Annotated in this window: 65 protein-coding genes and 1 other annotated feature (2 of these 66 only partly in view); of the genes, 38 read left to right on the top strand and 27 right to left on the bottom strand. The window is 43.4% G+C overall.

Annotation, left to right across the window (positions count from 1 at the left end):
* The 15 genes from FFM84_RS13310 to FFM84_RS13240 all read left to right on the top strand — a co-directional run.
* On the top strand, positions 1-972 hold the end of the coding sequence (locus FFM84_RS13310) for an aggregation-promoting factor C-terminal-like domain-containing protein (protein WP_130845350.1). The gene continues 4,797 nt to the left of window position 1, outside the view; only the last 972 of its 5,769 coding nucleotides appear in the window; the start codon falls outside the window, past its left edge; the stop codon is at positions 970-972.
* Positions 969-2,165, top strand: coding sequence for a LysM peptidoglycan-binding domain-containing protein (locus FFM84_RS13305; protein WP_130845351.1), 1,197 nt, complete (start codon positions 969-971; stop codon positions 2,163-2,165). Before FFM84_RS13310 ends, FFM84_RS13305 begins: the two co-directional genes overlap by 4 nt.
* A 10-nt stretch (positions 2,166-2,175) precedes the next feature.
* On the top strand, positions 2,176-2,523 hold the full coding sequence (locus FFM84_RS13300) for a phage baseplate plug family protein (protein ID WP_130845352.1): 348 nt from the start codon (positions 2,176-2,178) through the stop codon (positions 2,521-2,523).
* Complete coding sequence (locus tag FFM84_RS13295) at positions 2,510-3,457, top strand: hypothetical protein (RefSeq protein WP_130845353.1); 948 nt, start codon at positions 2,510-2,512, stop codon at positions 3,455-3,457. Before FFM84_RS13300 ends, FFM84_RS13295 begins: the two co-directional genes overlap by 14 nt.
* On the top strand, positions 3,454-3,828 hold the full coding sequence (locus FFM84_RS13290) for a hypothetical protein (RefSeq protein ID WP_130845354.1): 375 nt from the start codon (positions 3,454-3,456) through the stop codon (positions 3,826-3,828). Before FFM84_RS13295 ends, FFM84_RS13290 begins: the two co-directional genes overlap by 4 nt.
* Positions 3,825-4,205: a hypothetical protein gene (locus FFM84_RS13285; protein ID WP_130845355.1), complete on the top strand. Its 381-nt coding sequence runs from the start codon at positions 3,825-3,827 to the stop codon at positions 4,203-4,205. The genes FFM84_RS13290 and FFM84_RS13285 overlap by 4 nt, the downstream gene beginning before the upstream one ends.
* Positions 4,192-5,412 (top strand): baseplate J/gp47 family protein, encoded by a 1,221-nt coding sequence (locus FFM84_RS13280; RefSeq protein WP_130845356.1) that lies wholly within the window; start codon positions 4,192-4,194, stop codon positions 5,410-5,412. Before FFM84_RS13285 ends, FFM84_RS13280 begins: the two co-directional genes overlap by 14 nt.
* On the top strand, positions 5,405-6,109 hold the full coding sequence (locus FFM84_RS13275; protein WP_130845357.1) for a hypothetical protein: 705 nt from the start codon (positions 5,405-5,407) through the stop codon (positions 6,107-6,109). The genes FFM84_RS13280 and FFM84_RS13275 overlap by 8 nt, the downstream gene beginning before the upstream one ends.
* A complete protein-coding gene (locus FFM84_RS13270; protein ID WP_130845358.1) occupies positions 6,109-7,581 on the top strand; it encodes a hypothetical protein in 1,473 nt (490 codons plus the stop codon). The genes FFM84_RS13275 and FFM84_RS13270 overlap by 1 nt, the downstream gene beginning before the upstream one ends.
* 16 nt (positions 7,582-7,597) lie before the next feature.
* Positions 7,598-8,095, top strand: a complete 498-nt coding sequence (locus FFM84_RS13265; RefSeq protein ID WP_130845359.1) for a hypothetical protein — start codon at positions 7,598-7,600, stop codon at positions 8,093-8,095.
* A gap of 11 nt (positions 8,096-8,106) precedes the next feature.
* Complete coding sequence (locus FFM84_RS13260; RefSeq protein ID WP_130845360.1) at positions 8,107-8,250, top strand: XkdX family protein; 144 nt, start codon at positions 8,107-8,109, stop codon at positions 8,248-8,250.
* Between the two features lie 67 nt (positions 8,251-8,317).
* The gene (locus tag FFM84_RS13255; RefSeq protein WP_130845361.1) at positions 8,318-8,668 is read left to right on the top strand and encodes a hypothetical protein; all 351 of its coding nucleotides are present in this window, start codon (positions 8,318-8,320) and stop codon (positions 8,666-8,668) included.
* Entirely contained in the window at positions 8,665-8,988 is a 324-nt protein-coding gene (locus tag FFM84_RS13250; RefSeq protein ID WP_130845362.1) for a hypothetical protein, read from the top strand. The genes FFM84_RS13255 and FFM84_RS13250 overlap by 4 nt, the downstream gene beginning before the upstream one ends.
* Positions 8,963-9,250, top strand: coding sequence for a phage holin (locus FFM84_RS13245; protein ID WP_130845363.1), 288 nt, complete (start codon positions 8,963-8,965; stop codon positions 9,248-9,250). Before FFM84_RS13250 ends, FFM84_RS13245 begins: the two co-directional genes overlap by 26 nt.
* Positions 9,231-10,364 carry a GH25 family lysozyme gene (locus tag FFM84_RS13240; RefSeq protein ID WP_225425309.1) on the top strand — a complete coding sequence of 378 codons (1,134 nt, stop codon included), beginning with the start codon at positions 9,231-9,233 and terminating at the stop codon, positions 10,362-10,364. The genes FFM84_RS13245 and FFM84_RS13240 overlap by 20 nt, the downstream gene beginning before the upstream one ends.
* Positions 10,365-10,918: 554 nt before the next feature.
* Here FFM84_RS13240 and FFM84_RS13235 read toward each other — a convergent pair.
* Both FFM84_RS13235 and FFM84_RS13230 read right to left on the bottom strand, forming a co-directional pair.
* On the bottom strand, positions 10,919-11,368 hold the full coding sequence (locus tag FFM84_RS13235; RefSeq protein WP_225424651.1) for a MarR family winged helix-turn-helix transcriptional regulator: 450 nt from the start codon (positions 11,366-11,368) through the stop codon (positions 10,919-10,921).
* 194 nt (positions 11,369-11,562) lie between these two features.
* On the bottom strand, positions 11,563-12,996 hold the full coding sequence (locus FFM84_RS13230) for an amino acid permease (protein ID WP_130845364.1): 1,434 nt from the start codon (positions 12,994-12,996) through the stop codon (positions 11,563-11,565).
* A 188-nt stretch (positions 12,997-13,184) separates the two neighbouring features.
* Between FFM84_RS13230 and FFM84_RS13225 the strand changes: the two genes are divergently transcribed.
* Positions 13,185-13,946 carry a type I 3-dehydroquinate dehydratase gene (locus FFM84_RS13225; RefSeq protein WP_130845365.1) on the top strand — a complete coding sequence of 254 codons (762 nt, stop codon included), beginning with the start codon at positions 13,185-13,187 and terminating at the stop codon, positions 13,944-13,946.
* On the top strand, positions 13,936-14,160 hold the full coding sequence (locus tag FFM84_RS13220; RefSeq protein ID WP_130845366.1) for a hypothetical protein: 225 nt from the start codon (positions 13,936-13,938) through the stop codon (positions 14,158-14,160). The genes FFM84_RS13225 and FFM84_RS13220 overlap by 11 nt, the downstream gene beginning before the upstream one ends.
* Positions 14,161-14,197: 37 nt before the next feature.
* On the opposite strand, the gene FFM84_RS13215 is transcribed toward FFM84_RS13220, so the two are convergent.
* Positions 14,198-14,647 (bottom strand): flavodoxin, encoded by a 450-nt coding sequence (locus tag FFM84_RS13215; protein WP_130845367.1) that lies wholly within the window; start codon positions 14,645-14,647, stop codon positions 14,198-14,200.
* A gap of 253 nt (positions 14,648-14,900) precedes the next feature.
* Here FFM84_RS13215 and FFM84_RS13210 point away from each other — a divergent pair, with 253 nt between their 5' ends.
* Together FFM84_RS13210 and FFM84_RS13205 are read left to right on the top strand one after the other, a co-directional pair.
* Complete coding sequence (locus FFM84_RS13210) at positions 14,901-16,547, top strand: hypothetical protein (RefSeq protein WP_130845368.1); 1,647 nt, start codon at positions 14,901-14,903, stop codon at positions 16,545-16,547.
* Between the two features lie 80 nt (positions 16,548-16,627).
* Positions 16,628-17,578, top strand: a complete 951-nt coding sequence (locus FFM84_RS13205) for a phosphoglycerate dehydrogenase (protein WP_130845369.1) — start codon at positions 16,628-16,630, stop codon at positions 17,576-17,578.
* A gap of 457 nt (positions 17,579-18,035) precedes the next feature.
* Here FFM84_RS13205 and FFM84_RS13200 read toward each other — a convergent pair whose 3' ends face one another.
* The 5 genes from FFM84_RS13200 to FFM84_RS13180 all read right to left on the bottom strand — a co-directional run bounded on the left by FFM84_RS13200 (position 18,036) and on the right by FFM84_RS13180 (position 24,554).
* Positions 18,036-18,989, bottom strand: coding sequence for a DMT family transporter (locus FFM84_RS13200; protein WP_130845370.1), 954 nt, complete (start codon positions 18,987-18,989; stop codon positions 18,036-18,038).
* Between the two features lie 71 nt (positions 18,990-19,060).
* Positions 19,061-20,038 carry a ketopantoate reductase family protein gene (locus FFM84_RS13195; RefSeq protein ID WP_130845371.1) on the bottom strand — a complete coding sequence of 326 codons (978 nt, stop codon included), beginning with the start codon at positions 20,036-20,038 and terminating at the stop codon, positions 19,061-19,063.
* A 419-nt stretch (positions 20,039-20,457) separates the two neighbouring features.
* Positions 20,458-22,635, bottom strand: a complete 2,178-nt coding sequence (locus FFM84_RS13190) for a DUF4129 domain-containing transglutaminase family protein (RefSeq protein WP_130845372.1) — start codon at positions 22,633-22,635, stop codon at positions 20,458-20,460.
* Positions 22,619-23,617 carry a DUF58 domain-containing protein gene (locus FFM84_RS13185; protein WP_130845373.1) on the bottom strand — a complete coding sequence of 333 codons (999 nt, stop codon included), beginning with the start codon at positions 23,615-23,617 and terminating at the stop codon, positions 22,619-22,621. Before FFM84_RS13185 ends, FFM84_RS13190 begins: the two co-directional genes overlap by 17 nt.
* Position 23,618: 1 nt before the next feature.
* Positions 23,619-24,554: an AAA family ATPase gene (locus tag FFM84_RS13180; RefSeq protein ID WP_130845374.1), complete on the bottom strand. Its 936-nt coding sequence runs from the start codon at positions 24,552-24,554 to the stop codon at positions 23,619-23,621.
* A 383-nt stretch (positions 24,555-24,937) separates the two neighbouring features.
* Between FFM84_RS13180 and FFM84_RS13175 the strand changes: the two genes are divergently transcribed.
* Both FFM84_RS13175 and FFM84_RS13170 read left to right on the top strand, forming a co-directional pair.
* Positions 24,938-25,762, top strand: a complete 825-nt coding sequence (locus FFM84_RS13175; RefSeq protein ID WP_130845375.1) for an HAD family hydrolase — start codon at positions 24,938-24,940, stop codon at positions 25,760-25,762.
* Positions 25,763-25,949: 187 nt separating this feature from the next.
* A complete protein-coding gene (locus tag FFM84_RS13170; RefSeq protein ID WP_130845376.1) occupies positions 25,950-26,438 on the top strand; it encodes a hypothetical protein in 489 nt (162 codons plus the stop codon).
* On the opposite strand, the gene FFM84_RS13165 is transcribed toward FFM84_RS13170, so the two are convergent.
* The 3 genes from FFM84_RS13165 to FFM84_RS13155 all read right to left on the bottom strand — a co-directional run bounded on the left by FFM84_RS13165 (position 26,422) and on the right by FFM84_RS13155 (position 28,815).
* On the bottom strand, positions 26,422-27,096 hold the full coding sequence (locus tag FFM84_RS13165) for a histidine phosphatase family protein (protein WP_130845377.1): 675 nt from the start codon (positions 27,094-27,096) through the stop codon (positions 26,422-26,424). The two genes, FFM84_RS13170 and FFM84_RS13165, sit on opposite strands and share 17 nt — an antisense overlap.
* A 186-nt stretch (positions 27,097-27,282) precedes the next feature.
* Positions 27,283-28,017, bottom strand: a complete 735-nt coding sequence (locus FFM84_RS13160) for a glycosyltransferase family 2 protein (protein ID WP_130845378.1) — start codon at positions 28,015-28,017, stop codon at positions 27,283-27,285.
* Positions 28,018-28,107: 90 nt separating this feature from the next.
* Positions 28,108-28,815 (bottom strand): GntR family transcriptional regulator, encoded by a 708-nt coding sequence (locus tag FFM84_RS13155; RefSeq protein WP_130845379.1) that lies wholly within the window; start codon positions 28,813-28,815, stop codon positions 28,108-28,110.
* Between the two features lie 178 nt (positions 28,816-28,993).
* Between FFM84_RS13155 and FFM84_RS13150 the strand changes: the two genes are divergently transcribed.
* From FFM84_RS13150 to FFM84_RS13140, 3 genes are all read left to right on the top strand, one after another.
* The gene (locus FFM84_RS13150) at positions 28,994-29,317 is read left to right on the top strand and encodes a PTS sugar transporter subunit IIB (RefSeq protein ID WP_130845380.1); all 324 of its coding nucleotides are present in this window, start codon (positions 28,994-28,996) and stop codon (positions 29,315-29,317) included.
* 39 nt (positions 29,318-29,356) lie between these two features.
* Positions 29,357-29,704 (top strand): PTS lactose/cellobiose transporter subunit IIA, encoded by a 348-nt coding sequence (locus FFM84_RS13145; RefSeq protein WP_130845381.1) that lies wholly within the window; start codon positions 29,357-29,359, stop codon positions 29,702-29,704.
* 118 nt (positions 29,705-29,822) lie between these two features.
* Positions 29,823-31,268, top strand: coding sequence for a 6-phospho-beta-glucosidase (locus FFM84_RS13140; RefSeq protein WP_130845382.1), 1,446 nt, complete (start codon positions 29,823-29,825; stop codon positions 31,266-31,268).
* Between the two features lie 5 nt (positions 31,269-31,273).
* On the opposite strand, the gene FFM84_RS16180 is transcribed toward FFM84_RS13140, so the two are convergent.
* Positions 31,274-31,423 (bottom strand): hypothetical protein, encoded by a 150-nt coding sequence (locus tag FFM84_RS16180; protein WP_165444334.1) that lies wholly within the window; start codon positions 31,421-31,423, stop codon positions 31,274-31,276.
* A 96-nt stretch (positions 31,424-31,519) separates the two neighbouring features.
* The gene (locus FFM84_RS13135; RefSeq protein WP_130845383.1) at positions 31,520-32,356 is read right to left on the bottom strand and encodes a TMEM175 family protein; all 837 of its coding nucleotides are present in this window, start codon (positions 32,354-32,356) and stop codon (positions 31,520-31,522) included.
* Between the two features lie 230 nt (positions 32,357-32,586).
* Between FFM84_RS13135 and FFM84_RS13130 the strand changes: the two genes are divergently transcribed.
* From FFM84_RS13130 to FFM84_RS13120, 3 genes are all read left to right on the top strand, one after another.
* Positions 32,587-33,750, top strand: a complete 1,164-nt coding sequence (locus tag FFM84_RS13130) for a hypothetical protein (protein ID WP_130845384.1) — start codon at positions 32,587-32,589, stop codon at positions 33,748-33,750.
* Positions 33,751-33,947: 197 nt separating this feature from the next.
* Positions 33,948-34,550, top strand: coding sequence for an ATP-binding cassette domain-containing protein (locus tag FFM84_RS13125; RefSeq protein ID WP_130845385.1), 603 nt, complete (start codon positions 33,948-33,950; stop codon positions 34,548-34,550).
* Entirely contained in the window at positions 34,534-35,649 is a 1,116-nt protein-coding gene (locus FFM84_RS13120; protein WP_130845386.1) for a hypothetical protein, read from the top strand. The genes FFM84_RS13125 and FFM84_RS13120 overlap by 17 nt, the downstream gene beginning before the upstream one ends.
* A gap of 66 nt (positions 35,650-35,715) precedes the next feature.
* Here FFM84_RS13120 and FFM84_RS13115 read toward each other — a convergent pair whose 3' ends face one another.
* Both FFM84_RS13115 and FFM84_RS13110 read right to left on the bottom strand, forming a co-directional pair.
* The gene (locus FFM84_RS13115; protein WP_130845387.1) at positions 35,716-36,897 is read right to left on the bottom strand and encodes a GNAT family N-acetyltransferase; all 1,182 of its coding nucleotides are present in this window, start codon (positions 36,895-36,897) and stop codon (positions 35,716-35,718) included.
* 13 nt (positions 36,898-36,910) lie between these two features.
* Entirely contained in the window at positions 36,911-38,002 is a 1,092-nt protein-coding gene (locus FFM84_RS13110; RefSeq protein WP_130845388.1) for a DUF871 domain-containing protein, read from the bottom strand.
* A 205-nt stretch (positions 38,003-38,207) separates the two neighbouring features.
* Between FFM84_RS13110 and FFM84_RS13105 the strand changes: the two genes are divergently transcribed.
* From FFM84_RS13105 to FFM84_RS13085, 5 genes are read left to right on the top strand one after another with little or no spacing between them, the layout of a single operon-like run.
* The gene (locus FFM84_RS13105; protein ID WP_130845389.1) at positions 38,208-38,429 is read left to right on the top strand and encodes a DUF2829 domain-containing protein; all 222 of its coding nucleotides are present in this window, start codon (positions 38,208-38,210) and stop codon (positions 38,427-38,429) included.
* On the top strand, positions 38,429-39,175 hold the full coding sequence (locus FFM84_RS13100) for a 3-oxoacyl-ACP reductase (RefSeq protein WP_130845390.1): 747 nt from the start codon (positions 38,429-38,431) through the stop codon (positions 39,173-39,175). The genes FFM84_RS13105 and FFM84_RS13100 overlap by 1 nt, the downstream gene beginning before the upstream one ends.
* Before the next feature lie 11 nt (positions 39,176-39,186).
* Positions 39,187-39,555, top strand: a complete 369-nt coding sequence (locus FFM84_RS13095; protein WP_130845391.1) for an HIT family protein — start codon at positions 39,187-39,189, stop codon at positions 39,553-39,555.
* A gap of 21 nt (positions 39,556-39,576) precedes the next feature.
* Complete coding sequence (locus FFM84_RS13090) at positions 39,577-40,890, top strand: hypothetical protein (RefSeq protein WP_130845392.1); 1,314 nt, start codon at positions 39,577-39,579, stop codon at positions 40,888-40,890.
* Between the two features lie 21 nt (positions 40,891-40,911).
* Positions 40,912-41,475 carry an NUDIX hydrolase gene (locus FFM84_RS13085; RefSeq protein ID WP_165444335.1) on the top strand — a complete coding sequence of 188 codons (564 nt, stop codon included), beginning with the start codon at positions 40,912-40,914 and terminating at the stop codon, positions 41,473-41,475.
* Positions 41,476-41,547: 72 nt separating this feature from the next.
* Here the strand turns inward: FFM84_RS13085 and FFM84_RS13080 are convergent, their stop codons facing one another.
* Positions 41,548-42,345 carry a Cof-type HAD-IIB family hydrolase gene (locus FFM84_RS13080; RefSeq protein ID WP_130845394.1) on the bottom strand — a complete coding sequence of 266 codons (798 nt, stop codon included), beginning with the start codon at positions 42,343-42,345 and terminating at the stop codon, positions 41,548-41,550.
* A gap of 14 nt (positions 42,346-42,359) precedes the next feature.
* Positions 42,360-43,856, bottom strand: a complete 1,497-nt coding sequence (gene thrC / locus FFM84_RS13075) for a threonine synthase (protein ID WP_130845395.1) — start codon at positions 43,854-43,856, stop codon at positions 42,360-42,362.
* A gap of 154 nt (positions 43,857-44,010) precedes the next feature.
* Between thrC and FFM84_RS13070 the strand changes: the two genes are divergently transcribed.
* Entirely contained in the window at positions 44,011-45,738 is a 1,728-nt protein-coding gene (locus tag FFM84_RS13070) for a glycoside hydrolase family 13 protein (RefSeq protein ID WP_130845396.1), read from the top strand.
* Positions 45,739-46,065: 327 nt separating this feature from the next.
* On the opposite strand, the gene FFM84_RS13065 is transcribed toward FFM84_RS13070, so the two are convergent.
* A complete protein-coding gene (locus FFM84_RS13065) occupies positions 46,066-46,380 on the bottom strand; it encodes a hypothetical protein (RefSeq protein ID WP_130845397.1) in 315 nt (104 codons plus the stop codon).
* 197 nt (positions 46,381-46,577) lie between these two features.
* Here FFM84_RS13065 and FFM84_RS13060 point away from each other — a divergent pair, with 197 nt between their 5' ends.
* The 3 genes from FFM84_RS13060 to FFM84_RS13050 all read left to right on the top strand — a co-directional run bounded on the left by FFM84_RS13060 (position 46,578) and on the right by FFM84_RS13050 (position 49,462).
* Positions 46,578-47,213, top strand: a complete 636-nt coding sequence (locus tag FFM84_RS13060) for an LVIS_2131 family protein (protein ID WP_130845768.1) — start codon at positions 46,578-46,580, stop codon at positions 47,211-47,213.
* Between the two features lie 213 nt (positions 47,214-47,426).
* Positions 47,427-47,963, top strand: a complete 537-nt coding sequence (locus FFM84_RS13055) for an NUDIX hydrolase (RefSeq protein ID WP_225424652.1) — start codon at positions 47,427-47,429, stop codon at positions 47,961-47,963.
* A 17-nt stretch (positions 47,964-47,980) separates the two neighbouring features.
* Positions 47,981-48,215 (top strand) — a binding site (T-box leader).
* Between the two features lie 50 nt (positions 48,216-48,265).
* Positions 48,266-49,462: a MalY/PatB family protein gene (locus tag FFM84_RS13050; RefSeq protein ID WP_130845398.1), complete on the top strand. Its 1,197-nt coding sequence runs from the start codon at positions 48,266-48,268 to the stop codon at positions 49,460-49,462.
* A gap of 75 nt (positions 49,463-49,537) precedes the next feature.
* Here the strand turns inward: FFM84_RS13050 and FFM84_RS13045 are convergent, their stop codons facing one another.
* Both FFM84_RS13045 and FFM84_RS13040 read right to left on the bottom strand, forming a co-directional pair.
* Positions 49,538-49,720: a hypothetical protein gene (locus FFM84_RS13045; RefSeq protein ID WP_130845399.1), complete on the bottom strand. Its 183-nt coding sequence runs from the start codon at positions 49,718-49,720 to the stop codon at positions 49,538-49,540.
* A gap of 118 nt (positions 49,721-49,838) precedes the next feature.
* Positions 49,839-50,162, bottom strand: a complete 324-nt coding sequence (locus FFM84_RS13040; protein WP_130845400.1) for a hypothetical protein — start codon at positions 50,160-50,162, stop codon at positions 49,839-49,841.
* A gap of 184 nt (positions 50,163-50,346) precedes the next feature.
* Here FFM84_RS13040 and FFM84_RS13035 point away from each other — a divergent pair, with 184 nt between their 5' ends.
* Positions 50,347-50,820, top strand: coding sequence for a hypothetical protein (locus FFM84_RS13035; protein WP_130845401.1), 474 nt, complete (start codon positions 50,347-50,349; stop codon positions 50,818-50,820).
* Positions 50,821-50,870: 50 nt separating this feature from the next.
* Here FFM84_RS13035 and FFM84_RS13030 read toward each other — a convergent pair whose 3' ends face one another.
* Entirely contained in the window at positions 50,871-51,290 is a 420-nt protein-coding gene (locus tag FFM84_RS13030) for a GtrA family protein (protein ID WP_130845402.1), read from the bottom strand.
* Positions 51,291-51,364: 74 nt separating this feature from the next.
* Positions 51,365-51,595, bottom strand: a complete 231-nt coding sequence (locus tag FFM84_RS13025; RefSeq protein WP_130845403.1) for a hypothetical protein — start codon at positions 51,593-51,595, stop codon at positions 51,365-51,367.
* Positions 51,596-51,770: 175 nt separating this feature from the next.
* Between FFM84_RS13025 and FFM84_RS13020 the strand changes: the two genes are divergently transcribed.
* Entirely contained in the window at positions 51,771-52,241 is a 471-nt protein-coding gene (locus FFM84_RS13020) for a universal stress protein (RefSeq protein ID WP_130845404.1), read from the top strand.
* Positions 52,242-52,797: 556 nt separating this feature from the next.
* On the opposite strand, the gene FFM84_RS13015 is transcribed toward FFM84_RS13020, so the two are convergent.
* The 5 genes in view from FFM84_RS13015 to FFM84_RS12995 are tightly spaced (at most 32 nt apart) and all read right to left on the bottom strand, a layout consistent with a single transcriptional unit that may run on beyond the window.
* A complete protein-coding gene (locus FFM84_RS13015) occupies positions 52,798-53,601 on the bottom strand; it encodes a hypothetical protein (RefSeq protein WP_130845405.1) in 804 nt (267 codons plus the stop codon).
* Positions 53,591-54,463, bottom strand: a complete 873-nt coding sequence (locus FFM84_RS13010) for an ATP-binding cassette domain-containing protein (protein WP_130845406.1) — start codon at positions 54,461-54,463, stop codon at positions 53,591-53,593. Before FFM84_RS13010 ends, FFM84_RS13015 begins: the two co-directional genes overlap by 11 nt.
* Positions 54,460-54,831, bottom strand: coding sequence for a GntR family transcriptional regulator (locus FFM84_RS13005; protein WP_130845407.1), 372 nt, complete (start codon positions 54,829-54,831; stop codon positions 54,460-54,462). Before FFM84_RS13005 ends, FFM84_RS13010 begins: the two co-directional genes overlap by 4 nt.
* Before the next feature lie 30 nt (positions 54,832-54,861).
* Positions 54,862-55,140, bottom strand: a complete 279-nt coding sequence (locus FFM84_RS13000; protein ID WP_130845408.1) for a hypothetical protein — start codon at positions 55,138-55,140, stop codon at positions 54,862-54,864.
* A gap of 32 nt (positions 55,141-55,172) precedes the next feature.
* Positions 55,173-56,251, bottom strand: partial view of an FtsX-like permease family protein gene (locus tag FFM84_RS12995; RefSeq protein WP_225425310.1) — the 3' portion only. Its footprint extends 706 nt past the window's final position; 1,079 of the gene's 1,785 nt are visible here — the last part of the coding sequence; the start codon falls outside the window, past its right edge; the stop codon is at positions 55,173-55,175.

Raw genomic sequence — 56,251 nt, 5'->3', positions numbered from 1 at the left:
GTTGAAGCGGGGCATGCAGCCGGCTTTGGTAACTGGGTTGTAATTCAACCATCGGGCATGGCGGTTGATACGATTTACGGACACATGAAGTCTTATAACGTACACGCTGGTGATACAGTTTCAGCAGGCCAAACGATTGCCCATGTGGGTAGTGAAGGTCAATCAACTGGCCCTCATGTCCATTATGAGATTCGCCAAGGGCTAGGTGGTAAGAGCTTTAACCCTGATACGTATAAAGGTAAACGTAAAGACGTTAAGACCTCTGATAAGGGGCTAAGTGGGCTGGTAAAGAAAGAACTTGGTTCTACAGCCCTTAAGTGGATTAGTGACAAGTTGGGTGTGTCATATGGTGCCGGTGGTGGTGTTATGCCATCCGGTAGCCATAAGCATTGGTTAGAGCAGGCTGGATTCAAGCCATCCGAATTATCCGCAGCGGCGGCTATCATCGGTGCTGAATCTGGTTGGAATCCAACGATTCATAACCCCAATAGCTCTGCGTATGGTATTCCGCAAGCCTTACCGGGTTCTAAGATGGCTAGCGCTGGTTCTGACTGGCGTACTAACCCGATTACCCAGTTGAAGTGGATGAAATCATATGTGGATGGTCGCTATGGTGGTACTAATCAGGCCCTTGCATTCCGTAAGGTTCACGGATGGTACAAGAACGGCGGCCGCCCTATAGTCGGCAAATGGTCGGTAGTTGGTGAAGATGGTCCGGAACTTTTCAAAGCTGATAAGCCCGGGACAATCATTCCGCACAAGCAATCTAAGAGTTTAGTTGCAGGTGCAACGGCTACCCATTCTGGTAGTACAAAAGTTGAGATTAATCAGAAAATCACGATTAAAGCTGATGGGGTGTCCGGTGATTTGAAGCAACAGGTCAGCACCGCTATGGCTCAGCCTAATGCGAACATCATTGATCAACTTAGACAATTCTTTGAACCAAACGATGATGGGGGGCTCGTGATTTGACAGTCTACTATAAAGCCAAACCTGCTAGTCTAAGTACGGCCAAGCTTAAGAAAGCCGTTACGTACTGGAACGGCAAGGTATCTAAAGATGCTACGGGCATCGCCACCGCTAAAAAAACTATTGAGGCTCAAAAGAAAATCATCGACAATGCCGATGATTACCTTAAGAAGCAGAATGGCTATAATACGCGGCTCGCGGCCTACAAAGCGGCGTCTACTGACTTGTCTAAAGCGCAGGCTGAACTAGCCAAGACTAAGGACAAGTCTAAGCGGAAAACGTTAGAGTCGAAGATTAAAACGTTGACCAAAAATAAGCAGAGTGTGTATAAAGATTTAACTAAGTTAACTAGTTCAGCAAGCTACCAAGCTGAACTGTCGAAGCGTAGTAAGGCCAATTCCACCATAAGTAAGGCTAAGACCAAAGTGGCAACTTTGAATACGCGTAAAACCAAGGATAAAAAATCCTTGGCGAAGTATAAAACGCAAACATCAAATAATGCTAAAAAGAAGAATGCCAAGTTGGTCAAGGCTAATACCAAGAAGATCAACGCAAAGATAGCGAAGCAGAAGAAGAAACCTGTGGCACCGCAAACTGCGATTTACCGGGCTGATAAGAAGTCCAGCAAAGTTTGGTTCTTGGGTGAAGTAAGCCCTACGGAAACCAACACGAATGACATTCCAACTCATGGGGTTGATCGTAGTGACCCCAGAGCTGGTAAGTCAGTCAGAACTTCTAAAGAGTTGTCTGGTACCTACTATATGTTTGGAAAAAGCTTTGCTACGATTGATAAGCAGTATGTGGCCCTTCAAAAGTGGCAACGTTACGATTACGAACTTGTGATTCGTGGTTTTTCAAAATGGGACCATGTAAAAATCTCATCGATTGGCAAGACCGTTTCAACGGCGCATAAGAACGTGATTGAACTGAATATTCAGTTTGAGTACGTTAAGCCCGGTTCAGTGTTGTATAAGAAAAAGAAGAGTGCCAAGAAGTCTAAAAACAATTCGTCTGGTAAGAAGGGGAAAAAGACTGGATCGAGTAAGTCGAAGTACATTACTTATACCGTTAAGTATGGGGATACGTACTGGGGCCTAGCACAGAAGCATGGGACAACCGTGGCGATGCTGACTAAGCTTAATGGTTCTCGATACAAGACTATGTTTCCCGGTCATAAACTTAAGATTCCAAAGTAGGTGAGTAGCAATGGCATTGCGTGATGAAATTCCGATTAGCGCCGATGATATAGGTCAAACCTTTGAAATTGACTTAGAAAACGGCTCATACAACGTAACGCTTCAATATAACGAAGTTGCAGAGTTATTTACCGTTGATTTGGTATCCGTTGACGATGATACTCATCAAATTTTAGGTGAACCTTTGATTTTGGATCACCCGTTATGGGGCTGGTGCCCTTATCCATGGTTGCCACCAGAACGGCTAGTCCCTATGGATGAATCGGGCCAAGAAACTGAAATTAACCTTGATAACCTCGGTCAGACAGTGAAACTACTCGATGACAGCTTAGGAGATGACAGTGATGACGATGATTAGCACCGGCCCTAAGGGGAAAACCTGGTATGGTGGACGCGTTGTAGTTGAGCTGCATCTTAAGCATGGCACGTATAGTTTTTACAACTACAAACCAGCTGGATATGGTCTAACAATAAGTGGTGAGATTAATTCATCTGACGAAGGCGAGCCGACCACTAACACTATCACGATTTATAATCTATCCAAGAAGCATCGGGCCCTATTTAAAGTCCACGATCATGTTGTGATTAAGGGCGGTTCTAAGTCAACATTCGGTATTCTCAGCGAGGGCGATATAAGCAAGATTCAACCTATCACAATTGATGGTGTGGATCGTGCTTTTTCTTTTACATTCACTGAGGGTAAAGATTACTCAAAATTAAGCAAGATTTATAACCAGTACGCCGGCTATAAAGAGGTCAAGCATTCTTATAAGACTAGTGATGGAAAAACAGTTACTTGGACGTCTAGAAAGAAAAAGAAAATCAATATCCGCTTTAGCAAGAACGTTAAAGCTAAAACGATTATTGGTCGGATTTGTCGAAGTTCAGGAATCAAAATTTCAGTATTGCATTTAAAGAAAAATAAGGTGTACAAGCGTGGTTACACCTTGTCTGATAAGCCTTTTGATGCGCTTAAAAAGTTAGCTAAGGATTGTGGCAGTGTTATGTATTATCGTCGTGGGTCGCTAGTCATCGATGATCATAAGAAACCGAGTCTGTACGCTACTCATCTGTATCTGACATTGAAAGATGGGCTAACGGCTGAACCTACCGTTAATGATTCGGACGGCAAGAAACCAACTTATTCACTATCACTTTATCTGAATTCATTGATCACAGTGGGTTCTATTTTTTATGTTGATTCGGAAACGGTCAAGGGACTGGTAAGAACTAAAAATACATCGACTGGGCTAGATGACGGCCTGATGTCTGCGGAGGTGGTGCGAGTATGACAGCAAGAGATAAAAATGATGTTTTGACACTAATCAAAAATAACCTACTGCCGTATTTCTTACTTGCGGCCAACTGCATGACGGTGGGGACTGTCGCTAAGTTGAACGGCAGCACTGCCGATGTACAGCCCACGCCACTACAATCTGATGGAGATAAGCGTCCGATTATCGGCAATTGCTTAGTAACTCAACAAGCTGCTGAATACCGTAAAGACGGTAAAGACGTCCATTTAAAAAAAGGTGATGTGGTGCTTGTGGGGTTCCTTGACCGTGACATGGATAATTTCAATGGTCCGCGTCCATTCTCTCTGGCTAGCCGCCGAATGCACAGTGTGAACGATGCTGTGGTGATTGGGGTGATCCTTGCATGAGTTTAGATTTTTTAACTGGCAGTGATGGTGATTTAACGCTTGATCCTGATACCGGTGATTTTCAAATGATTGAAGATGAAGGCCAAACCACACAGGCAGTTCGCATTGCTTTAGGTACAAACATCGGTGAACTTGATTGGAATGAAGACTTTGGTTTCGGACATCTGAATTTGTTCAGTCTTTTAGATGATGAGGGTGCGTTACAAGCGGAACTAGAAAATTATCTAACCGATGTCATGGAAGACCAGATTATCGGGGTTACTGTTGATAGTGTGGATAAGTTGGGGAGAACTGCAACGATTCATCTAACTATTGAAATTAATACAGATGAATCGATTCAAACAGATTTGGAGGTGAGCGATAGTGGAACTGACTAAATATGGATTTGATCAGCCTGAACTGGATGACATCCGTGAAGAAATTACCGTCAATGCTGCTAGCAAGTTTGGTGAGCAGATTGCGACTGGTGATGAAACGCGCGCAGGCCAGCTGTTCGCAATTATGGCTGACAACAAGCTTGAGATTACGCAATTAGCACATGCCGTGCTACTTAGTATCTTTTTGGATTCTAGCACTGACGAAACCCTAGATTATCACGGAACCGATGAAGGGATTACACGTAAACCAGAACTAGCGGCTACCGTTTATCTTCAAATTGATGGTGATGTTGGCACTGAAATCCCTGAGGGTACTGAATATTCAACAGATGATGGTCAAATTTTCTCAGTTCTTGATGATGTGAAGATTATTGAAGTGGCAACGGTCACTGACCCAGATACTCAGCAGCCCACTGATTTGCTAGATGAAGATGGGAACGCGATTGGTCGTGTTTCAGTTCAGGCAATTGCCGAGGAAGCCGGTGCTGATAGTAATGTTGCCGCTAACACAATCATTAATGAAGAAGAAATCTTAGATGGTGTGGTTGCCGTAACGAATCCGAATGCAGCAGTTGGTGGTGGTGATGCAGAGACCGATACAGCTTATCGGGCACGTGTTAAAGCCAGTCGATTGTCACATTCTGCCTCAGCCGATGATGGCATCAAGGCGGCCGTTGAAAATGTTGCCGGTGTTATACAGGCTAAAGTGGTCGATAACAACACTATGGAAACTGATCAATATGGTAACCCACCAAAAGTTGTGCACATTTATGTGATTGGTGGTGCCGATGATGAAATTGCCGAGGCTATCAGAACGTCTGTTGCTTTACCGGGGCGGACGTATGGTGACATCACTAAGACTTTGGTTAATTTATCAGGTGATGAGCGGCAAATTAGTTTTTCGCGCGCCTCACAAACGCCGGTTTATTTTAAATTGGATGTTAAAACTAATGATGATTTTGATTCCGATGGTGGACCTGCAGCACTTAAACAGCAAGTTTTAGATTACGTGAATACTTTGAGAATGGGGGATACCTTACTATTCTCAAAGGTTTTTGAGTATGTTTGGAAGGTCCCGGGAATCAGTAGTGTAGTTGTTGGCATCGGTAAAGACAAAGATGACTTAAGCTTACAAGATATCACCTGCAATTCCTTTGAACTATTGGAAGGTAATGCGGCCAACATCGAGGTGGTTTTAGATGATTGATTGGGATCGATTTTCCGAATCAAATATTCGTAATCGCATCGCTAACAAGTTTCCAGCTTTCCTAGCGTCTGAGGACGGTTCGGCTAATCAATTGCTGTTGAGCATGATTGCTGATCAGCAAGTAGCCGATGCAAAGCTTTTCAAAGATATTTACCAAGCTATTTGGCCGGAAAACTTAGCCGGTGTTCCATTGGAAAAGTATGCTGCCGATTGGGGTGTTACTCGAATTGATAGTGATGACGAGTATCTTAAGTTCTTAATTCGGCTAGCTAAGATGAAGAGTCATATGGGCGTTACTGAGGATGACCTAATTCGGTTCATTTCTTTTACAACTGGTGCTGATCCTAGTGAGTTCCACATTATCACAGATGCAGACCAGTTGGGTGGTGACCCAATGGCGATTAAGGTTACTGGAATCCCGGCGCACTACATTAGCGATGAACGGCGTACAAGACTGCTGCTAAAAATTATCCAGTCTGTGGTGCCTGCGACTGTTCGTGTCATTGATATTGAGTACGCGGCACAGGTTGACGGTAACTTATGGATCGGTTCGTTAATGACAGTCTTCAACAAGGTTGAGCTTGAAAGTGATGTTGATAATGACACTTACGAACGCACACTGTCTGATACGGCCTATATGCGGGCAGTTCATCAAGTTTCAACTAGTTACACGATTGAAAGTGAGGAGGTAAATTAATGGCAAAATGGAATCAACTGGTGATCACTGATGCGGGTTACCAGCTAAGTGCTCAATCCGTTAGTGGGCAGCAAGTGCAATTTACACATGCGTCAACAACGGCCACCGATATGAGTAAGCTAAGCAGTGATGACTTAAAGGCTCTAACGGGCATTGAAAATGTGGTACAAGATTTTAAGGTTGGCAATATCACCGTTCAAGACGACCATACCGTAGATATTCCGGTTAAGGTGATTAATCAGGATTTAGAGAGCGACTACTTGCTTTATGCGATTGCGCTATATGCCAAACCAGTCAATGGCGAAGAAGTGATGTATGGGATTGCCACCGCAACGGTAGCGGATTTGATCCCAGCACAAAACGGCACAACCGTTACTGGAACGACTTTTAATTTCAAGACGCATATTGGGGCCGCTGCTAGCGTCAATATTGTTATCAGCCCGACTGATTCGGTGACTTATGAGGAACTGGCCAATCATGAGCAAGTGATTGATACAAAGATTACAACGGCCATGAATCAAGCGAATGCTTATACGGATAATGCAACCAAGGGTAAGGCGAACACCGCCGATGTCGTTGCGGCTGCAAGCAACTATGGTTCAGCAAACTTAGTTGTGAATTCAGCATATCCATCAAGTACGAGGGGCTGGATAATGACCGGATCTGGATCATCAGATGCGAGTGCAAGTTTTAGTGTGACGACACATAATTTTTACCATAATGGTAAGGATAATGTTTTTAGGTTGGTTACATCAAAAATTGCAAACGAATCAGAATCCGAAGTCAACGGTTCATGCAGCCCTTTTCCGGTGATGGCGGGTGAAAAGATATCATGGAGTGCATTGGCATTTGCAGGAACTAATGTCTCAGGTACAGATGTTTATTTAATTTTTGATAATACATCTTTAAAAGTAATAGATAATGTGAAACTATCACCTAGCAAAGTACAACCTATTTCAGGTACGTGCACAGTACCAGTAGGAGCGACAAATGTACGATTCAGAATTGATAACAGCGGGTCAACGGATGGTACGCCCGCGTGGCTGTGCTTTACCGAGGTGAAGGTAGCGCGGGAATCAACACCGTCACCATGGAGTATGGCACCCATAGTTGAAGGATCTGGAACTTTTGATTGTGGGTCAAACTTTTATAGTTTGGGGACAACGAGTTCTAAGGATGCTATTCATTGGTCACGTTCGGGAAATAGTTTAACTTTGAATGCTCGATTAACACCGTCTAAGACCATAGCGGCAGGCGAAGTGGCGACAATTGGGATGCTCCCATCATACCTATTACCAATTTCTGATGAAACTTATTCTGTTTGTCAATCTGCGGATGACAATATATGGCTAGCGGAAGTTCAAACAAATGGAACTATTATCTTTTTGAAACACCGATCAACTTCTGCAGGTAGCACGGCGGCCAATAATGGATATGGATTGATGCTTAGCATGAATATAGTTTTAGCCTAGAAAGAGAGGAAAAGCAATGAATCAAACAGTGTATATCAAAGTTGATAGTCAAAATTACGTGAGCGATTTCAAAAAGGTGGCGGCTGATGGCTATACAGCAATTACTGTACCGTTAGCGTGGATGTCGGATTTTATGTCCTATTCGTCCAAATTTAGCGTGATTGATGGTGTTTTGAAAGCGCCGGGCAACTTACCAACCGTTTCCATCGATGAATTAAAGAGACAGTTGGATGAGGCCAACGGTACGATTCAAGAACAAGCGGCCACGATTGACGGTCAGGCCGGTACCATCACACAGTTACAACAGTTTAGTGGGCAATTGTATGCACAACAGGCTGCTGCTGATATTGAGGTTTCAACACTTAAATCAACGATTGCGACTCTTCAAGATCAATTAAACCCGGCCACAGATACTAGCGATGATACAGATTCTGATACGTCTACCACGGGTGCGGAATCGGCATCTATTTCAGAAGCTAGCCCAGCTGTTAGTGAAGCTACTAAAGCCGAATAGGAGGGATTGACATGTTTTCTGATTTTCAAATGATTAAAATGTTGTATGGCTGGGGAGCCTTGGTACCATCAGCCGAATATTATGTTCAAAATAATAAGCTGACCGCTGATCAATATAAGGAGTTGACGGGCAAAAAATACGCGGCAACAGCGTAGTTAGTTTAATGATTGATGGAGGTGATTCAATGTGTTGGACTCACTAAAGAAGAATAGATCACTATTAATGTCTGGTTTAGAAACGATTATGCTTGGGGCCTACTTTGTGGCTAACTCATTTCGTTTCGAGCGACCGGACTTTTTTAATACGGTGGCAAGTCATATTGACGACCCACCATTTGCAACGATTGCTATCATCTTAGGTACGATCACGGTGATTGTGGCGATTTATAATATCAGGCCATTAGTTAGCTGGTGCTATATCACTCTTACATTTTTGTGGGTGGTGTATGCGCTGGCTTTTTTAATACAAAACATTGAGTTATGGGGCCATCCGTTCGCACGACTAGATTGTTGGCTGATGTTTGCCGTGGCCGGGCGATTAATTTTTGATGCGTGGGCTGGTGATACCGAATGAACTCAGGACTATTTCAAACACTACTGACAGTTGGTGGCGGTGTTATTGGCGGTATCATCACTTATTTGGGGACCAAGACCAAAGCTAGCTCTGATACGGAGTCGGTGTATGCGCATTCAATGCCCGATATGATCGCTAAGGTTCAAGAACTGCTTGAACAGCTTGAATCAAAGAACGGTAAGATTGCCGAGCTAACCGCACAAGTTGAGGCACAATCAACAACGATTGACGCTTTGACCAAGCAAGTTGGGGCGATGCAGGACAAACTCGATAAATTAAATGGAGGAAAAGTAGATGAAGAATTACATGGGGAAAATTAAAGTGTGGACTAGTAACATTGATGTTAAAGGGACGGCTAGTTTTGCGGTGTTACTGTTAACCTTGATTAATCAAGCATTATCAATGCAAGGTAAGGGGCCATTGCCAATTGACAGTGATCAACTGAACTATTGGGTATCAACCACACTGACGGGTGTTGCATCGCTGATCGCGTATTTTGGTAGCCATGGCATTGTAAAAAAAGATGGCGATACTTCAAAGCCAACTGATGGAGGTGACAAGAGTGATCAAGCATCCAAATAAATTAGTGTTCGTGGGAATTGCTACTATTATAGTAGCTTTTTCTTTTGGATTGAAAAGTAATGCTCAAACACTAAGTAAACAGTCGGTACCTGATATCAGTGAGTTTCAGAGCCCACTAACTAAATCGACAGCCAAATTGCTTAAAGGTGAGGCCGGTGGAGTTATCTTACGGACGGGTTATGGTGAGAATAGAAAAGACAGTCACATTGATGCCAATATTAAAGCCGCTACCGCTGTTGGCTTAAAGTACGGTGTTTATCAGTATGGTCAATTTATCAATGCTGCCGATGCTAAGTCGGAGGCTAGGGCTACGTATAAGCGGGCACCTCATGCGCAGTTTTATGTGAATGATGCTGAGGAGTACACAACAACATCAGGAAAATATGCAACTGCTGTAAAGGCGTGGGCTACTCAAATGAAGAAGCTGACTAAGAAGCCAGTGATTTTGTACTCATATCGTAGCTTCTATAACTCGTATATTAAAACGGATTCGGGGTATGACGCTAAATGGATCGCAGCGTATCAGTCTAGCCAACCAACGCCGTATGATTATGCCTTATGGCAGTACACGGATTCTCACTATTTTACTTCTATTAAACAGTCCACTGATGCCAGCAAGATCATTACGTCAAAGCATTCGGTTGCGTGGTGGTTTGGCAACACGGTAGATAAATCGAAGTTCACTCATGGCGGTTACGTAAAAGGTGAAGTGGTTCGCGTAAAAAAGGGAGCCGAGTTTTATGGTACTTCAACTAAGATTGATCCCGCGTTAACCAAGGCTAATTTAACGGTCGGCACTGCCAAAACTGTGTATACCGGCACTTCCAATCAAGTATTGACGCTTTATAACGGCAAGACTGTGATTGGTCAGATTCGTGCACAAGATATCGGCGCCAGTTACTATCATGCCAAGTATGTGACTAAGATTAAGGTTATCAACAAGAAAGGAATTTATACCTATTTACACGGGAAAAGGCAGCACTTCTATAAGAAAGGCTCTACGTTAAAAGTTAATGGGTACAAAGTGATTAACGGGTATTTACGATTTATTCATGCGGGACATAAAACTGATTTGACCACTAACAAAAATTACGATAAATGGGTTAAGGAATAATTTAAAGCCACACATCTGCCAATAAGGTAGGTGTGTGGCTTTTTTGCTTTATAATAATTTTCTATTATATAGAATACTAATTAGGTATGATCCAGCATAAAATATAATGCTTCTTCACAAGAATCAAAGCGCTTTTTAATTATTCTTTCGTTCTTAATGAGATAAACTGTCTCAAGTATTTGAACGTAGGTTGCGTTCTTTGATAAACTAGCAGTTGAAAAATCGTTGAGTTCTGCGAACAAGTGAAGCACCTCCTTACTATTTTAACTACGCACCAAAGCAAGAAAAAATTTAGCTTTTTGAGATTATGTACACCATGGGTACACGATGATGATTAAGATACCTTTGTATGGTTGATTTATAGAGATTTATGAACTGATAGTTAAATCTGCTAAACGGCTTAATTTACGCGCAACAGCGATTCTAACAGGACTGCTTATTTTCAAGTTTAACTAGTTGTTAAGCGCGTTAGACGGCATCTTGAGTGGCACTAAAAAAGCGGCCTCAACCAGTGAGTTTCAAACTCGTTGGCTGAGGCCGCTTTCTGATTAGACTTATTTTTGCTGTGGTTCAATAACTTGTTGTGTAAAGTCACTGAAGAAAGTAAGCATAGCCTGAATCCGATTGGCACCTAATTGATCAATCCATTGATTAAAAATCAACGAGATATCATGAATTAATTGCTTATCCGTTGCTTGGCCCTTTTCGGTCAATAACAAACTCTTCTGCCGGCGATCAGCCGGATTGGCAACCTGATAAACGTAGTCATACTTCAATAGCGTGCTGATTTGACGAGAAATAGCACTACGAGAAACATGATGGCTATCAGCAATATCCATTAATAGAATTGGCTTAGTACTGGCACCAATTTCGTGCAAAATCAAAAAAGCATCAAATGTCATATGATAGCGATTAATTGGTTCGGAAATATAGTTATCCATGTAACGTAAAACGGTAGAATAATATTTTAAAAAGTCATTTAACATTGCAGGCGATCCGTTCATCTGACATCCTCCTAGAAAAAAATCGAAGCAATTAATTGATGTTTCAATTAATTGTATAAAATCAATTATACCATTAAACGCGTCATATCAACATAGTCATCTTACGCTCAAATTCAGATAATGCGTAAAAGTTCAATCAAAAAATGAGTAAAGCCTATTAAACGTAGGTTTTACTCATTTTTAAGTTAAGATTATTAAGCGTCTTGATGACGACGGGCGATCATTGGTAAAATCATACCCAAGGCCACAAAGATAACTGGGGTGATAATGTTTAATGCTAACTGGAACCACCAGCCACTTGGATTGGCAGCTAAGGATGTCTTAGGAACCATCCCTAAGATACATGCAAAGGCCGTAAATAGGAAGCACCAGGCACCAACGAGCTTACCAGCAGTTGGATTCTTCAAGAACTTGTAATCGCTCTTGAATTCCTTTAAGTGCTTGTTTAGCAACATGTAGGCTAAGAAGACCCAGAGATAACGCATTGGCATGACAACGGAATTCAGGTTTAATAACCAGTTGAACAGTTCGTTCATGTTACCAATCCCTAATGCTGGAATGATAATCAAAATGCTAACTAAGACGCCTGTCATGATATAACCGTTGACGGGAACATCCTTTTTATTCATCTTACTTAGTTTCTTAGGGATGAATTCAGGATCAGCGTCACCTAACAAGATTTTCAATGGGGCATCAATCGAGAAGGCTAAGGCTGAAATTTGGGCCAATACATTGGCAATGGCATAGAAGATTAAGAATAAGTTACCAACGTGATAGAAACTACCTAATTTTTGGAAAGCGTAGTAAGCGCCGTTAGCCATCAAGTCATTTGGAATGTGTTTAGCGTTGAAAAGAATTCCCATCGCGAATGATCCCAGTAAGGCACAAATGGCGACCATCCCAGCTAAGACGAGCATTCCGAGCGGAAATTCGCGGCCAGGATTTTTCGTCTTATTAACATATGGGGAAATCTTTTCAGATCCCCCAACGGCAAAGACTAACATTGAGACTGTTGTAAAGTAGGTAAAGTCAAATTTAGGTAAATAAGATTTAATAGACAACATATTGGGCGTCTGCACAGTTGCTGATTTAGTCATGAACGGTGCGGATACGGCGAGAATAATAAACAGAATGGACATGATAAACATCCCAGTTCCGGCAACACTCCCGATCCGTTTCAGCGTGGTCAAACCAAGGGATGCAATCCAAAGGAAGAATAAAAATAGCACTAAACAAATCCCTTGTACGACCAATGCTGGCGTGGTATTAATGAAATTCCCGTTACCCTTGAATAGCCAACTAAATGCGATCAGAATCCCTTGTGGCTTTTGTGCCAAATAAGGCACATGCACAATCCAATAGGTCCAAGCTGCATAGTAAGCTAATCGTTTCGTACTGGTAGCACGAATCCAGGAAGAGACCCCACCTTCAGCATCTTTGAAGGTGGATCCAAGTTGGCCAACAATCAGCGTGTATGGCACAAAGTAGATAATCATAATTAAGATCCAGGACGTGACGACAGAGAGACCTTGTAACGCAAAGTTGTTAACAACGTTACCGAGCCCCCAGACCGCCACAAACGCAATTAGTGCGATGTTGGACCAACGAAGCTGTTTTTCAGTTTTCATAAGCAGACCCCTTTTTTAGTGTGACTATTTACCTAATTGTAAATCGAAAATGTAAACGGTGACAAGCTTATTTTTTCAATGTTAGAAGCGCTTTAAAAAATGATTTAAAAAATGAGCATTTTATGGTAAAACGGCGAAAGTTTGCTATTATAAAAGATAGGATAATGTAACGGAAACGGGGAATTAAGATGCGACAGGTAAAAATTGGCATGGTGACATTAGATGCAAGACGACCTAAATTAGGCGTTGTCTTAGCTGGGCATACGCGTGATCAGTTGATGGGACAAGCGGCTCAAGTGTTGACTTCCGCTGCTCAAATTGTGGAGTGGCGCTTAGACCAGTATGTTGAGCTAGATAATCGGGCTGAGTTGGTCAATACTGCGGCGCAATTGCGGCAACTCTTGGGGACCGTTCCAATAATCGCAACGCTCAAGCCACAAGTCGTGACCCCTGAAACCTATTATCAAGTTTATGTAACGTTGGCGAATAATCGGGCGGTTGATGCGCTGAATCTAGATTTAACCATGGTTAATGACGCCGGCTTTATGCCATTAACGCAACAAATGCGACAACAGCAAGTCCCTTTAATTTTGAGTCAAACTTATGATCAAGCCTTGCCGACAGTTAAGGATTTAGTCGCTGATTATCAGGCGTTAGCCGCTGCGGGGGCGGATGTTGCCCAGTTAACGGTGCGGACAACTAGTGAGTTAGAAACATTAACTTTGATGACTGCCACAGCTAAGGCGCGGGAACAATTGACGCTGCCGTTAATTGCAACGGTTATGGGACCATTTGGACAGTATGCGGCAGTGAGTGGTCAGTTAATGGGATCTAGTGTGATATTCGGTGCGGTTGGTCAAATCACGGCACCAGGCCAACTGACAGTTAGTCAATTGAAACAAAGCCTACAAGTCTTAACGCCACTTACGGAGGCCAGTCATGCATTTTAAATCAATTTGGCGCCATACGAGCTATATCCTACAAACATTGGCGATTTACTTTTTATTGATCCAAGGACCATACGACTTATGGATTGCCCACGTCGGTTATCATTGGCAAACTTATATCATCAATATTTTTGGGATTACGGTGTTGTTCTGGTTCGTCGAATGCTTGTACAATTGGCTACGGCAACGCTTTGTCAAACGACATCAAAATAAATAATAAAAACGCCTTGGCCGGTTGGTCAGGGCGTTTCGTATTATTCGGCTTGTTTAGCAACGAGTTGTGCAGTAAAGTCGTCCAGTCGTTTGATATCATCGGCTTCGGGTGACAAATTGACAAAAACATCGGCTGCGCCTTGAGTAGCGCCAGTCTTTTTAAAGGCGTTACTAAAATCAGTTACCGCCCGACAGTAATCATCTTCGTAAAAGGTATCGCCGGAACCGGCACAACCAAAAATTTTACCGCTCAAGTCTAATTCTTGTAGATCATCGTAAAAGTCCAGACCTTCTTCTGGTAGGGCACCTTCGTCGTAAGTATAGGGCACGACGACACAAATATCGACGGCTTCAAAGTCAGTTGCTTCGGCCTGGGAGATTTCGGCTTTAGTGACATCCACCCCTAAGTCTTCGAACTTTTCAATGATGAGGTCTGCGACATCTTCGTTGTTACCGGTAATTGTCGCAAAAATTACTTTAGCTGTGGCCATATCAATTCCTCGCTTTCAACGTCTTAATAGGCTGATTATAACAGAATTTTAATGTAAAATTAAGACGCCAGCGGTTAATTCTCAAATCCCTATGCTAAGCAGTTTCTCACACTGACAATCCATGCTATAATTTATATATTAACAGTCGCTTTTTGACTCAGGTTTAACCTGAATTTAACCGACGTTACATATGAATAACTAAGTTTAACTTAAAAAATGACGTGCAAGCATCTGCACAATAGGGGTAAGCAAATTGGCAAAGAAAAATAAGCGACAAAAGAAAGGTTTAGGGAAACGGTTGTGGCATTCGATCACGGAACCAATTCCTGATGATCAGGATGACCAAAATAATGAACAAATTCCATTGGCCTACGATTTAAAAGATCCTGAGAGTAGCGCACCAACTCCTGAGTCGGAAGCACCGGTCGTTGAGTCTACGGCACCAGCATCAGAAGCGTCAGTATCAGCAACGGCCAGTCGTCGACAACGACAGACAACACCTGAATCAGCGATACCTGCTGCTTCAGCAGCACCGCAATCAGAAGCCGCATCAGCAACGAGTGCCGCTGCCAGTTCAGCTAGCTGGGCTAATATGCCAAAATCAACGGACACTGGGTTAAGTGCGGCCTCAAATAACGGGCAACCGGTGATTTCAATTCATGCGACGGAAGCGGAATCAGCTGATGAAGAACCAGAGATTCCGTTATCCCGTGAAGCGCTCTTTGAAGATCAACAACCTAATGCGGGGAGTGCGGCGGCTGAAGAATCAGCTGACTCAGAACCGATGTCACGATTAGCACGTCATCACGACTTTGATGATGCAGATGAGTTTGCATCCACTGAAACGGCAACTGATGCATCAGAAAATCCACACTTAAAGAAGAAACAAAAGCCAGTTAAACCACATCAAAAACCGAAAAAACGGCGAAGTGGCAAATTGGCTGTTGCGGGCGTTGGCCTTTTAATCGTGGCTGCCTTAGGATTTATGTTCATGTGGACGCATGCTAAAACCACGCAAGCGCAAGCTAAAGCAAATGCCGAATCTCTGGTGAGTGAAATTTATACCACCGATGCCCAACGTGATTTACGTCGTAGTGCTTCTGACGATAAGTTGGAACAATTACAAACATATATCGATGAAATGGCAAAATCGAGTGAAAAAACGAGTTTACAAAGTCAGCACGATTTAGCAGCTAAGATGTTAGACGTACGCGACAATTATGATGGCTTGTTTACGAGTGATAAGTTAATCAAGTCAGCTGTGACCACGAAGACTGTTGCTAATGTACAGACGGTCATCAAGCAGTCTGGATTAACGTCCAAGAAAGCGTACTTCACTAAGAAATACACCACGAAGTTAACGTCACTAAACAAGACGGTTAAAAAGGTTCAAAGTTATCATCAAGATTACAAAGACCTGTACACCAAGAAGGGCAAGCTCAAGAGCAATGTCTCAACAACCGATGTTGATCAAGTGCTAAAAGATTTGAAGAAATATCGGAAGGTTTCAGCTTTAGCAGCAACTGATTACACCCAATTAAAGGCGGATCGTAAGGCGTTAGCGAAATCTGAAAGTTCCGCTGCTGCGGCCAGTGCTAGTTCATACTCGGCTTATCTTGACAGTAGTGCGGCCGATTCTGAATCTGCGGCTAGCTCGGCTAGCAAAGCCGAAGCATCAAGTTCCGATGAATCGACTTATTCGAGTTCTGATGATTCGACTAGTTCTACTGGCACAACGGATTCAACCAATGCGGGGACATCCACAAGCTCAGCTAAGCACAGTTCAAGCACGACAACAAGTAATAGCCAATCGACTGATGACAGTGCGTCGAGTTCTACGACAACTGGTACCACCAATAATGACACTACTGGGACGAACGATACGACGACCACGAATTAACAAAATGAGCAGCCGCACGCCTAATGTGTCATCATTAGGCGTGCGGCTGTTGGTCTAATTAATGAGAAATGAGGGATTTTATGCCAATTGCTTTAATGGTTCAAGCCACAAAACCAGATCAATTTGCTGCTTTACAACAAGCGTATCCGGAATGGACGTTTAAAACGCCAGCAACGCTAGCGCCAACCGAATATGCCGACGTTCAAGTCATGTACGGTAAGCATCCATTGTTAACCAAAATTCTAGCTACCCCCGAGATGCAATTACGTTTCTTGCAGGTGATTTCGGCAGGGGTTGATTATTTACCGTTAGCCGACTTAGCGGCGCATCATGTCTTAGTTGCCAATACGAGTGGGATTCATGCGGATGGTATCAGTGAATCGGTCTTGGGGGCAATGTTAACGATTGTCCGTGGGTATCAAGCAGCCATTTTGAATCAACAAGGTGACCATGCTTGGGCCTTGCCAATGACAACCAGTAGTTTAGCAGGTCAGCAGCTGGTTATTTTCGGCACCGGTCAAATTGGTCAAGCGATTGCCCGGAAGGCCGCGGCCTTCGGGATGACGATTGTTGGCGTCAATACGACTGGACATGCGGCAGCTGATTTTGACACGACGGTCGCGTTAGCTGATGTGGACACAACATTGAAGACCGCACAGTTTGTGGTTAATGCGTTACCATTAACACCTGAGACAACGCATTATTTTAATGCGGCGCGGTTTGCACAAATGCAACAGCAACCGATGTTTATTAATATCGGTCGTGGACCAGCCGTGGTGACGGCAGATTTGTTGGCCGCATTAAATTCAGGTCAACTTGGTCATGCCATGTTGGATGTCACTGATCCAGAACCGTTGCCAGCGGATCATCCACTTTGGCAACAGCCCAATGTGATGATTACGCCACATGTGTCCGGGCAAATCAGTCATTTTCGAGCAACGGTTTTTCATATTTTTAAAACGAACTTTGAGACTTGGCAAGCGACTGGTAAATTAGCTCGCAATCAAGTTGATTTACACCGTGGCTATTAACCAAAGGTGGGAGAGACTTTACCAGGAGTGATGCTAAATCAGCCACCTACGCCAGCTAGCGATTCTGCCGGCTGTGGGGACCGGCTCCAGCCAAAGATCGGGTTTCCAACTCGCATTTAAGCCTAGCCTAAACTGCTAGTCTTAAAAGTCGTCCACATCGTAAGGTCCGGCAAAAGCATCCGGACTAACGATGTTTTCACGGCCGGCGCCATCACTAGCTGGCTCCGGTCAGTATGGAACTGCTAATTGTATTCGGATCACTTCGTTAACATAACCGAGAGTGCCTCCACATTGAGTCCAGCCGTGGGAGCTCTTAGCGATTTATCGCTTAGAGCTCGGCGTTTTTGAAACACGGGTTTGGTGGTTCAAAACGATGGGCGAACGGTAGGTGGCAAGGATGAGGATTTTTGACCTTTAGATATGAAAAAAGCCACGTTGACTAGCAACGTGGCTTTTTTTATGGCTCATCATCAGGATGACGAGCAGCTTTAAAATCATCAGCGGCTCGGTCATTATGACGTTGACCGATGGCTAAGATAAAGACGGTACTAATAATCAATAAGCTGCCAAACAAGTCTAACCATTCAAAGTGAACGCCGAGCATCGTCACGGCAATAATTGTTGCCGCAAGGGGTTCGAAGGCATCCAACAAGCTGGCGACAGTTGGTCGGATATCATTTAGACTTTGCAAGAAGAATAAGAATGCTAGTAACGTCCCAAATAGAATCACAAAAGCTAACCGACTCACATTACCCAACGTTAATGGGACATGAATGCTCCAGAACGGTTGGACTAGATTAAATAAAAGTCCACCCAAGAGCATTGACCAAGTATTTACGGTAACGGCACTGTATTTGGTTAACAATTTAGTCGGTAATAAAGTATTGGTTGCCGAACTGACTCCTGACAGTAGGCCCCATAAGAGCGCCCAGCCAGAGATAACGAGCGCAGCAGGATTACCATGGGTGACCAACAAGAAAGACCCAATTAAGGCCAGCATGATGGCCAAGCCTTCCGGTCGGGTTGGCCATTGATGATGCGCCACGACTAACCATAAAGCAATAAAGACCGGTCCCATAAATTGTAAGATAGTTGCAGTGGCCGCATTGCTAGCTTCAACGGCTAAGAAATACGTAAATTGAACCGGCATGAGCCCTAATAACGTATAAGCGGCGATTTGCCAAAGATCACCAGGATGCCGCCAGATTGACCAGAGATCAACGTGCATGATGAGACTATAGATTAAGAAGCCAATGCCGGCACCTAACATGCGGACCCCGGTCAACCAAATCGAATTGATGTTGGTTGTATCGAAGAGCGCTTGGGCGATGGCTCCTGAAACACCCCAAAAGGTGGCACTGACACTAGCTAAAATAATCCCACGTAGTTCGCGGTTAAAACTCGTTTGCATCGGACTCCCTCCCCAAATTTACATTCAAGCACTATTGTACCTTATTTGGAGGTGAAAGTGGGGTTACAACATTAAGCACTAGCGGCAGTTTTAGTCGTTGTGGCGACTTGCTGGCGAGTGTGTTCTGCTAGATGAACCAAATGAGTTAAGAACGCGTGAGTCTTCGCTTGGTAACCGTATTTTTGCCCTAATTGGACTAAATAGCCGTTGATATAATCGACTTCCGTTGGACGGTTATGAGACATATCTTGGTACATTGAAGGGTAGTGAAGTGGATTGGCGACTTGACTGACATAGTTAACTGATGCCAGTTCTTCAGCACGAGTGTTGAGCATCGTAACACCATCACGTTCACAAACATCGTAAGCTTCATCGATGAGTTGCTTACTTAATTCGTTGGCGCCCTCGTAGTCTGCAAATTCCCCCATCGTGATCTCGAACAAGGTACAGAGCGTATTGACGACGGAATTGAAAACCACTTTGGCCAATAATGTTCCTTTAAAGTTGGTTGTTAAATTTGGATGAAATTGACATTTTTCCAGTTCAGCGACGACTCGATGGGTCATGTCATCGGGGTGTTCAGTATAATTAGCCAAATTCATCGTACCGGCGCCGCGTTGACCGATGAAATCGACATCGCCGGGGCCGTTTAAGACAGTTGCGACTAATGCGGTTCCGGCCAAAAGTTTGTTAGGTTGGAAGTATTGTCGCAGCTTTTCAACGTGGCCCATACCGTTCATACAAGTGAGGACATATTGGTCCGGTTTAAAGGCGTGCGCGGTGCGCTTGAGAAAATCTGACAGTTGCATTTGCTTCGTAAAGACGACCCAAACATCGGGGTCACCTTGATAGTCCTCAGGATAATAGACCTTAACGGGTACTAAATGGCGATCTTGATGATCACGAGAAACGTAAACACCACCTTGACGATGCATGGTTTCGACATTAGGTTGCCAAGTATCTACAAAATCAACGTCATTGCCAGCTTCTTGTAACAAAACCCCGTAACGTAAGCCCATCGCACCAGCACCTAAAACTGTAAATTTCATATGTAAGACCATCCTTCTAAATAAAGTTATGTTTAATTAAATTTGATCAAAAAAGCCGGCCGACTATTGCTAGTCTGCCGGCCGCTTGCGCGGGTTACCACCGTCATTTATCAAGGTTATCTTGATCTCGACCGTACCCCCAATTGGCGATACGCGGCACGTTAATGGGTGCGACACCATTGAAGGTTACGATCACTTAGTTGGCCTTCACGCTCACAGTCGATATTCAGTGACAAGGCGCGGTCTGCTTACACCGATTCAGACTCGCTTAGACACGCCGATGGTCACTTACTAAAACTGATCATTGCTTTTTCTCATCAAATATTAATTGATTGTTAATTTACACGTAATGAGACTGGTCGTCAAGTTTAGCGAGTAATACTTAAGAATCTTTAGTGTCGAGCCACAATTAAGCTGAGTTAATGGACAATTTGCTGACGATTCTTACGTAACGCTTTAACGATCTGTTGCAGGTCGCGATTTAAGGTTGTGTCGGTTTGATGTCCGAAAGTTTGGGCCAAATAGTGTGTGGTCGTGGTTTGAAATTGGCCGTCAAGTTGCGGCCAAACTTGGTCAACTGTGGCCGCGTAATCAGTCAAGCTTTCTGATGACCGACGTGGTAGCCGGCGGTTAAACCACCAAGTTAACCAACGATAGCCACGCGTTGGCTTGATGAACTGAAAACTAAGACTCAGGCCAATCAATAATAGCCAGTCACGACCGAACCAGCTTCCCAGTAGTAACAGGAGCAATAGGCCACCAATTATGCGACGACGCAGACTGGTGGATAAATGAACCACCGTTTTAGGCATCGTTGAGCTTTTAGAAGCTTGGCTTGATGATGATGACTGCTGCGTGCTAGCCTGATTACGGGTTGATGAGCTTGATTTAGTAGTTGCTGATTGACTGCGACTAGTTGGACTAGTCTTGGTTTGTTGTGTTTTAGCCGCAGCCTTAGTTTGTGTACGTTTGGTTCCTGGATTTTGATAACCAGGTGTTGGGTCGAATGGCACCCAACCGATACCGGCAAAGTAAACCTCGGCCCAGGAATGGGCATCGGAGTTTAAGATCTGATAGTGATATTGACCATTGCCAGCCGTCTTACCTCGCGTACCACCGCTGAACCCGTGGGCCCAACGTGCGGGAATGCCTAAACTGCGTAACATTACAACTAACGTGGTCGAAAAATTATCACAGTAGCCACGATGGCTCGTGAATAGAAAATAATCCACGTAGTCACGTTTGGCCGGTGTCGTTGGCGTATCCATTTTGGTATAGGTAAATGTATCAGACTGTTTTAAATAGTGCACTAATGCTTGGACTCGCCCATATTGCGTCGTTTGTTTCCGAGTCAATTTTTGACTTAACCGTTTGACCCGCGCGGGAAGTTCACTTGGTAATTGGGTATTTGTTTTAGTCAGACTAGTTGAGGCCTTGGCAGTTACGGCTTTTAATTGTGCGGCGGTGAATCGTTGTGGCTGATACGTATATTGAATCGTCGTCAAGGGATGTTTCCCCGTATTGAGATAAATACGACCACGAGCAGGCGTGTAGCTGACGCCAATGCGATGTTGTTGAGCAGCACTAACAGCCCAAGTCGTCTGACCATAGCCCACGGGCAAATAGGTGAGGGACTTTGGCATCGTGAGTTTAACGGCCTGGCGTTTAGTCGTTGGTTTAGCAACAAAGCCACTGGTTGTGGTGGTTGGTTTACGCGTTGTTTCATCGTCGGTGGCGGCCCAACCTTTGCCGGAATAATCAGCCCGGGTATCCGCCCGCCAATAGTGATTCGTCGTGGCGACCGCTTTGAAGGCCACACTATTGTCATCTTGAATAGCCCCACCTAGTGTTGCGGTATCTTCTGAAATGCCAGTTTTTTTAGCAGCGGATGCTTGGGTTAAAAAGTTATAAAAGCCTAGGCTACTCAATTGGTTTCGCCAAGTAACGGTCGCTTGTGCCAGTTGACTTAGGGGCTGTTTGGCCCAGGTGTTAACCGTGGCACCGCCGACTAAGACCATCGCTAATAACGCATAGTAACCCAAGTGGCCCCAATGCCAGTTAGGCGGCGATAACACGCTGACTATCCCGCCAGCTAGGGCAATTGTGAGGGTTAATGGGATGACTTCATTGCGCGTGGCAAATAAGGTGACGGCTAAGAGATACCCGATGCTAACAACGATACCGAGCACCGGTTGTTGCCAATGGACTGTCAGCAAGGTCAAGCCTAAGACTAAAATCATAATGAGCACCATGCTCAATAGTACCGGCATTGTGGTGGTACTACCAGCACGAAAAGCTTGTGTTTGCTGGATGAGCTGAGTAACGAATCGTTGGCCCCATGTTAGTGAAAAAAGGTGTTTTAACGGATAACTGGCGTAGCAAGCAGCGATAAGACTGACCAGATAAAGCGGCCACCACACCCAACGCCACTGAGGACGGTTGGTGTGTCCAAACACGAGGCCATTAATGACGATCAAGTAAATTAACATCATTTGCGGATGGCTAAACTCATTGACTGTCGTATAGGTGATTAACGGGATGGCTAACATGGCAGTATTAACGATTGCCAACAAAAGTGTTTCAAGCCAACGAGGCATTAGACTCACCTCCGATCAGTGTCCAATCAATGGTCGCGACAAGCTGTTGTTGCTGTGCAAGTTGCTGCTGTAATTTTTGTGCCAATGGACTGCCGTCACTAAAGAGCACAATCCGTTGAGGGGACTGTGATAGGACGGGGACCGTTGTGGCCGTATAGGGTTGATAACGCGCAAAAGCCTCAGGTTGGAGACTTGCAAACCGTTGGGACTCGGTACCTAGTAGCCACGTTTGTGCGGGCAACTCGCTGACCAGTTGAACAAACGTATAGAAGGTGGCTAAGTGCGATTCTAAAGCCTGTTCGCTAGTTGCAAAAAATAGCCAGCACCATGGTACGGGATCGTCTTGAGCCAAAACACGCAACATGGGTGTTTGTGTTTTAGCAGTGAGTTTCCAGTCAATTTGATTGCTTGGATCGCCCGGATGATAAGGACGAAAATCTTGCGTTTCAAAACCATTTTGTGCGAGCTGATTTGGTTGATCAGCGTGAATTAACGAGGCAATTTGCTGAAATGCTGCTTGGGCGGCTTCAGGTTGCAATTGTGGTGGGACGCTGAGTGCTGTGGTGATAGTTTGTGTTGATCGATGTCCGAATAACTGTAACGGGTCATGATAGTGCCAAGTTAATTGCAGGTGGTCGTAAACACCACGTGGTAAAGTCGTTGTCGTTTGCCATTGATGAGGCCGGTGAGTGGGGATTAAGGCTAGTTGTAGCTGATGCAGTCGCAGCTGCTGGCGAAGTGGCCAATGATTAGGTTTTAACGTGATCATCAGCTTGGCAGTTGGCATTTCAGTTAAACGAACGGTCACATTTGGCATGCGATAACTGCCGAGCATTGTCAGACCACTGAGTAAGCTTAATCCAGTCATGATAGTTGCTAATGCCCAGCCAGTTGCATTGTTAAAACTTAAGGCATACCCCCAGCTTAGGATCAGCAGCAACAGGCTCAATAAATTATGGCCGAGATTTTTCAGAGTTGCCATGTTAGGCCCCCTCGGTTGGCACAGGGGTGTGGCTTTGAATATCACGCACGACTTGTTGCTTGGCACTCAAAGCCTGGGCCCCATTAGCCAAAACTAAGCGATGACTGAATGTCGGGACCAGGACGGCTTGAATATCGGCCGGAATGACATAATCACGACCACTAAGTAAGGCGTAAGCGCGTCCCGCCTGCATCAAGGCTAAACCACCACGAGGGCTAATCCCTAAACGAATGGCGGCTTGTTGTCGAGTCGCCTGTACGAGCGTTAAGACATACGATGTAATTGCTGCATCAACCGTGACTTGATTAACGCTGGCTTTAAGTTGCGTGAGGGTGTCGTCGGCGAGCACCGCTTGTAAATTAGCTAAGGTTTGTTGCCGGTCGTCACCCGCATATAAGGCGAGCTCGTCTGGCCAAGTTGGATAACCGACTTGTAGACTAAATAAGAAGCGATCCAATTGGGCTTCTGGCAATGGATACGTGCCGGCGTATTCGTTTGGATTTTCAGTTGCCAATACAAAAAAATTAGCGGGTAAATCATAAGTAGTTCCATCAATCGTCACCTGACGTTCGGCCATCGCCTGTAATAGCGCCGATTGTGTTCGTGGTGTGGCTCGATTGATTTCATCAGCCAAGAGCATTGTTGTAAAGATTGGCCCGGGATGAAAGTCAAATTCATGTTGAGTTTGATTGAGAATAGAGACCCCTAAAATATCATTTGGTAATAGGTCCGGTGTGAATTGAATTCGATTAAAGTCGCCAGCAACACTGCGAGCAAGCGCACGAGCTAACGTGGTTTTACCAACGCCGGGGACATCTTCAAATAAGACATGACCGCCAGCAAGTAGGGCTGTCACGGTGAGCTTGATAATATCGGGTTTACCGACCACAACGGTATTGATATGGTCGATTAAAGTCGTTAATGCAGGGTTTGGCATGAAGTGGCCTCCTCAGTAAAATTGTTCATCTAAAGGTTGAAAGCTAAGCGTTGTTAAATTAGTCACCTACGCCAGCCAGTGATTCTGCCGGCTGTAGGACCGGCTCCAGCCAAAACGCGGGCTCCGGTTGGATTACGGTTATTAATTGATCAGGGATCATTATGATAACTGAGAGTGAGTCCAGCCGTGGGTGAACGGCAGGTAGCAAGTTGGTCTATTGTTAATTGCTAAAAAACACCTTTCAACCTTTAATTGTTTATGTTAAGCATACACTGTTCAACGGTTTTACGGGACTGAAAAGTCTTTTATTGAAAGCGATTTCCTTTCTGAGCGCGAATAGCGTACAATTGTACTTGTAAAATTGTAAAGGAGTAGATCATCATATGCCAAAATACTTAGTTTTTATGGATATTGATGGGACGTTATTAACGGACCATCAATACGTTTCAGATTATACGAAAGCCACGATTGAACGGCTTCAACAACAAGATGTGCTCTTCTACATTGCCACTGGGCGGATGTATGAGTTAGCAAAACTCGTGCGGAACAAACTGAATGATAATGTTCGGTTAGTGACGTCTAATGGGGCTGTCTTTGATGGCAAAAATGGTCGCAAAGAAACCAAATTAGGGGGCGCGGCGGTTGAACTCGCCTACTTAATTGCGCGGCGGGATAATTTGCCAATGATGTTATTTACCCCAGAAATGGCATATTATACGGAACAAATTCCACGATTCATTGCCCGGAATGCGGCGAACTTTGATGCAACGGAAACGACGATTGGTTCGGAAGAAATTAAAAGTTTTACGCAGTTGGCGACCATCGAAGATCAAATTACCAATGGGGTGATTTTGAGCCGAGAAGATATGTCACGGTTAGACTCTGCTCGTGAAAAATTAGTGAACAGTAAATTAATGCGGATTTCATCCTCTAATCCGAATAACTTGGAGTTAATTCCATTGGAAACGGATAAAGGGACTGCCGTTAAACAGATCCAATTAGAACAAGGCGTCGATGCCGCCCATACTTTTGTCTTTGGTGATGGGTTAAACGATGTTGGGATGATGGCTGAAGCAGACTTGTCAGTGGCCATGGGCAATGCGTTACCACAAGTGAAATCGGTCGCTAATTATGAGACGGATACGAATTACAACGATGGATTAGCTAAATTTTTAGCGCAATATTTTGAAGAACATCCTTTAAGTTAGTTGAGCCTTACCACCGGTGCTTGTCAAGTGCTGGATTTAAAATAGGCATATCAGTCAAAAATGACCGATATGCCTATTTTTATGATTTTAATTATTAAAATTTTATCTTTAGTCCTAGCTTGAAGATTGACTTTTATGGAGAATTTGGCACACTTAAAGAGAAGTGTTTTATGAGGAAGTGAGTGCGATGGAAATTAAATTAACGACGGCAGCGGTGCCGACACCGGTAGCCATTTTATCAATGCAAGGCTTGGACAATCGTGAATTGAATCCAGCCGTTGAAAAACAACTAGCGGAACGGGCGTTACCAATTCCCACACCCCAAAGTGCCTTAGGTGACTTAATTGCGGTGATTAGTGATCGGCATCAAGCCCCAATTCAAGCTTGGGATGCGGCTTTATTGCAACCACAAGCGCCAATGCAACTCCAAGTGACTGGCTCACAACTAACCTTAACGACAGTAGCTGGTCAGCCAGTCGCGCCGGATTTGGATAGTAAGAGTAGCCAAATTTTAGTGGTGATTGGCGCGCCATTAACAACCGATACGGTGGTACATGCAACGGCGCAAGACTTACATCGAAAATTGAAAGCCTTTTTCGGGATTCAAGCGCGACTGCAGTACCGAACATTGTCTGCGATTCCCCAAGTGTTGGAAACCGTTAGGCCCGCTTCTTAGGCGTGACGTTAATGTCGATGAGGTCGAATTGGTGATCTGTATAGTCAACGCGTGACACACTCGTATTTTTGAGTAAACGCGTAGGCAGTTCGCCAGGGCTGAGTTGGTACAGAAAAGCACTTAATACCAAGCCATGAGAGACGATAAGGATGTTTTGATCATGATCGGCTTGTCGACTCTCATATAGGCTAATTCGCCGTAACGTACGGCTAATCCGATCGGTCACACCGACTAACGTTTCGGCGGTACGGGTTTGATCTAACGAGTTAAAGACCCACAGCAGGGTGGCAAAGCGTTCCTTGCTCAAAATGAGCTTAACGAAGGTGCCAATGCCGAGTTGACGGCGGACCTGTTGAACAACCCAAGCGTTTTTAGTGCCTTCTAGGCCACCAAAGTTAAATTCTCGTAAGCCGACGTCAATCGTCGGCTTTTTGAGTTCTGGATGTAATGCAGTGATAATTCGCGTGGTCTGTTGTGCCCGGCCGAGATCACTCGTATAGGCCGCGCCAAAATGGACGTCGGCTAACATTCGGGCGAGTCGTTGGGCAGAGCGGACGCCTTGCTTGGTGAGATCAGAATCATAAATGCCCTGTAAACGGCCCGCCGCGTTCAATTCGGTTTGACCGTGACGGACGAGGTAAAGATGAATCGTGGCCATACGCAAGGCCCCCCTTCAATTAGTAACATAGCTTTATTGTAAGACGTGTTTATGGATTGAACAAGCATTTGTTGATAAAAGATGAATCGTTCAATTAGGTTGTGCCAATCTGTGTGTTAAGTCGACTTGAGTAGCGAATTTTGGGCAGCAAAAAAGCGTTTAGGTTCAGCCTAAACGCTAATTGTGTTACTGATTATTTAAATCTTCACTCAACACATGTTTGCTTTCTTGTTTGAGAATTTTGATCATTTTACGACGCGCCGCGAAGAATGGAATCCCGATATGAGCGAGATTACTGCGGAAGCGCCAGCGATAATGATACGTCTTTTCCGGGAGATAAGCCGCCGTTTTGACGTAATCCGCATAACGGAACGCAAACAACTGGTCTTCCAGAAAATCAATATCTTCATTGAAAGTCAAATGATGTTCGGTGATGACCGTGCGAATAAAGCATTTATTCCACGAAAAACCACCGACCGTCCCAAAGTTAATGTTGGCAACTAATTCTTTTTGATCATAAGTTTTAGCAGGGCTAGGCACGGCTAAATAACCATGGTGGCCACAAATAACTAATTGTGATTTGGGAGCAGCTTGGTAAGCCTGCAAGAAATACTCAAGAAAGTTGGGTTCAACCCAGTCATCACCGTCAACGAAGCACAAGTATTGGCCACTAGCTGCTGCCATTCCTGAGTTCCGTGCGGCAGAGACACCACGATTTTGCGCATGCGTAATCACGTGAAAACGATCATCGTCTTTGATTAACGCCGCAATTTGTTCAGCGGTATCATCGGTTGAGCAGTCGTCCACCACGATGACTTCAAAGTCCGTCAGCGTTTGGTGGCGTAAACTGGTCAGGCAACTGTTGATAAATTTATGTTGATTGTACGCAGGTACAACCACTGAAAAAAGGGGTGCAGACACGCTAATTCCTCCATCATATTTTAGTATACTATACCATTATAGCCGTAAAATGTGATGAAATTGCATCGAATCGCAAATTTTTGCTGATTATTAATTATTTGCCAGATTTGTGGTGTGGAAATATAGCGCTAGCTCGGGGTAGGCGAAGACTGTATGCGAAAAATTAAATAAGCCATTGTTTTTATAATAATTGCTTGAATCTAAGGTTAAGAAGGCTTTTCCGGCTGGTTGTGCTAATAAGTTCGCATCCTCAGGATTGAGTTCAGTGAGCGAGAGATAATCATCACTATTGGCGACACGAATGCCGTAAACTTCTTCCAAATATTCAAAAATAGAACTATTGACGGCTTCGACAGAAATAAATCGGACGACTGAACAGAGATAATAAGAGCGTTCAAGACTATATAACTGATCATGCCAATAGCGTAAACGGATGACTCGGTAGAGTTCTTCGTCGACTGGAATGCCGAATTGTTGGCCAAGTTGTTCATCGGCTTTAATCGTGTCAAAAGTGACAACTTTTGATTTTAAATTGTGCGGTTGGTTTTCACCACCCATAATTGAACGAGCCGAGAGATTCACCACAGTCTTTTGCCGTAGCTGAATCTTACTAATAAAGTAGCCACTTCCTTGAACGCGGCGTAATAGACCTTGTTGGTAGACCAGATCAATGGCTTTACGAATGGTGTTACGACTGACACTGTAACGTTCCATCAGTTGTGCTTCAGTGGGAAGTTTGGTCACAAAAATACCATCACGAATGGCTTTAACAATGCTGGTAGCAATATCACGGTACATAGCAAATCACACTTTCTGTGGGTACGGGGATGGGAAATCCGAATAATTTTCGAAAAATATTTATTCAGACTTGTTTAATTTGTACCCATGACTTATAATCTTAATTGTAATGAAAGCGGTTTTACAAAGCAACCGCTAAATTAAAGAAATTTAAAAACAAATTAGGAGCGTGTTGATCATGGCTGAAAAAACAATTATGTTAGTATGTTCTGCTGGGATGTCAACCTCATTATTAGTTTCCAAGATGCAAAAAGCAGCAGAAGCAAAAGGAATTGATGCAGAAATTTTTGCAACCGCTGCCAGCGATGCCGATAACAAGTTGTCTTCCAAGAATCCAGACATTTTAATGCTTGGACCTCAAATTCGTTACATGTTAAGCGATTTTCAAAAGAAAGCAACCAACATTCCTGTCGAAGTTATCAACATGCAAGATTACGGCATGATGAATGGGGAAAAGGTTTTGCAAGAAGCTGAAGACTCCATGGCAAAGTTCCAAGGTTAATCAAACACAATATTTCATAAAAAAAGGATGAACAAATTAATGGCAGAAGAAAAGCAAGCAACTGAAACCGATGCAAGTTTAGAAACAATCATGGGATTAATCGTCAATGGTGGGAACGCTAAAAGTTCCGCTTTTGAAGCCATTCGGGCCGCTAAGGAAGGTGACTTTGACAAAGCTGATGCGAAGTTAAAGGAAGCTGATAACTTTTTAACGGAAGCGCACAATGCCCAAACGTCTATGTTAACGGATGAAGCTGCTGGGGAACATACCCACGTTTCATTGTTACTCGTTCATTCACAAGATCATATCATGAATGCTATCACGTTCCGCGACTTAGCTGGTGAAGTTGTCGATGTTTATCGTCGCTTGGATGCTACCGAAAAATAATGTCGTTAATTTTGGACCGCGACTAGTGCTACGGTATTAGTTGTGGTTCTTTTTTCGGAGCAAAACCAAAGTATATACATTTATGATAAATAGTGAATTCATTTGGAGGTATAAACATATGGTAAAAGGATATCAAATGCCGAAAAACTTTCTTTGGGGTGGCGCGGTAGCGGCGCACCAACTAGAAGGTGGTTGGCAAGCAGGTGGTAAAGGCGTTAGTATCGCCGATGTCATGACGGCCGGTCGCAATGGTGTGCCTCGGCAAGTCACGGATGGTGTTGAAGATGGGAAAGTTTACCCGAACCATTGGGGTAATGATTTTTATCATCGCTATCCAGAAGACGATCAATTATTCGAAGACATGGGCTTTAAGTGTTTTCGGACGTCGATTGCGTGGACTCGGATCTTCCCGAATGGTGACGAAACAGAACCAAATGAAGCTGGTTTGAAGTTTTATGATGACTTATTCGATGATTTATTAGCTCATCACATTGAACCCGTGATTACCTTATCTCATTTTGAGATTCCTTATCATTTGGTAAAAACGTATGGTGGTTGGTCAAATCGGAAGATGATCGACTTCTTCTTAAACTTTGCCAAAACCGTCTTTGCCCGTTACAAGGACAAGGTTAAGTATTGGATGACTTTTAACGAAATCAATAACCAAACGGCTTGGCAAGATCCTCATCCGTTGTTGCAAAACTCTGGATTACAACTAGACAAAGATGACGATTGGCAAAAAGCGATGTATCAAGCCGCGCACTATGAATTAGTGGCAAGTGCCTTGACGGTTCAAGCCGGGCATGAAATTAATCCTGATTTCCAAATCGGTTGTATGATTGCGATGTGCCCAATCTATCCGTTAACAGCTAAACCACAAGATATCATGAAGGCTGAACGCGCGATGCAAACCCGTTACTGGTATGGTGATGTGCACTGCTTAGGTGAATATCCAAAGTGGTTGCCAAAATACTTGGCACGTAAGCATATCGAGTTAGATATTACGGACGAAGACTTGGCAACCTTGAAAGCCGGCACGGTGGACTACGTTGGTTTCAGTTACTACATGTCCTTTGTGACGAAGGCCAAAGCCAATGAAGCACCCGAATATGAATACCTCGAACCTGATGATTTTGTGGAAAATCCTTACGTTGAAAAATCAGATTGGGGCTGGCAAATTGACCCAACTGGTTTGCGTTATTCAATGAACTGGATGCAAGATCGTTGGCATTTACCACAATTTATCGTGGAAAATGGGTTTGGTGCTTATGATAAGAAGAACGCCGATGGTACCGTGCATGATGATTATCGGATCAGTTACTTCCGTGATCACATCTTAGCCATGGAAGAAGCCGTTGCTTTAGATGGCGTGGACCTGATTGGTTACACGCCATGGGGCTGTATTGATCTTGTTTCAGCCAGTACCGGTGAAATGGCCAAACGTTATGGCTTTATCTATGTCGATGTTGATGACAACGGTGAAGGTAGTTTCGATCGTTCGAAGAAGGATTCATACTACTGGTATCAAAAAGTCATCCAATCCGATGGTGAAGATTTACAATAGGCTTGTTAATATTGTTGCCTACCGTTCGCCCACAATGAGCCGGAACGCTGTGGGAAGGACCGGCTAAGCCCAAAAGCGGTCTTAGCCGTCGTTTTGAACCACCAAACGCCAGGTTCTAAGCGATAAATCGCTAAGAACCCCACGGCTGGGCTCAATGAGGGCTCGCTCCCGGCTAAATTGGTGACTATTTCAGCATTCAAACTAAAAAACGGTATGAGACTACAGTTAAGTCGTCTCATACCGTTTTTTTGCTAATGATGCTGTTGTCGATCTCTAGGTTGTGAATGCTTCATCCATTTACCAAGTGTTTGATCAGAGACGTGAAATTCTGTTTTAGCGGTGTTGGCAAATTCAGCCCAAGCCTGTTGTTGACCAGCTTGATCGCCGTGTTGGCGCCGAGCCTGAGTGAAATAGTGTTGTAGTAACTGACGGAATCGGCGTTGTTCAGATAGTGGTAGGGCTAAGAAGTCGCGTTTTTCGGTTGTATCCATTTTTTCTAATTCGTTTAATTCTTCGTGTTCGTGGGCATGACTGATGAATGAGCGAATCGGAATAATGATGAGTAATACGAGCACGACTTTCGGCCAAAAATAGCCCAAAATGATTAGGGCGATATACATGACACCTGAATCTAAATAGCCGGAACCGTAAATGACATTGTAAAGTTGTCGCATGTCGGACTTCTCGGTGTATTTGGCATGTAAGACGGTTTTGGTGATTCGTCGAAAAATAGCCGAAATAATCAAGCATAGTCCTGCATAGAGCATGACGTTGATATTGGTGGTTTCTGAAGTCATCATTCGCGTAAAAGTGGGGATGAGGGATAAGGTGAATAACCAGACTAAGTCTAAAATAATAATGGCATTGGGGACCGTATCGGCTTCATTAAAGATGACCGCATGTTGGTACCAGAGATTGGCAATGAAACAGAAACTAACCGCGTAGATGCCAATGGATTGAAACAACCGAGTGTAATCAACCACGCCACTGTGTAACGTGATTGGCAACTCTAAAACCATAATGGTGATGAGAATAGCAATAATGGCATCGCTGAAAACATCTAAACGTTCTTTTAATTTGCTTTGCATAAGTTAAGATCAAATCCTTTATGATTAATTGCTTGAACAACGGTTAAGAATATACGCCGTTTAAGTTAGGGCGTCAATCTGATGCACATAATATGATTCTTGTACGTAAAAGGGCAGTATTTCTTTTTTTAGTTATTAATAATTAATGACGTATCTCTCATCAGACTATTAAGCCGAGTTCCAACAATGACTGAATAGGCATGATATGCTGTTAACACGGAGGTGACAAGATGGCATTATGGTTCAGTATCATTGGTGGGATGTTAGTACTTGGACTCATCTATTTAGGTTGGCGTTTACGTCAACAACAACGTGGCATTATTGATTTTCAATTGACGTATCATAAAACCATGACACCAGCGCAAATTCAGCATAGCCGCCGGTTTTTCTTTCAAACTGAAGTTAAAAAATCTTCAATTTATCGTCGTTTACATATGGGGGTTCAAGTTGGTCGGTGGGGGAGTTATGGCTTATTAGCACTGATTGTCGTGCAACAAATTGGCTTGTGGCAACCGGATGACCAACCAGTAATGGCAACGCTATGTTGGCTGGGGCTATTGGTGACGTTAACGGGACGCAACTTGTGTCAATGGCAGCTGAATCGACAACTGTATGCTAGTGTGCAAATTGCACAGACACCGGCACATGTTGATTTGATGATGACGCCGATGCATTTTACACAGTCTTTTTTGCGGTTGCAATTATGGAGTATTGGCACGTTAGCAACTTTAATGCTGACATTAGCTGTGGCCAGTGGCACTGAGACTTTACCGGATGATTATCTTGGTGGCTTGTTAGATGGATTGGGGTGGCAATCGACGAGCTCGCGTGTGATGCCTCGTGTTTCATCGAGTTCATCACAAGAGTCGGACACCGATGATGATGACGCACAAGACGATGCTGAACAGACGACAACCCGTTCGAGTGAATCGCAAACAAAGGTTAAAAAAGTTTACACTAGCGCGGCCTATGTGCGTTCATTACCAGTCAAGTCTCAACGGTATTTGACAAGGCAAGATCGTGTTGGTTTGATTTCAATGTACTATTTAGTCCTGAATCATTATGATTATAATGGTATTGCCAATAATCCGACGGTCAAATATGTGTATCATGTGGTTAAGAATATTAAGCCACTAACGATTGTGGTGACATCAACGGAAGCAAAGCGAAAATTTTACTATTTAACGCAAATTGACAAGCAGAACCATGTACGAGTGTATCGATTTAAAAATCAAACACCGAGTGCGCTCCATGGTTTAGTACCGGCGTATCAAGAATACCCCAAGTCTAAAGTTAAAATGGGACAACTCATTAAGGCGTATTATTCAGACCAAGATGGTTCCTATCATCGAACCATGTGGGCGATGGAACCGGGCACGGATTGGACATATTAAGACTAAAAACAGCATCAGTCTCATTGAGAAAATCAATGAGACTGATGCTGTTTTTAGATCATAAGACGTCAAACTAATAGTGTGATTAAAATTATTTTTTGATGGAAGCATTAATTGAGTTATATTTATAGAGAATGTAATAATGTATATCTTTATGACATGATTTTTACGGTTGTTTAAACTTTGGGGGGATATGAATGATTATATTAAAAGGAGTGGAAGTTTCTTTTAAAGGTCAATTTGTGTTGAAGCATATTTCGTATCAATTTAAGGATCAAATGTTTTATTTAATTCAAGCTAGAAACGGTTCTGGAAAGACAACTTTGTTAAATGCGATAGTGCATTTGGTTCCATATCGGGGAGAAATTGAAAAGACGGGTACGGCTAATGATTATTTTTATTTGCCGAATGACTTCCAGTTTGATTCGAGTATGTCTGGAAGGGACTATTTAACTCTTTTTACTAATCTTTGGTCGAGCGCCATTGATATTGAAATGGTTATCAAAAAAATAAAGCTTGAATCATTTATTGATAAAAAGGTAGTGGGGTATTCCTTAGGCATGAGACAATTATTTGTATTAGCGTTGTATATTGTGACAGATACAAATTGTTGGCTGATTGATGAATTAAATAATGGTTTGGACGAGGAAAATCTACAACTTCTTGTAGATTCGTTGTTACAGGCAAAAAAACAAAATCGAACTATTTTATTTGTCACACATCAAATTGAAAAAATTGCACCCGTGGCAGATGTGACAATCAACTTGAACGGGGGCAATCTAAATGAAAGCGTGGAATAGTTTTTTTAGTTTTAACGTCAAGTCAGTAATTAAGAAAAAAACGTTTATGTTACCGATGATTATTCTTATTTTTGGTGTGTTTGGTGTCTATTTTGCTAATCGTTCGGCAACTAATAATGTTAACATTGTGGCTTTAGTGGCAGGCGATACTAAAGATATGCAAAGGCAACAACACCAGTTTAAATCGCGTGGACATAAGGTGCCTAAAGCGTTAACGATTCGACTTAAGCGTGAATTAGCCTTGAAAGCTGCTTATGACAATAAAGATTGGTCAACCGCTGCTGCAAATAAAATTAAAATTAATAATGAAGATATTCAATCCAGTAAAAATTCTGGTGATCAACAAGGTGTATCTGCACTAATAACTGAGAATATTGAGCTAGAATTTGTTAAGGCAAATAATGTTTTTCCAGAAGTGGAAGATATGGGGGTTCATAGTGTTAATTTTCTTAACGACCTATTTGATATATATTTTCCAATTGTTGTAACGGTATTATTTACCTTCATGGTTGTTCCGCTTTTTATAGGAAAATATCAGCATGAAAAAAATATGGATTTGCTATTTCCAAGAAGTAGTGTTTGGTTGGAAAGCAATCGATTTATAACTGGATTTTTTGTTATGTTTTTTAGCTTTGTCTTATTAGTTTGTGTGGCAGTTGCCGTCAGTGGTATCTTTTCTGGTTTGGGTAATCCGCATTATCCAGTTGTGATTGTAAGATCAATGCCGGGACCGACGATTTCAATCATTAAAGTTATCTTCGAAGCGCTTTGTTTACAAATTTTAGCGCTACTTTCGCTAATCGGTTTGATTCAGTTAGTAAGCAATCTAACCCAGAATCAAAATTTAACGTTACTGTTGGTCATTGGCTTTTCAGTTTGCCAAACGATAGCGGCAAGTAAGTTAGCATTCTTGAATTCAATAGTTAATTGGATTCCTGGTACTTATTTTAATACGATTAGTGTTATCGATGGAACGGTTGCTTTTGAAACGAATAATCATGCGGTTACTTTTATGAATGGCATCATCATGCTTTTGGCCTATAACATTATTTTGATATCAGTTAATTTATTAACCAACAAATATAAGAAAGTGTATTAACTATTTAATCAAAAAGATAGGACAACGAATCACATTCTGATTCGTTGTCCTATCTTTTTAGTAGCTTTAAAAATAATCAATTAATGCCGGTTTTGTTTGAACCAAACTAGCATCTAATCGTTGAATCTCGGCTAAGTCACCAGTAATTTGGTGATGTTGCCAGGCACTGGTCAAGGACCGTGTGCCAAATAATGCTTTGGTGAGTTGCTGAATCGATACTTGTAAGTCACTATGGCCGTCTAAGGTATCGGTGACACGATTGCAAGTGACCTGTCCGTTTGTGACACTCAGCTCCCAAATACCTTGGTTAAGCGTCAACGTAGTGTCCGTAACGGCCAACCGAATGGGGACTAAGTCATTAATGAACGGATAGCGTTTTAAGAAGTCATGTAACAAGACGATTCTGGCCATCATGTATGGCGTTGTTTGAACGTGTAAGCTGTAAGGATTAGCTAACAAGTCCAAGCCATGCTCATCACTGGGGGCTTCGTAACTAAACGTTTCAAAGGTGGTCCCGTGTTTGGTGATGAAGTTGGCTAAGCGTTCAAATGCAGCGGGGGTACTGAATGACCATTCTTGAATGGCAAACGTCGTTGCTTGGCGGTCATAAATCAAGTAACCTTCAATTTGTTGATTGGCATTGCGATAAATCGCTACGGACCAGTCATGCTTTAAGGTTAAATAATGTAACCACCAGTCTTCACGAATGACACCACCACGTTGGTTGATTGGTTGAGTGGCATAAAAGTCATTCACTAAAGCCAAGCCCTCATTGCCATAACGGGTGATTGAACCCGACAAATCATGCGGTTTAATGACTGGCAAGTCTTTAGCCGCAATTTCTTGTTGCGTATGGTTGAAGACTTGCTCGTAGCCAAATTTACGATAGTAAGCATAAGAGAACGGCGCTAAATAAGATAACGGAATGTGATTATCAGCCATTTCGTTTAAAGCAGCCGTTAACAGTTTACCGGCGCCACCGCGACCAGAATATTCTGGGGCACTCATGACATCGCCGATCCCATTCATTGGATAAGTGACGCCATGAAAGTTCACCTTCATCGGCAGGCTGTATAAGCCACTTACGAGTTGATCATGATCGTGTAACCCATAAATCCAGCCATGTTGGTAGCGATCCATGAAGAAGGTTCGCCGGGTTGGGGTATCGTGATTATTAAAGGCATATTGATATAACTGATAAAACGCTTCGCGGTCGGTATCCGTGGTTAAACGTAAGTTTTCAGTCATTCTAAAGACCTCCTTATTTAGCCGCGACGAGTTTGAAGTCAGCCCATGGTGCTAATAAAGCTAAGCATTGTTGTTCGGCGGCAATCACATGGCCGACCACATTGATCCGACCGGTGTTCTTGAAATCACGCCGGGCAATTTGAAGTTCACCCTTATATTGACCAAATTCATTGTTGTCGATTAATAAATCGCCAGCGTGAATATCGGTGGTGTCATGAGCTGGAAAATCACGATCCTTATAGATGACGCGAGTTTCAGAAGACCGGATGACGTAATCAGAGAAGTCCCCACGATAGGTTTGTGGTTGGTCAAATAAAACTGCATGTTCAGCGTCGGTTAAACCAGCAACAGTTTCCACGTGTAAGAGTGGGTATGGGCTGAAGAAGACGTCGCTAACGGCTTTTAATTCGGCTTCACTCGCATAGGCGTTACCGATTAAGACATCATCGATTAGACCAGTCATCTTTAAGTGTTGGACTTGCGCAGCTAATGGTAGGCCACGGTGTTGTTCCAAGGTACATAAGCCATCTTGCATTGGCCATGGACCGTAAGTAGCATCGTTTGATGACACGAAGGCAGCTGTGTTAATACCATATTGCCGGTATTGGTTCGAGGTTTGAACGAAGTAATCGTAACCTAAGCCGGTATATTGTTGTGGGTAGAAGTTATGTGAGCCCAATAAGTTATCTTTGGCTGGTGAGTAGTCCATAATGGTATCGACGTAGTGCGTCCCTTTGGACATGTTAACTTCGATCTTGATGCCGTATGGGTTGTGGGTCATTCGTGATTCTTCTTCTCCGGTGAATCCAAGATCTAACCGCACACCCCAAGCGCCTAAGTCATGGAAAAATGACAAGTCATCATATGAGACACCGAGTTGTTTGAATAGGCCAGGGTTGACATCGACCATGACTTCTAAACCAAGTTTATTGGCATAAGCAATGACTTTCTTGAAGTTAGCCACAACTTCGTCTGCATTCCCCTTAATTTCCAATAATGATGTGAAGACACGTTTGTAGCCATATTTTGCAGCTAAATCTAAGTAAGCCGCATCCTTTTCAAAGGTTGACCGTTCTGGATAGACGGAGACACCAAGTTTACTCATAATAAAAATCCCTCCAAATGAATGTTTCTAAAAGTAGTCGTTCTGTATTCGCTTACATTATCGCATACTTAATTGGTCCGTACCAGCCAAAACGACGAATTTGTACCAACAAATTTTTAAAACTGTTCAAGACCGTGGGAATATGCTACGATTTTGACAGACTAGCATAGAAATAAGATTAAACCAATTATATGGAGGAAAAATCATGACATTTGAAGCAATTTTACCTAAGTTAAAAGCAGGAAAAAAGGCTGTTCGAACTGGTTGGGAGGGGACCGAATTATTTGTGGTCTTACAACCGACGACGACATATCAAGGGGACGTTTTGAATCCTTACTTCTTAATTAAAACGGCTGATGAAGCTTATAGTTTATGGTCACCAACGGATTGTGATATTTTAGCTGAAGACTGGCAATTGGTTGACTAATGCAATTTAGTGAATATGCTGGGCAAACGGTGTTGATTACTGGTGCAGCATCTGGGATTGGCTTAGCACAAGTTAATGCTTTTCGAGCACAAGGCGCCAATGTGATTGCGATTGATCGGCAAGCGCAACCAGTTAGCATAGTGGCTGGCAATGATTTGAGCTATCAAGTGGCAGATGTGACGGATGAAGCGGCACTCGTGGCGGCTATTCATGCGGGCATCGACCAATTAGGGCAACCGCAAATTGTTTGTAACACAGCCGGACGTTTAGATGGTTATCGGCCAACCTTAGAGACGAGTTTTGCTGATTGGCAAAGGATATTGGCTACGGATTTAACAAGCCAATTCATTGTGACGAATACCGTTTTACCCGCGATGCTTACACAACAACATGGTGTTTTTGTCAATATGGCCTCGATTGCGGGGTTAGTGGCGGGTGGTGGCGGGGCCGCTTATACGGCTGCTAAACATGCGATTATCGGCTATACCAAACAACTGGATTTGGACTATGCAGGTCAAGGTATTCGGGCCAATTGTATTGCGCCGGGCGCGATTGATACGCCAATGAATGCGGCTGATTTTGCTGGTGACGGTAAGATGGCTAAATGGGTGGCGAGTGAAACGCCGGCTAAACGGTGGGCTAAACCTGAAGAAGTAGCGGATCTAGCGTTGTTCTTGGCGAGCCGTCATGCAGATTATATTCATGGGACGGTTGTCCCGATTGACGGTGGTTGGTTAGAAAAATAGGAGGACTAAATGTGACAACATGTATCTTTTGTCAACCGCAACCATACGTTTTAGAAAATGAGTTGGCTGCGGCCTTTTTTGATATTCATCCAGTGAGTCGGGGACATTTGCTGATTATTCCCAAAGGGCATTATCCGACGTACTTTGATGTACCAGCAGCTGATTTGGCGGCGATGCAAGCCTTATTGGTGCAGGCCAAAGCCTATTTGGATGATCGGTATCATCCAGCTGGCTATAATTTAGGGTTTAACGTTGGTCCTGTTGCAGGTCAAACGGTCATGCATTGTCATTTGCATGTGATTCCACGCTATGTGGGCGATGTGCCTGATCCAACTGGGGGCATTCGCAAGATGTTACCAACGGATCAAAGCGAAAAATAACAGATTCGGGGAAGAACCTTAATGAAAAAATCATGGAGATTATGGGGTGTACTTGGCCTTGTGATTTTATTAGGCATTGGTGGGGGTGTTGTTTGGGGACAAGCTAAACAGCGCCAACATGCTGCAGCCGTACGTGTTGCTAAACAAAAGGCAGCCAAGCAGCGAGCTAAAGCAGCTAAGCAACGTAAAAATCGTCCACTAACGGCAGCTCAAAAACGGCGACGTGCTGCTGATCGCGTTGATGGTGTCGGTAAAATTTTACGCACGAAGAAGGGGAGCACTCGTCAGCCATTTGTTTTGGCAAATGATAGCGTCAAACTCTATGATAGTTTGAAACATGTGGGTAATCGCTATCACGTCAGCGTTGATGGTGACGAAGAAGAGATTTCGCCGCCAATTAAAGTGGTAGTTGCGAAGTACTACTATACACAAAAAGGGACGTACTGCTCGATTCAAAATTTACAATATGAGGCGGTGTCAAAGCCGTTTGATCAATATCGTAATCGTATTTGGAATCATTTATCGGCGGACGATGATTATGGTTATATCGCGCTGAAAGATCTTAAGCCAACAACCTATTATCGTCGTCAAAGTGCAATCACTAAAACGCCATACTATCTGACGTCGTTTGATGTTAAAGAAGGCACTAACTTAAATATGAACTTAGGTGAAACAACGTATCATGCCTGGTCGCACGTTCCAGGAACGGTTTTTCGGACATTTTCTCATAATACGGATACGTTATTAAATCGCCAACTTTATGCCACCAAACAGTTAATTAGAACGGATGACCGTAAGTATTTGTATATGCAAACGGCTACCGGTAAGGCAGTTGGCTGGTTGCCTGCGACGGGGCAACTCATTCGCGGATATTACCGCGATGTCGGTAAACGGTTATTGAAACCGACTGCGGATGAAAAAATGACACTGATTCAACAAGAACCACAGAAACGTACGGAAAATAATGCCTATGTGAGTCAGAGTCGAATTTATCAAGTTTATCGGCATAAAAAGCTGCAACGGCTATTGATCTTAACTGCCATGAATACACCGATTAAGGTCGACTATCAAAAGAAACAACCAGTTAGCGTCACGTTGTATCAAAGAAATTATCGGGTGTTGAAACGTTGGCAGGCAAAGCCTAAAGAGCATACTTACCAAAAAGATAACGAATATGGCTTGGCAGTGGAATTAACGCTTAATCCACAATCGACGACAAAGATACTGCACTTCATGGAAAGTGAGTATGACTCTGAAGGGGTCTATACTGAAGGCACCTTGTATTGGGATCAAGCGTCGCATTTCAAAAGCGGTATTTTTGAAGATGAACAATAATGAAAAGAGTGAGGAATCAACATGGCAATTTTTCCAAAAGCCGGCCGTGCCGGCAAAATTTTAGCGCAAGAAGATTTGTATCAGGGCCCAATCTTTAACTTGGTCAAGCAAACAATTGAAACACCAGATGGTTTAAAAGTGAAACGGGATTTGATCGATCATGGTAATGCCGTGACGATCTTGGCGTTAACGCCGGATGATCAAGTTGTATTGAATTCGGAATATCGGGTCGGCCAAAATGCCGAAACGATTAGTTTACCAGCCGGATTAATCAATGAGGGTGAAGATCCAATCACTGCTGCCAAACGGGAATTGCAAGAAGAAACGGGCTATATTGCGAAATCACCACAAGTGATGACACAAATTACCTCGTCAGAAGGCTTTACGAGCGAAATTGTCAGCTTAGTCTTAACGCATATCGATCCTAATGAACATGGTGAACGTCACTTTGATCACGACGAATTCGTGAATACTCAGTTAGTGCCGTTAGTCGATGTGATTGCGTTGATGCGTGATGGTAAGTTGCGGTCAGCGCAGGCTGTGTGTGCGTTGAATTGGTACTTGAATTTTGAACGTGATAACTAGTCCCAACTAAAAAAAGCACGTTTAACGCGTCCGCAATTGGACCGTTAAACGTGCTTTTAATCAGTTTAAGTGTTAATCGAAATAGTTTTCCAAGAATACTGCAACACCATCGTCATCATTACTTAACGTTTCATCGGTTGTCGCCGCTTTAACGACTGGAATGGCATTAGCCATCGCCACACCAACTTTGGCAGCTTTGAGCATGCCGAGGTCGTTTTCTTCATCACCAAAGGCCATCAAGTTTGAAAAGTCTTCGTTGAAGTTTGCGAGCAACGCTTTTAGTCCGGCCGATTTATCGGTGCCTGCTGGCAAGTATTCCAATAAGTTCCGCCGTGATGGCACAACATGGAAATTGTCAGTAACGATCTGTGGTAAGTTGGCTTGAATTTTATCAACGTCGTCATAAGCACTGACGACTTTACCGAACTGATCATCAGCGGGGAGGTCAGCAAACGAAACATCACTAAAGGGCATGAGGCCATTCATGAATGCTTCGTAAGGTGACTTGCCGAGTTCTTTAATCGAATAGACTTGGGTTAAGTCGATGATATCTAACGGAAAACCGTTTGCTTTGGCATAATCATACAACGGTTGGATGTTCGCTTTAGTCACACTCTTACGTGCCAATACATCACCAGTGGTATTTTGTTGGACTAAGCCACCGTTAAACGTAATCGAGTAGTCAGTTGGCTTAGTTAAGGCTAGCTGTTTTAAAAACGGCTGAATGGCTTTAATCGGCCGTCCAGTACAAAGCACGATCCGTTTGCCAGCCTGATGGAGCTGTTTTAAGACCGTTTCGGTTCGTGGAGAGATCGTTTTATCAGAGGTGAGTAACGTATTATCTAAATCCAACGCAATTGTCGTAATCATCGTCAAAATCCTTTCTAGTCTAAGTTCAAAATGTCTTTAATCGTCGTTGCCATATCTGCGGGGTCACTCACACGATCGTGACGAACGGGAGCTGTCCGTAAAGCAGTTACCGTTGCTGGGATTGGCGTCTTGATTAAGTCGTGTAACTGATCAACAGCGGCTAAGCCGTCAATGGTCAAGTCTGGTTGCTGCGTGATGGCGGTCAAAACGGCCTGTGGAAACTTATACGGGCTGGCTGTTGAGACGACCACCATCGGACGTTGATCCTTTGTGGCCGCTTGATACTGTTTGGCGACTGCGGAAGCAACGGCAGTATGTGGATCAATCGTGTAGTGATGGTGCGCATACAAATGTTGAATTTCGTGCTGATCTTGTTTTTCTGTCACAAAACCAGCCCAGAAATCGGTTATGGCATGGCGCATCGTTGATGTTAATTGGTACGAGCCAGTCGTCTTCAAGTCGTTCATCAAACTAGCAGTTTGCATCGCGTCTTCGCCAGTTGCGTAGAAGACTAGTCGTTCCAAGTTGCTGGAAACTAAGATATCCATCGATGGTGAGCTAGTTAAGAAAAATTCGCGTTGACGATTGTAAAGGCCCGTATTGAAAAAGTCAGTGAGGACGTTATTTCGATTAGACGCACAAATCAATTTGTGAATTGGAACGCCAAGTTTTTTAGCATAATAACCGGCTAAAATATCACCAAAATTCCCAGTTGGCACACTAAAGTTGACCTCGTCGCCATTTTTAATGCGGCCTTTTTTAATAAGCTGTGCATAGGCATAGACGTAATAAGCGACTTGTGGGAACAGCCGGCCGATATTGATTGAGTTGGCACTTGAAAATTGGAACTGATTTGTGGCTAATTGGTCACGTAATTCGGGATCATTCAGCAGTTCCTTGACTTTAGTTTGGGCATCATCGAAGTTCCCATTAATCGCAACGACATAAGTATTGTCCCCAACTTGGGTCACCATTTGTTGTTTTTGAATCGCACTGACGCCGGCTTGTGGATAAAAGACAATGATCTTAGTTTGATCGACGTCAGCAAACCCGGCCATCGCTGCTTTCCCGGTGTCTCCAGAAGTTGCGGTTAAGATCACCACTTCGGCAGTCAACTGATTTTTCTTAGCAGCGGTGGTCATTAAATGGGGTAAAATTTGCAACGCTAAATCTTTAAAAGCAATCGTCGGGCCATGGAAAAGTTCTAAGTAGTATTGTTTCCCATGTTTGGTGACGGGGGCAATTGCTGGATCATCAAATTGATCGCCATAGGCTGCTTGAATACAGGCTTTAAGTTCGGCTGGCGTGTAATCGGTGAAGAACAGTTTTAAAACCTCGTAGGCAACCGTTTGGTACGATTGTTGGGCGAGATCGTCGAAATCAAAGTCGGCGGTTGGTAGGGTCACTGGAACGAATAAACCACCATCAGGGGTTAACCCTTGCAGGACGGCTTGTGAGCTAGTCATAGTTTGGCTTGCAGTTTTGCGAGTACTGCGATAAAGTGTTTCCATGGAAGGACGTCCTTTCAATTGAATTTGTCTAAATCATACACTAAATTCTGGTTTAACGGGGACGTTTTCACGAAAATAACCTAGAAATCATCAATTTTAGAGCGTCATGATGACATCGAAATGTAATCGGTTACATAAAAGGAGTGCATTAAACATGCAATTAGCAGGAATCTTACACCGCCCAGAAAGCGAAGATACAGCGGTATTGGCCGACCATCAAGTGCTTATTCGACTACAAACGGCTCAAGACATCCAGTCGGTGACACTTAAATATGCCGATATGTATTTATGGCAAGCAGGGGCACCGATGAAAACGACCACGATGCAGCGGGGTTTAGCAACGCAGGCGGCGCAATATTGGACATTGACTGTGACCGTCCCGACGAATCGCCTGATTTATGGGTTTCAAATTACCGGCAACGATGGTACGACCATCGGGTATGGTGATGATGGCTTGTTTACTGATGAAGCCACTCAGTGGGCAATTACGGGGCATTATTTCCATTTGCCATATTTGCACGTTAGTGACGCAGAGTTGCCACCAGCTTGGGTTAAAGATACAGTCTGGTACCAAATCTTTCCGGAACGTTTTGCCAATGGGGATCAAACTAATGATCCGGCTAAAGTCCAGCCATGGGGGCAAGGTCCTGTACAACGCGACTCATTTTATGGTGGCGACTTGCGCGGAATTATCGATCATTTAGATGACTTGGCGGACTTGGGGATTAACGGCCTGTATCTATGCCCCATCTTTACATCACCATCGAATCATAAGTATGATACATTGGATCACTTCGAAATTGATCCGCATTTTGGTACTAAGCGGGACTTTCAAGAATTGGTCGATGCTGCCCATGATCGTGGGATGCGGGTGATGCTAGATGCGGTCTTCAATCATTTTGGGACGGCATCACCGCAGTGGCAAGATGTCGTGAAAAATGGCGCACAGTCACGTTTTGCAGACTGGTTCCACATTCATGATTTCCCGGTCGGGCGAGACGCTAAAACGGGTGCGCTAAATTATGAAACCTTTGGAACTGCCGCAATGATGCCTAAAATAAATACTCAAAATCCAGCGGTTCGCGACTACTTGATTGAAATTACCAGTTATTGGTTGCGGCAACTCGATATTGATGCGTGGCGCTTTGATGTGGCCGATGAAGTCGATCATGGAACTTGGCGCGCCATTTGTGCGGCGTTACGGGCAGTTAAACCAGATGTTTACTTGTTAGGGGAGTCTTGGCATACTAGTGCTAGCTTGGTAGGAAATGGTCAGTTTGATGCGGTAATGAATTATCCGTTGACGCAACCGATCTTGAGCTTGTTTAATCAAACGGTCACGATTGCGGATTATGTCGGCAAAACGAATCTGCAGCTTTGCCAGTATTGCCAACCTAATCAACAGGTGATGTTTAATGCACTAGACACGCATGATACGGCGCGAGCCTTAACGGTACTACAAGATGATCCCCAAAAAGTCCAAGCGGCGTTAACGTTGATGATGTTGTTACCGGGTGCGCCTTGCCTATATTACGGGACCGAGGCGGGCTTAGCCGGTGGCCCCGATCCTGATAACCGGCGCTGTATGCCATGGGAGCCGGCACCAAAGACAACGGCGATGTATCCGATTGTGCAAAAATTAGTTAAGTGGCGGCGATCACAAACTGAATTTTTAGCCACAAGTCAATTGAGCTGGCAAATTCACGATGGTTGGTTACAGTTAATCCGAAAAGATGCCACGCAAACCGTGGTTGGTAGCTTTAATTTAAGTCAACACTCACAGACTTCAGCTGTTGTCGGCAAAACGATTGTGAGTGCGGGTCTAACCGGTGATCAGTTGGCTGCGGATGGTTTTAGTTTGCAAGTTTTAAATAAGCGATAAATTGCAAAGAACGGTCCACAACTGGACTCAATGTGAATTCACTATCAGTTATGATGATGACGAGAATGATTAATATTTGCAATATAACCGGAGTCAGCCAGTGATGGCGCCGGCCGTGACAACATCGTTAGTCCGGCTGGTCTTGCCGGACTTTACGATGTGGACGACTTTTGAGACTAGTGGTTTTGGCTAGGCTTAAAAGCGAGGTGAAAGCCCGATTTTTGGCTGGAACCGGTCCCCACAGCCGGCAGAATCACTGGCTGACGTAGGTGACAATTTAAACGAAACAAAAAGCGTGCCCGATGGACACGCTTTTTGTGAGTCAATTTAAGCTTTAGCAGGTTTGATGCCTCGGCCTTGAATGAATTCAATGACAATCAAGACAACGTAACAAATTAAGACGATGCCTAATAAATTGGTTGTTTGAACGGTACTAGATAACCAGTAATATTGCCAGTTTTGGTTGTTGAAAACCCACCAAACCAACAAGCCGGCGATTAACCCTAAGGTATTCATAATTGCAATAAAAAATAAATTGCCGTTTTGTTTTTGACCAGCCCAGTAAGCGGAAAGAATCGCCATCCAGACACCCCAGACGATTAAGCCAACTACGACCACCCAATAAATTAATGCTGCGATCATCGGTACTCCTTCTTTCTACAAGTTAATACCATTATTCTACCATGAATTCGATTACATTTGCAGCTTAACCGTGACTTTTTTCACAATATAACGCCATAGAAATGTTAAAGTTTGGGAGCATTACTTGTTATTTGGAAGCGAATTATTTACAATTAGAGCATGATAATAAAGGAAATCAGGGAAAGGGTTGGCAATTGATGACTTCTGCATGGAATTGGATTGGAATCATTGCCTGGATTATGGTACTGGCGCTCGTTGTGTGGGTCTTTCATAATATCCGGGTACGGCGTATTAAAATGATCGTGGAGCGGAAGCACACTTTTGAATGGTCAAGTCTATGGATTACAGTGGGTGAATTGGTGGTAAGTATTGGCTTACTAGCGGGGATGTTCTTTGTAACATTCGGCCAGCGAGTAGACTTGTCAACAGACACCGTTAGCATCAGTTATGACTATCAACCGTTAGTCATGCGTGTTGGCAGTACTGGTTCTTATTATGTGGCCGTTGATCGTGGTAGTGCGAACAAACCTGTCCATATTTACAATTATTGGGTCAAGGGTGCAAAGTATACCGTCTCCAGCAATAAGGCGACAGTAATTACAAGTTTAAAACAAGCTAAAGTGGCTGATGCGGGAATTCCGTGGTCACAAACGAAGTTAGCTAAATTGGATCGGTCGCATACAAAGGCCTATGTTGCTAAAATGACGGCGACTTATAAGCCTAATTTTTTGAATGGTTTGGGTGTGCATGTTGACCATCAGGCGATGACACGTTGGTTGATTCGGGTACCGGCGCAGTCCTTTATCAATACGACTGATCTGACAACTGAATAGTAAGTGATTGAAGCAGTTCAAGTAATTGGACTGTTTTTTTTACTCAAATATTACAAGTTATTAAATGTTTATATCAGTTGCTATTTTTTGGTTTTAGTTCACCGTATAAAGTAGTAAAATTAAGTAGTTGCGATAATTGTGATATTCTATCATTAATTATATAATATCTAATTATATTGTAACTACTTGAGAATTAATGAAGGAAGCGAACCGATGATAGTCGAACAAATTAATCCCCTCTATGTATGTGGCATCGTTGGCGATGAGACCAGTTTAATCGTGATTAAAAATTTGACAGGCCGCTTCACTAATCGTTATGATTTGGCAACGGCTCCGCTCACCGTAGACCAAACGTTGAGTGCGACTGTCAGTCAGATTACGGCCATTCAGACCGGTTTACAAACGGCCATCGCTAAGCAATTAGGTACTATTCGTTTTACATTTCCAGCCCTGACAGCTGATCAACCGCGTGAAGCGATGATTAATACGTTTTATTTACTTGAACCAGTGGGTGGTAAGTTATTGACGAATCGGCCAGCCTTTACGGCAGCGGTATCGGATGGGGCTGCCCGGGTGCCATTGGATCAATTAAACTGGTCCAATAGTTCGCCGTTAGTTATGCAAGCGAAGCGATACTTGAAGACGGGGGCTTTCCCTGTAGCTGATCAAGAAATCGCCGTTTATGACGTGCCGACAACACCACAATTTCCGATGACGACAGCAGTTGACAATTCCAATCAAGCGTTGTAAGTTAGAATCAATTTAAAAATGATACGTTGATGAGAAGAGTAACTAGATGGGTCTGACAGCGAGTCAATGGTTGGTGGAAATTGATGGGATGATTCTAGTGAAGATGAACTCGGAGTAAATTAATGGTAGGAGACTGCTGTTAATTCGGATTAATCACCGTTAATGTGATGCTTTGTTAGACAACTAGCAAGTGTGAGGCAGCAAAAGCTGTGAATATAGGTGGTACCTCGGAGTGCAAACTTCGTCCTTAGTAACTTAAGGACGAAGTTTTTTTGTGGGCTAATTTGGAAGGGGTTTTTAACATGGATCAAGCAACATTTATTAAAACATACGCAACGAATCGACTAAATACGAATTCACTTAAGTGGGATGCGTTAGGGGTGCGCTACGGCAATCCTGATTTGTTACCAATGTGGGTGGCGGATATGGAATTTAAAGTACCGGAACAAGTGACGACGGCGCTAACTGAACGCGTGGCCCACGGTATTTATGGCTATTCGTTTACACCAGATAGCTATTATGATGCTTTTATTAACTGGGAACAGCAACGTCATCAATTGACGTTACAAAAAGATTGGGTGCGCTTTGGCACGGGGGTCGTGAACTCACTATATGCGATCGTTAATGCATATACGCAACCAGGTGATGCCGTGATGATTTTAACACCCGTGTATTATCCTTTCTTTGATGCGATTCAAGATAATCACCGGCAACTGGTGACGTCTGAACTCATCAATGATGACGGTCATTATACGATGGATTTTGCTGATATCGAGGCTAAAATTAAAGCCAATGAAGTTCGGTTATTTATCCAATGTTCACCACATAATCCAGTTGGCCGCATCTGGACAGCTGAAGAAGAAACTAAGATTTTAGCGTTATGTGAACAATATGGGGTGTTAGTTGTCTCTGATGAAATTCATCAAGACATCGAAATTGATCCTGAAAATCATCCGTTTATTTCGGCATTAACCGTAGCGGATGGCCGTTTTCAAGATCAAGTTATTGTGGTTAATTCACCATCAAAAACCTTTAACGTAGCTTGTTTGTTAAACTCACACGTCATTATCCCGAACGCCGACTTGCGTGCGACGTACGATGCGTTTATGCAACGATATAATCAGACAGAAGTTAATGTGTTGGGGCAAACAGCTGGACAAGCTGCCTATGAACATGGCGGTGCCTGGTTAGATCAAATTTTAGCGGTTATTCGCGATAATTATCATTATTTGCAAACTGAATTTAGCGAAAAAACTTCTAAAATTGTAGTGGCTGATCTACAAGGGACTTACTTGATCTGGTTAGACTTACGGGCTTATCTGGATCCTGCAACGACTCGCGAATTTATTCAAGATAAATGTGGGCTAGCAGTAGACTTCGGTGAATGGTTCAGTAAGAATGATCAGGGGTTTGTGCGCCTGAACTTAGCGACTGATCCAAAATATGTGCATCAAGCGGTGCAAAATATTATCAGTTGTTTGGCACAATTAAATAAGTAATCAAAAATGACGTTGTTAATCATTGGTGGATAAGCCCAGTGATTAGCAACGTCTTTTTTAGGATTGTTTTCAAAATTAACCTCGACCTTTAGTCGCAGTTCGTTGTTTTAATAAGCGTTTACGGGCGACTTGTCGGCGAATGGAGGCATACCCGATTAGGGCTAGCGTCAATAGGGCGACAATGATGGCAGCGGTCGTGAAGCCAAATATCCAGAAAAACACCGCAATTGCCAATGCACAATATACAATTAGAAACATAAGCCCTCCTTCTTTCGTCGCGAAGCTTTTAAGTTTATGCATTCATTGTAACGGCTAAAAATAGCAATCCCGTGATTGAAATTTGAATTTTTTGTTAAGAGTGAATAAATCCGCTTGGCTAGCGATGATGCCGATTAAAACGATGCGCGTTAGCCTGAGCCAATTGAGTCGTTGTTAATTGATAGGTTGTCGCTGTCTGTAGTTTATCAAGACCTTGTTGTAAAGCGATCACTTGCGGTGCATCCGGCTGGTCAGCACTGAGTTTTTCGAGTAACCCTTGTAAAATGGTTAAGTTTGGTTGCAAGGTTTCTTCGACCTGTTGATCATATTGAGCCTGTGATAAGCTGTGCGTTTGCCAGCGGGTGACTCGGCTAAGCAGTTCAAATAATTTAGTGGTTAATAAATCTAATAAATAATCGGTTTCAGTAGTGGTTAAGTCCATGGTCAGTCTGCTCCTCAAATGATTAGTCTAGTCGCCGTTTATTTTAACATACAGTTCAAGTTTACTAACTTACCGAAATTACATTGACGATAAATGCCCGATTTTCGAGGTTGTTTTTTAATTTATGGCCTCGAAAATGATCAAATTGTGCTAAATTTGGTGCAGGCAGAAAGAGGGGGATCAGATGATTGGACATATTACGGCCTTAAATCTGGGGTTACATGAAGGCGTCCTAACTGATTTTCATGGGCATCAGTTCAAGTTTGATTTGAAAGCCTTACCAGCGGGGACAGTTCCGACTTTAGGTCAAGAATTATATTTTACGCCAACATTGACTGCGGCCGGTTTAGCCGCAATTTCGTTACAGCAACATCATCATGATGGAACTCGAGTAGTTGTGCCACCGGTGTATGATTCATCAGCACCGCAGTTTGTACGGATTGGCGACGTCGTGATTAAGTTAGCGCAAATTAAGGCTTATGAGCTAACCACCGTCCAAAATGAGATTCGTAACGGTTATGAATCGCGGGCACGGCACTTGGTCATTCAAATGAAAGGTGGTCGGCAGTTCAATTTTTACAATTGGGATGGTATTAATATCGATGATGTCATGCGAACGTTAACGTTATTTCATCCAGTTAATCAAAAATCGAGCTAAATAAAAATGTGGGATGACCAGCTAAGTTAGCGAGTCATTCCACATTTTTATTAGTGACGTTCTTTAAAAATAAAGAGTTTACTGAAAAACCAATTTAAGACGACCACGATGATCTGGTCGAGAAGTTTAACGAGGAGCGGATTGCCATGTAGGATGGAAATCCCAGTGAACATGATGAGTTCATCGATCCCTAGACTGAGTAATCGAAAACCAAAGAAGGCGCCGGCCTCTTGTAAGAGGCTTTTGAGTGTTGGTGTAGCGGCATCAAAGACCCAAAGCTTATTGGTGACATAGGCGAATAGGACGGACAATAGCCAGGCAATCACGTTGCTAATCAGATACGGCCATTGAATCAAGTTGTTGAATAGCCAAAAAGCCACAAAGTTAATAACTGTCGTGAGACCGCCAAAGATTAAGTAGGCTAAAACCGCTTGATACCGATGCCATAATTGTTGAATGAGTTTGATCATAAAGTTCCCCCGCGTCGGTGTTCAGATTAATTAGCTTAATCCTAGCACAAACTCAGTTGGAGCGGGAGGAATAATTAGTCGGTTTGTAAAGTCAAACAAAGTTGGTCGTAGGCGGCTTTTGCCGTTGGGAGATCCGGGTAGCGGGTGACTTGAATGGTGCGTGGGCCAAGTAACGTGGTCGCTGTAACTTTAAGCCGCCACGGATGATCACCAAATAAAGCACGAGTCAACGTTAATTGATAAGTTTGGGTTGTGGTGATGATGGTGTCCTGATTAAGGCCGCTGGAATGAATCGTTGTGAGCATCGACAACGCCTTCTCTCAATGGAATAACTTCATTGTAGGCGGTTGATGTAAAGACTCGATACCGTTTGTGTAAATGTTGTGTAAAACTAATTTTGTTGGCGGTGAACTGCATTTGAGAACGCATTCATGTTGGATAAATGGTAAACTAGTAGTAGATGGAAAGGGTGTGGCGCACATGTTACAAGAATATACGAAGATTTTAGTGCCAATGGATGGCTCGAAACAAGCGGAAACCGCATTAACGAAAGCTGTCGAAGTTGCAAAGCGGAACGAAGCGCATATTGATGTGTTGTCGGTGATCGATCCGGGACAATTCGGTTATAATTTAGCTGGCTTGGCCGATGGCGATATCACGTATCAATTGGTTCAAGATTCAGAAGCTTATTTACAAAAGAAAGTCGCGGAAATTAAGGCGCAAGGCTTTGATGACATTGAATTCCATATTCGGATGGGCAGCCCTAAGCCAATCATTTCGCAAGATTTCGTTCAAGACCACAACAATGATTTAATCATGATGGGGTCAACGGGGTTAAATGCGATGGAACGAGTCTTAGAAGGTTCTGTTACCACCTATGTGCAACGGAATGCCTTAACTGATGTGATCGTCGTTAAAACTGATTTGAATAATACGTTATTAGAAAAATAATGATGCAACTAAAAAAAGATTCCTCGCTAAACCAATTAATGGTTAGTGGGGAATCTTTTTTTAGGTTAATGCCTAAAGGTTGAAACCTTACCAACATTGACTTAAGTTGGATTAAATTGTCACCTACGCCAGCCAGCGATTCTGCCGGCTGTGGGGACCGGTTTCAGCCAAAGTGCAGGCTTCCACCTCGCTTTTGAGCCTAGTCAAAACCACTAGTCTCGAAAGTCGTCCATATCGTAAAGTCCGGGGAAAACACCCAGACTTTACGATATTTTCACGGCCGGCGCCATCACTGGCTGACTCCGGTTATCATGTGGATGCTAGTTAATTAGGGATCACTATTATAACCGAGAGTGAGCTCACATTGAGCCCAGCCGTGGGAGTCTCTTAGCGATTTATCGCTTAGAGACTGACGTTTTGGCTGAACCGGTCCGCCCAAAGCATTCCGGCTCAAGGTGGGCGAACGGTAGGTGGCAAGTACGACTACCTTTGATCGATGAATGCTTATCATATCAACGATTATTGCTAAAACCTAGCTTTCAACCTTTAGTTAATGCTAAGATTTCACCTTAAGTTTCTGATTGAAGAAGTAAGCAATTCCTGCCATGATGCTACTACCAACTAGCATAGTGAGCATTGGCATCAATGGATTTAGATGACCAGCAGCGGCGTTGTTGAAATCACCGACTAAGAATTTAAACAGATCGAGAAGCCAAATGAAACTGTCAGAACTGTGACCATTCGAATTACTAGCAATGAAGAATAAGAAGAAAATACCTAGGATTGGACCTAAAATCAAAACCAATCGGCGAGTTGTTTTTGATAACAAGCTAAAGATACTACCAAAAGCTAATCCGGTTGTTCCTAAAAGAATATAGGCCAGAAGCAGCATAATCAAACTGGCAAAAATATTAATGGCCAGGTTATTGCCAAAGTAATGAATGTATAGTGTGTAAAAATTGCCATTGTTGAAAAATTTGGCGATACTGTCAAAACGAAGCGGCACCACAATTGCATAATCATAAATGGCGGTAATGATGGTCCCCACAAGACCCATTGCTAACATGCTCAATATGCGCGCACGCCAGAAGGTTTTCCGGGAAATCCCATTTTGAATGAACAATTTAAAATGATCGTAAGTGAGAGACATCGTAATCATCAAGAATAGGCCAAAGACGGCGCCTAATCCTAAGGTTGCAATCGACCCAGTCAACGAAAAATCTTTTAAATTACCGGATATTAGATCAAATATGAACGGCAAAATTAAGAAAATCGCGATCAAGTAGACATAAGTCCAGCCGAGCAACCGCAATTGCTCAGTAAACAAGTAATGGGTGGTAGTACGTAATTTAGTTGGCATGAGCGACCTCCGTGGCATTCGTCAGATTGACAAAGAGTTTTTGTAAGTCTAAGTGCTCAACTTGGACCGTATCTGGAATTGGTCGATCATCAGGTAAGTCACCGTAAACATAGTGTGCGGTAATACCCCCCAAGTGATCAGTCCCAATCACATTCAAACTTTCCGTGTATTGTTGCACGTCGGTTTCTGGGCCAGTGATGGTGTAAGCCTTGGCTAAGACATCGGGTACGCCACCACTAACGACAATCTTGTGTTGATCCAGGATGACCACGTTTTCTAACAAGTTCGCAATTTCTTCAATCAAATGCGTGGAGATCACGAAAGTCCGGGGGCGCTCTGTATAGGTATCAATTAACGCTTGATAAAACAATTCACGGTGATTGGCATCTAAACCTAAAACAGGTTCGTCTAAAAAGATGTAGTCGGCGGGTACGCAAAGCGCCACGATTAGCTTGAAGATGGTTCGATAGCCGGTTGATAATTTACCAAAGCGGGCATTAAGATCGAGATCAAATTGCCCAGCTAATTTAACCGCATAGGCTTGATCGAAATCCCCATAGAATTGCGCGGTGGTGGTAAGCAACTTGTTGAGTTTCGTCCGTTCGTTATACAAGTTCACTTCACTCATCAAGTAGAGTCGACCTAAAGTCGCATCATTGTCGACCAAGGTCTCATCATCTAAAGTAACCGTGCCGTCTGAGGCAAAGATCCGATTACTGATGATATTGAGTAAGGTACTTTTCCCAGCACCGTTACGACCGAGTAGCCCATAGATGGTGTGTGGTTCAAAGGTCAAATCGAGTTTATCGAGAATCGTTTGACCGTGGAATTGTTGTGTGACTGCTTTAACTTGTAGACTCATTGTGTGGCAAACCCCCGTTCAATTAATTGTGCCAACTCTTCTTTGGTAATGTGTAGCTTACGGGCTTCACTGACCAGCTTCTTAACGTAATCGTCATAGAATTGATCGCGCCGTTTCGCGACAACTCGGGCTTGAGCCCCTGCAATGACGAACATCCCGACACCGCGTCGTTTTTCAATCAGTTGATTATCGACGAGGATGTTCATCCCTTTCAAAACCGTTGCTGGATTAATGTGAAATTCTTTAGAAATTTCAGTCGTTGATGGAATCTGGGTACCCTCGGCGAAAGTCTGGGTAAAGATAGCCTCTTCGATTTGCTCGGCAACTTGTAAATAGATTGGTTCCGTACTATTAAAATTAAACTGCATATTTTTCACCTCATTGCAGTGGGTTGAGCGTTATTTAGCTGCCATTCGATGTGTCGAGGTGGCGGTCAAGCTTTTTTCAGCATGATCAATCCGCGCGGCAATCCAACTGCTTAGTAATAGCAGGGTCCCCAATACTGCTAGTAAGCTATCTTGATGTTGAAAGTTGGTTATCAAGGCCAGCACGCCGTTAGTGCCTAACCAGAGGGCCGGCATGAGTATCCCCGGCCAAAAAACGTTGCGGGTTGCTAGCACGTATCGATGCAACGGCGTGATGACAATTAATAACGCGACTAATCCAAAGTATACCATGATTTAGTCCTCCTTTTAGACTAGATTCTAGATTATAAAACCAAACGTTGATAAATTTTGAGTGTTAGCCAATAGTACCCCAAATATAGGATGGCAAAGATGCCAAATGGTAACCAAATGCCTTGGTAAGGTGAAGTGACCATAATGATCTTAAACATTTGCAGTCCGAACAAGACATGAACGATCCCGACCAGTCCAGGCAAGATGAAGAGGACGGCGATTTCTTGACGTAAGGCTTTTTTCAATTGTGAACGCGTGGTGCCTAGTTTATCGAGCATCCGGTAGCGTTGACGATCAGCAGCGGCCCCGGACAAGATCTTGAACATTAAGCAACTAGCTAACATTGCTAAGAAAGCAACACCTAAGAAGAAGCCCATGAATTCTAAGCCGGAGTACATGCCGTTAAAGACTTGATAACCATAATAACGGCCACCAGTTGCGCCGATTCGCGTATTAACGCTACGTTTGGCTTGTTGTTTGGTTAAGTGTTTAAAGGTCGTAAAATGCTTTTGGAAATCTTTTGTTGCAAAGACCACTAGCTGCATCTCAGGTTGTTTAAGCTGGTGATAGGCTTTGGCAGATAAGAAGACGGCCTTTTTGTTGATATTTACGGTTGCTTGTAAGTCACCTAATTGGTAGTTGTAGAATGATTTCTTTAACTGTTGGGCATTGTTTTTGACGAGTTTAAAGCTCATTTGTTTTTTGCCGATGGTATGGGTCGTGTAAAACGGTTGTTGATTAAAGTCAGCCGCATTGTAATAAATCACTTTTGTGGTCGCTTTGTAACGATAGGTTGCTTGACGAATTGGTTTTAATTGGTTAACCGTTTTTTGTTGTGCTTTAGTGGGATTAACCAGACTTAAATCATAAGCACTACCACCTTGGGCCATGAGTGGGACTTGTTGATGAAAGCCCATCCCAGTGGTAATGGCGCCTAAAGCGAGGGCAAACAACATCGCAACAATTGACAGAATCTTAGTATAGTTGCGAATTCGGAAACTCAATTGCGATAACGTGAACCGATTTAAGCCACGTTGTGCCCAGTTAAACCGTTTGAGTAACACGACTAACCAAACGAACACGGCATTGAAAAGCAGATAGGTTCCTAAAA

This window comes from Lactiplantibacillus mudanjiangensis, assembly GCF_005405385.1.
Classification (GTDB): domain Bacteria; phylum Bacillota; class Bacilli; order Lactobacillales; family Lactobacillaceae; genus Lactiplantibacillus; species Lactiplantibacillus mudanjiangensis.
Note: the sequence above shows the minus strand (reverse complement) of the source record. Positions and strands in the feature narration are given on the sequence as shown.

Bases quoted from the DNA above. Each gene is read 5' to 3' on its own strand.
- FFM84_RS13300 (WP_130845352.1), top strand. From the start codon at position 2,176: ATGGCATTGCGTGATGAAATTCCGATTAGCGCCGATGATATAGGTCAA.
- FFM84_RS13295 (WP_130845353.1), top strand. From the start codon at position 2,510: ATGACGATGATTAGCACCGGCCCTAAGGGGAAAACCTGGTATGGTGGA.
- FFM84_RS13290 (WP_130845354.1), top strand. From the start codon at position 3,454: ATGACAGCAAGAGATAAAAATGATGTTTTGACACTAATCAAAAATAAC.
- FFM84_RS13285 (WP_130845355.1), top strand. From the start codon at position 3,825: ATGAGTTTAGATTTTTTAACTGGCAGTGATGGTGATTTAACGCTTGAT.
- FFM84_RS13275 (WP_130845357.1), top strand. From the start codon at position 5,405: ATGATTGATTGGGATCGATTTTCCGAATCAAATATTCGTAATCGCATC.
- FFM84_RS13270 (WP_130845358.1), top strand. From the start codon at position 6,109: ATGGCAAAATGGAATCAACTGGTGATCACTGATGCGGGTTACCAGCTA.
- FFM84_RS13265 (WP_130845359.1), top strand. From the start codon at position 7,598: ATGAATCAAACAGTGTATATCAAAGTTGATAGTCAAAATTACGTGAGC.
- FFM84_RS13260 (WP_130845360.1), top strand. From the start codon at position 8,107: ATGTTTTCTGATTTTCAAATGATTAAAATGTTGTATGGCTGGGGAGCC.
- FFM84_RS13255 (WP_130845361.1), top strand. From the start codon at position 8,318: ATGTCTGGTTTAGAAACGATTATGCTTGGGGCCTACTTTGTGGCTAAC.
- FFM84_RS13250 (WP_130845362.1), top strand. From the start codon at position 8,665: ATGAACTCAGGACTATTTCAAACACTACTGACAGTTGGTGGCGGTGTT.
- FFM84_RS13245 (WP_130845363.1), top strand. From the start codon at position 8,963: ATGAAGAATTACATGGGGAAAATTAAAGTGTGGACTAGTAACATTGAT.
- FFM84_RS13235 (WP_225424651.1), bottom strand. From the start codon at position 11,368: ATGAACGGATCGCCTGCAATGTTAAATGACTTTTTAAAATATTATTCT.
- FFM84_RS13230 (WP_130845364.1), bottom strand. From the start codon at position 12,996: ATGAAAACTGAAAAACAGCTTCGTTGGTCCAACATCGCACTAATTGCG.
- FFM84_RS13225 (WP_130845365.1), top strand. From the start codon at position 13,185: ATGCGACAGGTAAAAATTGGCATGGTGACATTAGATGCAAGACGACCT.
- FFM84_RS13220 (WP_130845366.1), top strand. From the start codon at position 13,936: ATGCATTTTAAATCAATTTGGCGCCATACGAGCTATATCCTACAAACA.
- FFM84_RS13215 (WP_130845367.1), bottom strand. From the start codon at position 14,647: ATGGCCACAGCTAAAGTAATTTTTGCGACAATTACCGGTAACAACGAA.
- FFM84_RS13205 (WP_130845369.1), top strand. From the start codon at position 16,628: ATGCCAATTGCTTTAATGGTTCAAGCCACAAAACCAGATCAATTTGCT.
- FFM84_RS13200 (WP_130845370.1), bottom strand. From the start codon at position 18,989: ATGCAAACGAGTTTTAACCGCGAACTACGTGGGATTATTTTAGCTAGT.
- FFM84_RS13195 (WP_130845371.1), bottom strand. From the start codon at position 20,038: ATGAAATTTACAGTTTTAGGTGCTGGTGCGATGGGCTTACGTTACGGG.
- FFM84_RS13190 (WP_130845372.1), bottom strand. From the start codon at position 22,635: ATGCCTCGTTGGCTTGAAACACTTTTGTTGGCAATCGTTAATACTGCC.
- FFM84_RS13185 (WP_130845373.1), bottom strand. From the start codon at position 23,617: ATGGCAACTCTGAAAAATCTCGGCCATAATTTATTGAGCCTGTTGCTG.
- FFM84_RS13180 (WP_130845374.1), bottom strand. From the start codon at position 24,554: ATGCCAAACCCTGCATTAACGACTTTAATCGACCATATCAATACCGTT.
- FFM84_RS13175 (WP_130845375.1), top strand. From the start codon at position 24,938: ATGCCAAAATACTTAGTTTTTATGGATATTGATGGGACGTTATTAACG.
- FFM84_RS13170 (WP_130845376.1), top strand. From the start codon at position 25,950: ATGGAAATTAAATTAACGACGGCAGCGGTGCCGACACCGGTAGCCATT.
- FFM84_RS13165 (WP_130845377.1), bottom strand. From the start codon at position 27,096: ATGGCCACGATTCATCTTTACCTCGTCCGTCACGGTCAAACCGAATTG.
- FFM84_RS13155 (WP_130845379.1), bottom strand. From the start codon at position 28,815: ATGTACCGTGATATTGCTACCAGCATTGTTAAAGCCATTCGTGATGGT.
- FFM84_RS13150 (WP_130845380.1), top strand. From the start codon at position 28,994: ATGGCTGAAAAAACAATTATGTTAGTATGTTCTGCTGGGATGTCAACC.
- FFM84_RS13145 (WP_130845381.1), top strand. From the start codon at position 29,357: ATGGCAGAAGAAAAGCAAGCAACTGAAACCGATGCAAGTTTAGAAACA.
- FFM84_RS13140 (WP_130845382.1), top strand. From the start codon at position 29,823: ATGGTAAAAGGATATCAAATGCCGAAAAACTTTCTTTGGGGTGGCGCG.
- FFM84_RS13135 (WP_130845383.1), bottom strand. From the start codon at position 32,356: ATGCAAAGCAAATTAAAAGAACGTTTAGATGTTTTCAGCGATGCCATT.
- FFM84_RS13130 (WP_130845384.1), top strand. From the start codon at position 32,587: ATGGCATTATGGTTCAGTATCATTGGTGGGATGTTAGTACTTGGACTC.
- FFM84_RS13125 (WP_130845385.1), top strand. From the start codon at position 33,948: ATGATTATATTAAAAGGAGTGGAAGTTTCTTTTAAAGGTCAATTTGTG.
- FFM84_RS13120 (WP_130845386.1), top strand. From the start codon at position 34,534: ATGAAAGCGTGGAATAGTTTTTTTAGTTTTAACGTCAAGTCAGTAATT.
- FFM84_RS13115 (WP_130845387.1), bottom strand. From the start codon at position 36,897: ATGACTGAAAACTTACGTTTAACCACGGATACCGACCGCGAAGCGTTT.
- FFM84_RS13110 (WP_130845388.1), bottom strand. From the start codon at position 38,002: ATGAGTAAACTTGGTGTCTCCGTCTATCCAGAACGGTCAACCTTTGAA.
- FFM84_RS13105 (WP_130845389.1), top strand. From the start codon at position 38,208: ATGACATTTGAAGCAATTTTACCTAAGTTAAAAGCAGGAAAAAAGGCT.
- FFM84_RS13100 (WP_130845390.1), top strand. From the start codon at position 38,429: ATGCAATTTAGTGAATATGCTGGGCAAACGGTGTTGATTACTGGTGCA.
- FFM84_RS13090 (WP_130845392.1), top strand. From the start codon at position 39,577: ATGAAAAAATCATGGAGATTATGGGGTGTACTTGGCCTTGTGATTTTA.
- FFM84_RS13085 (WP_165444335.1), top strand. From the start codon at position 40,912: ATGGCAATTTTTCCAAAAGCCGGCCGTGCCGGCAAAATTTTAGCGCAA.
- FFM84_RS13080 (WP_130845394.1), bottom strand. From the start codon at position 42,345: ATGATTACGACAATTGCGTTGGATTTAGATAATACGTTACTCACCTCT.
- thrC (WP_130845395.1), bottom strand. From the start codon at position 43,856: ATGGAAACACTTTATCGCAGTACTCGCAAAACTGCAAGCCAAACTATG.
- FFM84_RS13070 (WP_130845396.1), top strand. From the start codon at position 44,011: ATGCAATTAGCAGGAATCTTACACCGCCCAGAAAGCGAAGATACAGCG.
- FFM84_RS13065 (WP_130845397.1), bottom strand. From the start codon at position 46,380: ATGATCGCAGCATTAATTTATTGGGTGGTCGTAGTTGGCTTAATCGTC.
- FFM84_RS13060 (WP_130845768.1), top strand. From the start codon at position 46,578: ATGACTTCTGCATGGAATTGGATTGGAATCATTGCCTGGATTATGGTA.
- FFM84_RS13055 (WP_225424652.1), top strand. From the start codon at position 47,427: ATGATAGTCGAACAAATTAATCCCCTCTATGTATGTGGCATCGTTGGC.
- FFM84_RS13050 (WP_130845398.1), top strand. From the start codon at position 48,266: ATGGATCAAGCAACATTTATTAAAACATACGCAACGAATCGACTAAAT.
- FFM84_RS13045 (WP_130845399.1), bottom strand. From the start codon at position 49,720: ATGTTTCTAATTGTATATTGTGCATTGGCAATTGCGGTGTTTTTCTGG.
- FFM84_RS13040 (WP_130845400.1), bottom strand. From the start codon at position 50,162: ATGGACTTAACCACTACTGAAACCGATTATTTATTAGATTTATTAACC.
- FFM84_RS13035 (WP_130845401.1), top strand. From the start codon at position 50,347: ATGATTGGACATATTACGGCCTTAAATCTGGGGTTACATGAAGGCGTC.
- FFM84_RS13030 (WP_130845402.1), bottom strand. From the start codon at position 51,290: ATGATCAAACTCATTCAACAATTATGGCATCGGTATCAAGCGGTTTTA.
- FFM84_RS13025 (WP_130845403.1), bottom strand. From the start codon at position 51,595: ATGCTCACAACGATTCATTCCAGCGGCCTTAATCAGGACACCATCATC.
- FFM84_RS13020 (WP_130845404.1), top strand. From the start codon at position 51,771: ATGTTACAAGAATATACGAAGATTTTAGTGCCAATGGATGGCTCGAAA.
- FFM84_RS13015 (WP_130845405.1), bottom strand. From the start codon at position 53,601: ATGCCAACTAAATTACGTACTACCACCCATTACTTGTTTACTGAGCAA.
- FFM84_RS13010 (WP_130845406.1), bottom strand. From the start codon at position 54,463: ATGAGTCTACAAGTTAAAGCAGTCACACAACAATTCCACGGTCAAACG.
- FFM84_RS13005 (WP_130845407.1), bottom strand. From the start codon at position 54,831: ATGCAGTTTAATTTTAATAGTACGGAACCAATCTATTTACAAGTTGCC.
- FFM84_RS13000 (WP_130845408.1), bottom strand. From the start codon at position 55,140: ATGGTATACTTTGGATTAGTCGCGTTATTAATTGTCATCACGCCGTTG.